The sequence below is a fragment of the Halomonas sp. TH-94 genome (assembly GCF_057473365.1).
Genome location: NZ_JBYCKL010000095.1, coordinates 1 through 55,498, shown reverse-complemented (window position 1 = coordinate 55,498; position 55,498 = coordinate 1). Strand labels below are relative to the sequence as shown.

Below are 55,498 nucleotides of genomic sequence, written 5' to 3'. Positions count from 1 at the left end.
CACGGCGACATGCAGTCGTCGAAGGTGGTGGGCCGGGCCATCGGCGAGATCGACCTGCCCCGGGGCACCACCATCGGCGCCATCGTACGCGGCAAGGAGGTGCTGATCGCCCATGACGACGTGGTGGTGGCATCGGGCGACCACCTGATCCTGTTCGTTATCGACAAGCGCCGCATCCGTGACGTCGAGCGGCTGTTCCAGGTCGGGCTGACGTTCTTCTGATGGACGGCTCGATGACACCCCGCGACGCAGGGAACGCCGCACGATGAGCCTGCGAGTCATTCTTCGCATCCTCGGCCTGCTGCTGATGATGTTCAGCCTGACCATGATGCCGCCTATCCTGATCTCGCTGCTGTTCGGCGATGGCCAGTGGGATGCCTTCATGATCGCCATCATGATCACCGTGATGACCGGTCTGGTGATGTACCTGCCCAATCGCAACGCGCGCAAGGAGCTGCGCATTCGCGACGGCTTCTTGATTGCAGCACTGTTCTGGAGCGTACTGGGGCTGTTCGGTTCGCTACCCTTCATGCTCACCGGGGACGCCGCCCTGGCGCCCACCGACGCGGTGTTCGAGTCGTTCTCGGGGCTGACCACCACCGGCGCCACGGTCATCACCGGCATCGAATTCCTGCCCGAATCGGTGCTCTACTATCGCCAGCAGCTGCAGTGGCTCGGCGGCATGGGGATCGTGGTGCTCGCAGTGGCGATCCTGCCGACCCTGGGGGTAGGCGGCATGGCGCTCTATCGCACCGAGATCCCGGGCCCACTCAAGGACTCCAAGCTGACCCCGCGCATCACCGAGACGGCCAAAGCGCTGTGGTACATCTACGCCGCCCTGACGCTGACCTGCTTCCTTGCCTACCTGGCCGCCGGCATGAACTGGTTCGACGCCCTGGGCCACAGCTTCTCCACCGTGGCCATCGGCGGCTTCTCCACCTACGATGCCAGCATCGGCCACTTCGACAGTGCCGTGATCGAGCTCATCTGCGTGTTCTTCCTGATCGTCTCGGCCATGAGCTTCAGCCTGCACTTCCTGGCCTGGCGGGGCAGGCAGCTCAGCCACTACCTGCACGATCCGGAAGCGCGCTTTCTGCTGCTGTTCCTTTCCGGGCTGATCGTCATCGCGGTGGTCTCGCTGTGGCTGACCGGCACCTACGACACAGAGCGCGGCCTGCGCCACGGTCTGTTCCAGGCGGTTTCCATCGCCACCACTGCGGGCTTCGGCGTGGCCGACTTCTCGGGCTGGCCTGGGGCGCTGCCCTTTCTGCTGTTCATGGCCGCCTTCGTCGGCGGCTGCTCCGGCTCCACCGGCGGCGGCATGAAGGTGATCCGTATCATCCTGATCATGAAACAGGGCATGCGCGAGGTGATGCGCCTGATCCATCCCAGCGCGGTGATCGCGGTGAAGGTAGGCAAGGTGAGCGTGCCCGACGGTATCGCCCAGGCGGTGTGGGGGTTCTTTTCGGCCTACCTGATGCTGTTCTTCCTGATGCTGGTGGGGGTGATGGCCACCGGCGTAGACCAGGTCACCGCCTGGTCGACGGTAGCCTCGTCGCTCAACAACCTGGGGCCCGCCCTGGGCGAGGCGTCCGAGAACTACGGCGAACTTCCCCAGCTCGCCAAGTGGATCCTGGTGGTGGCGATGCTGCTCGGCCGCCTGGAGATCTTCACCGTACTGGTACTGTTCACGCCCGCCTTCTGGCGACGTTGATCGGCGGCGCCGGGTTTGGTGCAGGGCTCGGCTTCGTGGATAATCGTATCTTCATCCCTTGCGACCCGAGCGTTCATGACCGACTCCCAGGAACCCGTGACCGACCCGCGCCAGGAAGGCGCCATCAGCGGCCCCCATCGTGTCGTCGAGGTGGGCGGCTCTCGTTACACCCTGCTGGGGACCGCCCACGTCTCTGCCGAAAGCGCCGAGGATGTGCGCCGGATGATTCGCTCCGGCGAATTCGACGCCGTGGCCATCGAGCTGTGCGATGCCCGCCACCACAACCTCAGCAACCCGGATGCCCTGGCTCAGCAGGATCTTTTCGAAATCTTCCGTCAGGGCAAGGCCGGCATGGTGGCCGCCAACCTGGCGCTGGGCGCCTTCCAGCAGCGCGTAGCCGAGCAGTCCGGTATCGAACCAGGCGCGGAAATGCGTGCCGCCCTCGAGGAAGCTCGCTCACACGACCTGCCGCTGCTGCTCGTCGACCGCGACGTGGGCGTGACGCTCAAGCGTATCTATCACAACGTACCCTGGTGGCAGCGCATGTCGCTGTTCACCGGCCTGCTGGGCAGCGTGATGTCGCGCCAGGAGGTCAAGCCCGAGGAGATCGAGCGACTGAAGGAGGGTGACGTGCTGGAGTCGACCTTCAGCGAGTTCGCCGCCGAGTCGAAGGCACTTTATACCCCGCTGATTACCGAGCGCGACCGCTACATGGTGCTGCGCCTGGCGGAGCAAGCCCCCCCCGGGCGCTACGGCAACGTGCTGGTGGTCATCGGTGCGGGCCATATGAAAGGCATGGTCGAACATCTCGAGTCGCCTCTGCCCGAAGCTCCACAGGTAGAGCGCCAGGCGCTTGAGGCCACCCCGCCTCCGTCCAAGGTGTGGCGCGCCCTGCCGTGGCTGATCACGGCGCTGGTGCTCACCGGCTTCGCCATCGGCTTTTCGCGCAATACCGAACTCGGCTGGCAGCTGGTCGGCGAATGGTTCCTGATCAACGGGGTACTTTCGGGGCTGGCCACGCTGGTCGCCCTGGCCCACCCGGTAACGGTACTGGCCACCATGGTGGCCGCGCCATTGACCTCGCTCAACCCTACCATCGGTGCCGGCTTCGTCGCCGCCGGAGTCGAGCTGTGGCTGCGCAAGCCCAAGGTGCACGACTTCTCGACCCTGCGGCATGACGTCACCGAGCTGAAGGGGTGGTGGCGCAACCGCGTTTCGCGCACGCTGTTGGTGTTCCTGTTCGCGACCCTGGGCTCCGCTGCGGGCACTTGGGTGGCGGGCTTTCGTATTGCCGGCGCGCTGATGGGCAGCCCGACCTAGAGTCAAGCGCTCTCGTCGGGGCCCCTGCCTGGACCTGTCCGGCCTGCGCCCGGGTCGTTTCGTTCGGCCTGGTCGAAGGCCTCGATGACTCGGGCCACCACCTTGCGCTGATCCACCGGCAGGGCCAGGTAGCGTTGCAGCACTCGCCGCTCTTCGGCACTGATCGACGGGTCCCAGGCACCGCGCGGCTCACTCACCCGATAGCCCTCGCTATCGCCATAGCGGAGCGTCTGCGGCTCCACCCCCAGCCACTCGGCCAAGACCTGCAATTTCTCCTGTTGAGGCAGGGTCTCCCCGCACAGCCAACGACGTACCCCCTGCAGCGTTACCGGCTTGCCCCAGTAACGCAGGTTGAATTCCCGCTCCAGCACGGCTGGGCGCGGCTCGTAGCCGGCTGCACGCATGGCGGCAGCCAGTCGTTCGGCGAAGGCGATCTTTTCATTCATCGCAGGAATGTGCCGCGCTCGCCACGAACGCAGTTGAACCAACGGTTGATAATACACAACAACAAATGGTTTACTTTCTGCATGTCGGTGCCCTCGCGTTTCTTGCCGGACATCCCAGTGGGCAAGGCACGCAATAGGGAGGAACGGCAGCCATCCGCTGCCGGGTACACAACAGGGAAATCCCATGCCGGACTCGCTTGATAGGGAACTCGATGCGAGCATTCGCCCGTCCGCACCGCCCCCCGTCGAGGCGGTCCAGCCTCATGGTTGTCTCATAGCATTCGACAGCGACTGGCAGGGCATCCGCCTGGCCAGTGCCAATCTCTCTCGCTTCTTCGGCCTGACGCCCGCCGAAGCGCTCGGTCAGCCGCCCGAAAAGGTACTGGGTGCGAATATCGCCACGGCCTTGGCAAGCGCGTTGGCCAAGGGCGCTCCCGGCATGACGATTCCCTCGGGTCAGGCGGGCGTGACTTCGCGGCATCTCTATGTCTCCACGCACACGACAGGACGGCATGTCATCCTGGGAGTGGAGCCCCAGCCAGGAGATAGTCACGAGCTTCCGGGCCTCGGCTACGCCTGGGGGATGCGTATCGCTCAGGCCAGCAGCGTCAGTGAGCTCTATGCACACTTGCTGCGGGCCTTGCACGCACTGACCGGCTTCGAATCCTGCACCCTCTATAGTCATGAGTATGGCGGACACAGCGTGCGGCTGGGTCAGGAAGGCACGCGTTTCGAGCCCTTTCCGAGCGCCGTGGGCCGTCGCACCACCGCGCCCATGGTGTTGGTCGACAGCCAGGCGGAACCGATCGGACTGGAAAGGACACCGGGGCCGCAACCCGACCTGTCGCAGTGCCCACTATGCCTGCCGCCGCCACCGCTGATGGCGTGGCTGTCCGGCCGCCAGGCTCGCGCGGCCTTGATCCTCGATCTCGACGAGACGACCCCGGGCCGCAGCCTGGCGATCTGTCGGGACCGCCAGCCGCGCCACCTGGCTCCCCCCCTGCGCCACCTGATTTTGCAGCTCGCTCAGCTTGCTGCGCTGCGCGGGGCACTGCTAAACCAGAAGCGGGAAACCCGACATCGCTACCGTGAGCTTCACGAACGCAATACCAGGCTCCAGTGGCTGGCCTATACCGATCCGCTGACCCAGGTGGCGAATCGCCATCGTATCGAACGCCTTCTCGAAGCCGAGCTGACAATGGCCGATAAAGGCGGTAGCCCCCTGGCCTTGCTGCTTTTCGATATCGATCATTTCAAATCGATCAACGATACCCATGGTCACGGCGTGGGCGACCAGGTGCTGCACCGGGTGGCCCAGATTGCCCAGGCTCAGCTGCGCGACAGCGATCATCTCGGCCGCTGGGGCGGCGAGGAGTTCATCGCCGTGGTGCCCGGCTGCGACCTGGAACTGGCACAGGAGCTGGCCTGGCGCCTGTGCCGCTCCCTCAACGAATGCCGCATCGCTCCCGTCGGCCGGGTCACCGCCAGCTTCGGCATTGCCGTCAGCCAGCCTGGGGATACCTCGCGTAAATTGGTGCAACGCGCCGACAGGGCAATGTACTGCGCCAAGCGGGCGGGCCGCGCCTGCGTGCGAACCCAGGCACTCGACGCCTAGCGCTACCGCTTCATTCGGCCCGGTACGCCAGCAGCCTACGCATCGCCGCGGTGGGCGTCTCGATCTTCTCGTAGCGGCGACTGGCGGCGTAGCTGACGTTGAAGGCGTCGAAGTAGTCGTCGAGCACCTGGGCGGCATCGACGTCGCCGCTCTGGCGCAGCAACTCGGCCGCTACCTCGGCAGTACACAGATGGGCCTGGGACGCGGGCTTGCGCAACTGATAGCGGGTCATGCGCTGGGTCGCCAGAGGCAACACCGGCAGCCCATCGAGGTAAACGCTCTTGCGAAAGATCCGCCGCGCCTGACGCCAGGTGCCATCGAGCAGAATGAACACCGGTATCCGGCCGTTCGTCTTGACCTCACCGACCGCCTCCATGCCCACGACGCGATCGGCATAATCGGGCTGGTCATCGGGAAAGATCACGAAGGGGGCGTAGCGCGCATCGTCGAGCAGGGCCAAGAGCCGCTCGTCCGGCGCGGTGCGATACCAGGTAAAGACTTCGGTCGTCGGCAGCACATCGCGGATCAAGCGCCCGGTATTGGTCGGCTTGAGATGCTCCAGCGGGTGCGTGACCAGCCAGATACGCGCCTCACTTTCGGCACTGATACGATAGGGACAGAGGCAGTTGAGCACCGGCAGCTGGCAGCCGGGGCAACGCTCGGTGAAGCTGCCCCGCGCCTTGAACTCGCGCCGTGGGGGGCGTGGATGACCGGTGGCGGGGTCACGAGAAAGCCCGGCAGCGGGGTCAAGGGTCGTCTGCAAATCGCGATCTGCCATGCGGGCCTGCCATTGCGCCAAAGGGGCAGCATTCTAGCATGCCTGTCCGCTCAACCCAGCAGGGTCTGGGGCACCCACAACCTCCCCTCGCGCCGCCAATGGCGTACCAGTGCCGGCACGCCCTTGCCGGCAAGCTGGCTGATGCGGGTCACGCCCGGGGGCGCCAGCGCCTCGGCTTCGGGGTCTACCAGCAGGCTGGGGACATCCAGCGGCGTGTGTTCGAGCAGCGAAGCGGCCGGCATGACCGCAAGCGACGTGCCCACCACCAGTAGCATATCCGCCTCGGCGACGATGTCACAGGCATCGGCGAAATGCGGCACGCTCTCGCCGAACCACACCACGTCGGGGCGCAGCTGACTGCCCTTGTCGCAGATGTCGCCGAGCTGGATTCCGCCGCGCGGCAGCGGGTACTGCATGCGACTATCCACCGTGGAGCGCGCCTTGAGGATCTCGCCATGCAGGTGCAAGACGTTGCGCGAGCCGGCGCGTTCATGCAGGTCGTCGATGTTCTGAGTGATGATGCTGACACGGAAGCCCTGTCGCTCGAGCGCCGCCAGCGCCTTGTGAGCGGCATTGGGGCGCGCCCGGCGCACCTGGTCTCGGCGCAGGTTGTAGAATTCGAGCACTCGTGCGGGGTCGCGCCGCCAGGCCTGGGGCGTGGCAACATCGTCGATGGGATGCTCGGCCCACATGCCGTCGCTGGCGCGAAACGTCTGGATACCGCTCTCGGCACTGATGCCAGAGCCGGTGAAGACCACTAGATGGGGGCGCCTTGCCTCTGCCATGTGCCTCCTCACGTCATCGCGCTGCCATTCAACGCGCTCAATAGACCAAGCCGTTCTCCTCGCCGGCGCTGAAACGCTGCTTGTTGCGATAGGGATAGACGTCGATCACTCGCCCGTCGATGATCGCCTGCTGCAACCCTTTCCAGTAGTCGGCGTCGAAAAGCTCCGCGTGCAGCTGGTAGAAAAGCTTGCGCAGCTTGAGGTCGGCGAACAGGAACGGGCCGAACTCCTCGGGGAAAATATCATTAGGCCCTACCGAGTACCACGGTTCACTGGAGAGTTCCTGCTCGGGGTACATCGCTTCGGGAATGTGACGGAAGTTGCATTCTGTGAGGTAGCACACCTCATCGTAGTCGTAGAAGATCACCCGGCCGTGTCGGGTGACGCCGAAATTCTTCAGCAACATGTCGCCAGGAAAGATGTTGGCAGCGGCCATCTGCTTGATGGCATTGCCATAATCCTTGAGCACCGCACGCATTTCCTGCTCACCGCACTGCTCGATATAGAGATTGAGCGGTGTCATCATCCGCTCGGTGTAGCAGTGCTTGATGATCACCTTGTCGCCCCGCAGCTGCACGGTGGAAGGCGCCACCTCCAGCAAATGGTCCAGGCACTCCGGGGCGAAGTGATCCTTGCGCGCAATGAAATTGGAGAATTCCTGCGTATCGGCCATGCGCCCGACCCGGTCGTGGCGCTTCACCAGCCGGTACTTCTCGCGCACGGTGTCGTGGCTCATCTCCTTGGACGGGTCGAAGCGGTCCTTGATGATCTTGAACACGGTACGAGACGAGGGCAGTACGAACACCGCCATGACCATACCGCGAACGCCGGGTGCAATGATGAACTGATCCTCGCGCTTGGCCACCTGACGGTTAAGCGCGCGGAAAAACTCGGTCTTGCCATGCTTGAAGAAGCCGATGGCCGAATAGAGTTCGCCCTCGGGCTTGTCGGGCATCAGCTCCTGCAGGTAGTCGACGAATTCCCCCGGCACCTGTACTTCCACCTGAAAGTAGGCGCGAGTGAAGGAGAAGATGATCGAGACCTCATCCGACTCGATCAGCACCGTATCGAGGTGCAGCCCCTCGCCCTGTTCGTGCAGGATCGGCAGCACCAATGGCACCTGCTCCCCCGCCCCGCGAATGCGCCCCACCAGATAAGCGCCCTTGTTGCGATAGAAGACGCTGTTGAGCAGCTCCACCTCGACATCCGGCGCCTCGAGAATCGCTGAAGGCAAATGCCCGCGCAGAAAGTCGCCACCCAGACCCGCATCCCGCTCCAGATCCTCGAAGGGTGTCTCGAACGGCGCCTCGGTCAGCGCCCAACGAACCGCGCCCGCCCAATCGCCTTCCACTCGGCGGCGTCGACACGGCTCTAGTCCCGAGTGGTGAGCCGCCGCGTCGCGAGAGCTGTAGACGAACATCCAGTCGTTACGGATATGGCGATGATGAAAGATCGAGCAGAACAACGAATTGAAGTAGGTCTCGGCCAGCTCGTAATCGAGTCGCTCGCTGATCAGCTCGGCATAGTGGTTCCTGGCCTCACGCCAGCATTCGCAGTGGGTAAGCTCCTCCTCGGGCAGAGCGCGCCGAAGCCGCCCCAGGGTCTCGCCGACCTTCTCTTCATAGAGATTGATACGCTCGGCCGACGCCTGCTGCGCCTCGCGCCAGGCGGCATCGCGAAAACGCCGGCTCGCATCGGCGGTGATCTCCTTGAAGCGGGTACGGTACTCATCGAAGCCGTGCAGGATGGTCGCGGCAAGACGATAGGCGGGGGAATGCTTCATGGCGGACTCCGGGCAGCGTAGGTCGACAGCTTCGCCAATTCTCGCCCGGGATGCGAGCCAACCATGGTGGTGGCGGCTGTAGTCCAGCGACAAGAGGCGATGAAGACGCCCGTCATGCATTCATCATCGCCCTGTCGCAGAGTCGTCATGCGCCAATGACATGCTCGGGCGTGAGTCGAGGCAAGGAGGATGCCATGCGAATCTGTCTGGTCAGCGAGACCTGGTCACCCGATATCAATGGCGTCGCTCATACCCTTGTACAGCTGAGCCGCGAGCTTCAAGAACGCGGGGTGGCCATGCAGCTCGTCCGCCCCCGCCCGGCAAGCGGCAAGGCACGAGGGCGTCCACCGGGAATGCAGGCCGAGCTGCAAGTGCGCGGGATCGGGATCCCCGGCTACCGCGCCGTGCGCATCGGCATGCCTGCAGGCAGACGCCTCAGGCGACTTTGGCAGGCACAGCGACCAGATGTGATCTATCTGGCCACTCAGGGTCCCCTGGGCTGGTCGGCGAGGCGTGTGGCCAGGGGCTTGGGCATTCCACTAGTGGCCGGCTGGCACACCAACTTCGACCATTACTGTAGTGACTACGGCCTGCCATGGTTGGCTCCGGCATTGATGCGTGGACTGCGGCACTTCCACAACGGCTGCCAGATCACCCTCGTGCCTACCCGCCAGCAGGCAGACGAGCTCGGCAACCAGGGCTTCCAGCGTCTTGAAGTGATGGGGCGCGGTATCGACCAGGAGCGCTTCTCGCCCGATCTACGCTGCGCCCAGCTGCGTCGCCGCTGGGGAGCAGATGCCCATACCCCCGTGGCACTGCACGTTGGCCGACTGGCGCCGGAGAAGAACCTTACGCTGCTGCGCGAAACGCTGCATGCCATGCGCAGTGCTCGTCCCGATATGGTTCAGGTGATCGTCGGAGACGGACCTGCACGCCGTTCGCTCGAAAAGGCCCTGCCGGAGGTGCACTTCACCGGTTTCATATCGCCGGAAGAGTTGGCGCGGCATTACGCCAGTGCCGATCTGTTTCTGTTCCCTTCGCTCTCGGAGACGTGGGGCAACGTGGTGCCCGAAGCCATGGCCAGCGGCCTGGCCGTGGTTTCCTACCACCATGCGGCAGCTGCCGAGCTCATCGAGAGTGGCAGCCATGGGATTACCGTATCGGCAGGAAACGCAGCGGCGTTCCAGGAGGCCGCGGTTGCGCTGTGCCAGCATCCCGCTCGCTGGGCCCAGTTGGGCCGTGCCGCACGCTTGCGCAGCCAGGTCTGCCGCTGGCCCGCCATCGCCGATACCTTTCTTTCCACACTCGAGCAGGCCCGGGAGATACGTCATGCGCCCACGCACCCTTACGGTATTTGATCGGCTCGATCTGCTGGAGTGGCGGTTGTGCCAACGCTTTGCCAATCTCAGCCTCTATGCGCCCTGGCGAGCACTGCTGCGCCTGTCCAGCCGCTTGGGCGACTGGCCGCTCTGGGTCGCACTGATTGCCGCCCAGCCGCTACTCCAGCCCCATGCCGGCCCGGCCTTTTTCCTGCAGTACGCCGCCACGGGAATCATCGCCATTCTCATCTATCGGCTGGTCAAGACGCGACTGTGTCGCGAGCGGCCCTTCATTACCTTCGTCAACCTCATCCGCTGCAACGAGCCGGCCCGGGATCGTTACAGCTTTCCCAGCGGACACACCATGCACGCCGTGATGTTCTGCGTCATGACCTCCGTTCATGCTCCCTGGCTGCTGCCTTTGCTGGTGCCGCTGGCGGCCTTGATCGCCCTCTCCCGGGTCGGCCTCGGGCTTCACTACATCAGCGATGTCATCGCCGGTGGTGCCATCGGTTACGCCTTCGGCCTGGTCAGCCTCTATCTGGCCGGTTGAAGGGTACCGTCATCGCGTCGTCATGCAACGGTCACGGACCCGACCGGAAGTCGTCATACCAGGACCGCAAGATGGCTGCCGTAACGATTCGTCACACTCTCTGAACAGGTAACTGTCATGACGTCCATGCGATTCAACCCTCTTCTGCTGCGCACCGCTATCGCCGGCATCCTGGCCGCTACAGCGCTGCAGGCCAGTGCCAATCTCGCTCCTCGTTTCTCCGATGCCGATGGCGACCTGGTGGCCGATGCCCCCACCGATGAATCTCAGTGGGTCGACCCGAGTACGCTGGTATTTGCCTATACCCCGGTCGAGGACCCGGCAGTCTATGCCGAAGTGTGGTCCGGCTTTCTCGCGCACATGGAAGAAGTTACCGGTAAGCGGGTGCAGTTCTTCCCGGTTCAATCCAATGCCGCCCAGCTCGAGGCGATGCGTGCTGGCCGCCTGCACGTCGCGGGCTTCAATACGGGCTCCAACCCGATAGCGGTCAACTGCTCCGGGTTCGTACCGTTCGCCATGATGGCTTCCGAAGACGGCAGCTTCGGCTACGAGATGGAGATCATCACCCATCCGGACAGCGGCATCGAGTCCATGGCCGACCTGGCCGGGCGCAGCATGGCGTTCACCTCACCTACCTCGAACTCCGGCTTCAAGGCACCCTCGGCGCTGCTGACCAGCGAGTTCGGCCTGGTGCCGGATGAGGACTTCGCTACCGCCTTCTCAGGTTCCCACGACAACTCCGTTCTCGGCGTGGTGAATCGCGATTATGAATCGGCAGCCATCGCCAACTCCGTTGCCGCTCGCATGATCTCACGCGGCGTGGTGAATGAGGGCGACTACGAAGTTATCTACACCTCGCAAACCTTCCCGACTACCGGCTATGGCCATGTCTACAACTTGCATCCTGAGCTGGCCGAGAAGGTCAAGGAAGCCTTCTTCAGCTTCGACTGGGAAGGAAGCGCTCTGCAGGCCGAGTTCGCCAATTCCGGTGAATCGCAGTTCATCCCCATCACCTACCAGGAGCATTGGGAAGTGATTCGCACCATCGATGAGGCCAATGGTGTGACCTACGACTGCGATTGATCCGGTGACGTATTGACGACTCCAGCTCTGCTTTACACCGGACTGAAGCCATGAAATCGAGGTCGGGTGGCCAAACCATCCGACCCGTGCGTATGACCCGTGCGTATGAAGAGAGGCAACCCATGCTGACCCTGTCCCAGGTCACCAAGCGCTACCCCACCGGGGATCGTGCGCTGACCGACATCGACCTCACCTTGCCACGCGGCCAGGTCATGGCGCTGATCGGCCCCTCCGGGGCCGGCAAGAGCACCCTGATTCGCTGCGTCAACCGACTGGTGGAGCCCACCAGCGGCAGTATCCGGCTCGAAGACACCGAGTTGACCCGGCTTTCCGGTTCGGCCCTGCGCCGAGCGCGTCGCTCCATGGCCATGATCTTTCAGGAGTACGCCCTGGTAGACCGCCTTACCGTCATGGAGAACGTGCTCTCCGGTCGGCTGGGGTATGTGGGCTTCTGGCGCAGCTTCCTGCGCCGCTACCCGCGGGAAGATATCGCCGAAGCCTTTCGACTGCTCGATCGCGTAGGCTTGCCCCATGCCCTGGACAAGCGCGCCGATGCACTCTCCGGCGGCCAGCGTCAGCGGGTCGGGATCGCTCGAGCCCTGATACAGAGCCCGAGCCTGCTGCTGGTAGACGAACCCACCGCGAGCCTCGATCCCAAGACGTCACGGCAGATCATGCGGCTGATCCGCGAGCTGTGTACCGAGCGCAATCTGGCCGCCATCATCAACATCCACGACGTGGCCTTGGCCCAGCAGTTCGCCGATCGCATCGTCGGCCTGCGTGCCGGCAAGATCGTCTTCGATGGCAGCCCCCAGGCACTGGACGCGGAAACGCTCACCACCATCTACGGTGAGGAGGAGTGGGACACCCGGGTTCCCGAAGACGAGACGCAGCACGAACCGGAACACGGAATCGCCCCCTCTCCCCGACTGGCGTTGGCCACGGGTGGCGCCTCGTGAGCCGCCAAGCCCAAGCCCAGGCGGGCCAGTGGCGTCGGCTGCCGATGATCGAAAACCCCAGGCTGCGCTGGGGATTGGTCGTGGGTCTTGCGGCCTATCTGTTGCTGGCCCTGGCCTCGGTGGAGGTCAACTGGGCGCGGGTCGCCGAAGGAGCCAGCCGCGGACTCAACTTTCTGGCCGCCTTCACCCGGCCCGACTTCGTTTCACGGCAGGGAGACATCACCGCTGGGATTCTCGAAAGCCTGACCATGACACTCACGTCGACCGTCATTGGGGTGGCCTTGTCGATTCCCGTAGGCCTGGGCGCGGCGCGCAATATCGCCCCCTGGCCCATCTACTATGTATGCCGCGGCATCATCACCGTGTCCCGTACCTTTCAGGAGATCATCATCGCCATACTTTTCGTGGTGATGTTCGGCTTCGGCCCCCTGGCCGGGATGATCACCCTGGCCTTCGCCACCATCGGCTTCATGGCCAAGTTGCTGGCCGAGGACATCGAGGACCTTGATTGGCGCCAGGTGGAAGCGATCCGCGCCACCGGGGCCAACTGGTGGCAGACGATGAACCACGCCGTGCAGCCCCAGGTGATGCCGCGACTGATCGGGCTCTCGATGTACCGCCTCGACATCAACTTCCGCGAGTCGGCGGTGATCGGCATCGTCGGGGCGGGCGGCATCGGTGCCACGCTGAACACCTCGATCAGCCGCTACGAATACGACACCTCGGCGGCCATCCTGCTGATCATCATCGCCATCGTGCTGCTGTGCGAATACAGCTCGAGCCATATCCGTCGCTGGACTCAGTAACCCAGGAGAAATCTGGTGCCTCTTGTAACCACTCCGCAAGGCACGCCGACTTGGCGCCTGCGCACGACCCGCACCCAGTGGCTGCAGTATCTCGGCTGGCTGGTTGGCGCCTGTCTCTTCCTGCTGTGCTGGAAGGTGATCTCCGACAACACCATGTGGGTGTTCGTCGAGGACGCCGGCCGCCAGGGCAGTGATCTCATCAGCCGCATGCTACCGCCCCAGTGGGCCTACGCCCACCGGCTGTGGAAGCCAATGTGGGACACCCTCAATATCGCCACCCTGGGCACGCTGCTCGGCATCGCCATGGCCTTTCCAGTGGCCTTCCTGGCGGCCCGCAACACCACGCCGCACCCGCTGATGCGTAGCGCCGCCCTGATGATCATCGTCTCGTCGCGCTCCATCAACTCGCTTATCTGGGCCATGCTGCTGGTGACCATCCTGGGGCCCGGAGTGCTGGCGGGCATCATCGCCATCGCCCTGCGCTCCATCGGCTTCATCGGCAAGCTGCTCTACGAAGCCATCGAGGAGATCCACCCCACCCCGGTCGAAGCGATCAGCGCCACCGGTGCCGGGCGCCTGCAGGTGATGAGCTACGGTGTGCTGCCCCAGATCATGCCCGCCTTTGCCGGCATCAGCGTCTATCGCTGGGACATCAACATCCGGGAATCCACGGTGTTGGGGCTGGTGGGCGCCGGCGGCATCGGCCTGCAGCTCAACGCCGCGATCAACAGCCTGGCCTGGAGCCAGGTCAGCGTCATTTTCGTGATGATCTTCGTTACCGTGCTCGCCTCTGAGTGGATCTCCGCTCGGGTACGTCACGCCATTATCTGATAGCGGCCGCGTCGACCCGCGCGCAGCGCAGCAGACAGAAGAGAGCCAGGGCGCCACTCACCATGGGCAGCAGAAAGCTCACCGAGTAGCTGCCGGTCAACCAGACGATAAGGGTGAATAGCGCCGGCCCCACCAGCACGCCCATGTAAGTGGGTACCAGCACGGCGGCAGTGGCCTCGGCCACCTCGCCGGGCTGGCAGCGCCTGGCCACCTCTGCCAGGTAGACGCCATTCCAGCCTACCGCCGTGGCTCCCGCCACCACCATCAATACCACCACCATCCAGATGGGTAGAATCAGGCCGAGCAGGGCGAGCAGCATGAACACCACCAGGATGGCCCCAGAGAGGCCGAGCAGCACGGCCAGACTGCCTCCCATGCGATCGGCCAGCGCTCCCCAGGCCACTCGTCCGGTCACTCCCGCCATATGAACCAACGACACGACAGCTCCTGCCAGCACCAGGCTCAGAAGCAACTCCTCGACCAGAAAGGCCACCGCAAAACTGAGCAACGAGAGCTGCGCGGCCGAAAGGCAGAAGCCGGCTGCGCCCAGCCAGCGCATTGGTCGGTGGCGCCGCAGCACCCCAAGGCTTCCCACCCCCTGCATACGTACGGCCGCGTCCCGGCTGGCATCCCAGAAGGAGCGCCGCCACTGCAGCAGCATCAATGTCATCAAACAAGCGACACCTATTGCCAGGAAAGCGGCCTGCCAGTTCCAGTGAGCCGCCAGGGGCGGCGCCATCAGGCCGGCCAACACCCCGCCCAGGGGAACCCCTGTCTGTTTGATCGAGTAGACCAGGTTGCGGCGTTCGGCAGGTGTGAAGCGGCTCAACAGCTCTGCCGCTGCGGGGCTGGTCAAGCCATAGGCCAGACCCAGCAGCAGTGTGGTGCTCAATAGGGCCAACGGGGTGCCGAGCAGCGCCAGCATACAACCCGCCATGACCAGCGCCATGGCCACCTGACTGGCACGGCAACCGCCCAGGCGCCGTGCCACCGCAGCCGACTGCAATGAGGCAAGCATGGCGATGCCGTATAGCAAGCTGACCTGAAAACCGACCCAACGGGTCGGTACGCCAAAGTGAGCCGCTACCTGGGGGGCCAGGGTCGGTACCAGCAGCATCCCACCGCTGCACAACACCTGTACCCACGTGGTCGCGGCCAGAACCCACCAAGCCTCAGCGCGAGGTGATGAAGGCGAGGCAGCGGGGGACGAGGCTGGCATGGCAGGCTCCGAGGCAGGGCGGAAACCGTTAGCCTACACACAAATTCAGCACTATCGCCAACGCCTTTGACGAAGGGTAGCGCTCGTTGCCGCTACCAGGGCAGCGCCTCGCCGTTGCTGTGCCAGAAACCGCCGCTGTTCTCCAGCGTCAACGCTTCGATGCGCGCGGCGATGCCGGCCGCCGCCTCCTCGGGCGGTATCAGACCACTGAAGTTGACCATGCGGGTCTGAACATAGCCCGGATGCAGCTGGGCCACGGCAATGCCGCGGGGCTTGAGGTCCACGGCCAGCGACTTGCCGAAGGCATTGAGCGCCGCCTTGGAGGCTCGGTAGCCGTAGCGGCCGCCGGAGTCGTTGTCGGCGATCGAGCCCATTCGGCTGGTCACGTTCGCTACCTTGCTGCCCGAGCCGAGGTTGTCGAGCAGCGCTTCGGTGACCCTCAGCGGACCATAGGCGTTGACCTCCATCTGCTCGCGAATGGTGGCGAAATCGAGCGACCCCAACGACTCATCGCGTAACAGTCCGGCATTGTTGATCAGCAGGTCCAGGTGCAGTCCTTGCAGGGTCTGGGCAAGCCGCGCCACATCCTCGGCACGAGTCACATCGACACCCTCGATGACTTGTTCGGCCACCTCATCCAGCTCGGCAGACGTCTGGCGGCAGACAGCGAAGACCTGCCAGCCTGCGGCGCTGTAGTGGCGGGCCAGTGCCAGTCCGATGCCTCGGTTGGCACCGGTGATCAACGTACGTAACGCCATGACGACTTCCCTCTCGTTCTCGCTTGAAGACGCCCTCCAGTGTGGTTGTCGCAGGGCGAAGTGCAAGTTCCGATTCGGCACATATCCCTCAACGCACAGGCCAGTTTATAATGGTTACCCAATGTAACCTCCCCCCATCCCGGGGCCCCTCACCGATGCCTGCCATCGAACAAGGACGCTTTCATGGCCAAACGCGCCTCCTCCATCACTCTTGCCGCCTTGGGCGGTGCCGCCATTGGTTTGGTCGTCGGCTGGCAGCTACCGGATAGCGCTTTGAGCGCTACTCCGGCCATCGAGACTGCCGTTGCCGATACCGCCTCATCGCCCGCGCTCCAGTTGGGCGAGCGCCTGCGTGGCGAGCTCACCTCCGCCAGTGAGCTCAATGGCAAGGATGGCAGTCGCTTCGAGCGCTTCCGCCTGCCGCTGGAGGAAGGCACCCTGATCGAGATCGAACTGGGCGGCCCCTTGCACGGAAGCCTCACGCTCTACGATCCCGAACTGCAATTGCTCGCGGCCAGTGCCGGCCCGGCCTATTACGAAGCGCCCGCCGCTGCCTCGCTGCGGCGCCGTATCGACGAGAGCGGTGACTATGTGCTGGTGGTAAGCGGCCAGGACATGCACAGCTACGGCCCCTTCACCCTCTCCAGCCGGCAGATGGAGCTCACCACCGAAGACACCCTGGCCATGCCCTCACGAGCCGACGGCTGGCTGCAGGACGGGGGTGATACCTACACCGTCACGATAGAAGAGAGCGGCCTCTATCAGATCGAAATGCGGTCGAGCGACGTGGACGCCTACCTGGTGCTCGAAGGCCCCAATGGCTATCAGCGCGAAGACGATGACAGCGCCGGCAACTTCGATGCGCGCATCGCCGACTTCCTGGAACCTGGTGAATATCGCCTCACCGCCCGCAGCGCCTACGGCCAGGGGAGCGGTCTTTACACACTGGAACTTGGCCCTCACGAGCTGGCCAGCGGAGAGTCACTGCGTAACAGCGGCGAGCTGATGATCGAGGAGCCCTTGTTCGGCTGGTACAGCGGCGCCGCGCTCGAGTATAGGCTGCATCTCGAAGCCCCTGCGGTAATCACGCTGGACATGCTCTCGTCCGACTTCGATGCCTTCCTCGAGCTGCACGGTGAAGGCGTCTTCGTCAGCGACGACGATGGCGGCGAAGGGCTGAACGCACGACTGATGCGTCCTCTGGAAGCGGGTGACTACTCCGTCATGGCCCGCAGCCACAGTGGCCATGGCAGCGGCCTGTTCGAACTGCGTGCCGGCGCCGTCGCCCTCGACGAAATCGCCAATGAAGGGCAGCTCGAAAGCGGCCGTGCGCTGCAGGCCTGGCTGGAGCCAGGTGCACGCAATGTCTATGAGGTAGTCATCGAAGAGCCTGGCCACTATCGCCTCGATCTGCACTCGGACGACTTCGACGCTTTCCTCGAACTCGATGGAAACGGCCTCTTCCTCAGCGATGACGACGGCGGCGAAGGCATGAACTCTCGCATCAGTACCCACCTGGATGCGGGCACCTACCGCGCCACCGCCCGAGCCTACGGCAATAGCGAAGGCGGCAGCTTTACCCTCCAGCTCAGCGTCGAATAGACGAAGAAATCCAGCCGGCCTCGCTTGCTCAGCGGGGCCGGCTCTCACCTGCCGCGCCGTTCAATGAAAAGGCTGTTACCGGCTTGCCGCTTGGCCTGCTGCTTGAGCTCGGAAAGATCTTCGGATATTGCCAGGACGTCACAGCCGCGACCATCACTTACCGGCCTTGCCGCCAGCGACAGACTGACGAAGGGATAGAAAGTCACGCGGCCCTGCCGATTCTCGACCCGTACCCCGCCTGCTCGGCGATCCTGCGCATCGTAGAAGTCCGACGCCATGGCGCCGAATGCTGTCAGAATACGGTGGCAGCGCGCCTTCCAATCGGCATCGTCCAGTAGCAGCATGAAGTCGTCGCCGCCGATGTGGCCGATGAACCCCTTCTTGCCGACCTGCTCATCGAGCAGTTGAGCCAGTGCCAGGATCACCCGGTCGCCCCGCGCATAGCCGTAGGCGTCGTTATAGGCCTTGAAGTTGTCGAGATCGCAGTAGACGGCAGTGAATACCTTGCCATGCTCCAGCCATTCGCTCAGCGTCTCGTTGATCATCAGGTTCCCCGGAAGGCCGGTGAGCGGATTGGCATGGCGCGCCTGGCGCACCTGAATGGCGGTGATCTCGCGAAGCAGGTCGACGATATTACCCATGCCGCGATAGCGGCCCTCGCCGTCGACGATGACGAAATCCTCCTGGGGCACATCCTCACTGTCGGTGAGCTGCTGGCTGAGCAGGGTCAGCGGCATTTCATCGACGGCCACGGCGAAGCGCGAATCGCACATCTCCCGCACCAGACGCTTGGCGAACAGGGCATGACTATAGGGATTGGTGAACAGGGTAAGAAATTCACTGCGCCGCACCACACCGACCGGCCTGCCGTTTTCCACCACCGCCACACAGCGCAGGCTCGGCTCGCCACGAAACCGTTCGCTCAATTCCAGTACCGGCATGCGCGGTTCGATCGGTGCCAGCGACTTCATGATGGTGTGGGCGCTGCGTACCAGTCCGTGACGGGCCGAGGCTCCGACCGGCAGTGAGCGGCCGATATCTCGCGACGGGGTCTGGCTGGGACGGGCAAAGTAGTAGCCTTGCAGCAGCGACAGGCTGCGATCCAGCTCCCACAGCGAGCGGTACTCCTCGGCGGTTTCCACGCCTTCCGCTATCAGCTGGCAGCCGAGGCTGCGCGACACATCGAGAATCGAGCGCAGGAACTGCCGCTTGTCGGGGTCCTGATCGATGCCGGTGATGAAGTGGCGGTCGAGCTTGACGAAGTCGGGGCGCAGCTCGGCCCAGTGACGCAGACTCGAATGGCCGGCCCCCAGGTCGTCCAGCGCAACCTGAAAGCCCATCTCGCGATAGTGCTCCACCGCCTGGCGCATCAGCACGTAATCGGTGATCGGCAGATGTTCGGTGAGCTCGATGACGACACGATTGGGAGCGAGCCCATGGTCGCGCAAATAGCCCAGGGTCAGCCCCTCGCTGAAGTCCCGCTCGAGGATGGTCAACGGCATCACATTGAGGAACAGCCTACCGGGCAAGCCTAGCCGCACGAAGGCGGCAATCGCCAGGCGGCGGCATAGCAAATCGAGCTCAACCAGCAGGCCCGACTGAATTGCCACCTCGAACAGGGCCACTGGAGAGTGCAGCCTGGAGCCTTCGGGGCCACGAATCAGCGCTTCGTAGCCGTGCACGCACTGCCTGGCGACATCGACGATGGGTTGAAAGCATGGCGTGAGCCGCTCGCCCTCTATGATAGCTCTGAGCTCGCTCTCCTCGGTGTTGGAGGTCGTCATGGTCAGCCCTGAAATGGTGTCAGGGCGAGATTGCAACACATCGATGACAGAACCATGACGACCAGGGCACCGATATCGTCGGCACCTCATCTGGTAGTGGAATCAACCCTCGTGCTGTTCGAGGCCGCCGGCACCCGTGCCGAACGCCACGATGAGCTGCTCGACGCCTTGCTGAAGGCAGGCTGACCGCTTCGATCAACGTCACGCCTTGCCCGGCCTGGCTCGTTATCTGTCTGTCATCCACCGGCGTTAGTGTCGGAAGACCAAATCTTCGACAGGAGAAGCCCGATGTCACGGCGCCAGCGCGAACCGCTCAGTGACGAGGAGATCGAGTACCTGGTTCAACTGGCAAACGGCAATGCCCTGACTCGTCACCGCCACCGTGAGCGCTGGCGTCGGCGCCAGACCGGGGCGCCCCCCACAGATCGAAATGCCGAATGACCGATGATGGGCGCGGCAGCTGCTATGCTTTGGCTAGACTCTCTAGAGGGAATGAAACGCTGGTGGAAACTGACTCTATCAACAGAGAGGTGAATGCCAAGCGGCGGCTGCGCCTACGCCCCGCAACTCCCGAGGACCGCCCCCTACTGGAGCGCTGGGATACCCAGCCGCATGTCATTGCCGCCAGCCCCAACGACAAATGGGAATGGGAAGCCGAGCTGGCCCATCCGGTCGACTGGCGCCAGCAGTTCATCGCCGAGCGCGAAGGATTTCCCATCGGCTTCATCCAGATAATGGATCCCGCCCGTGACGATAGCGGTTACTGGGGAGAGGTGGGCGACGGCTTGCGTGCCATCGATATCTGGATCGGTGAGCCCGACGAGCTGGGTAAAGGGTACGGCACCACCATGATGCAGCTGGCCCTGGCGCACTGCTTCGCCGACCCCCAGGTCTCCGCCGTGCTGATCGACCCTCTCGCCGAGAATCGCCGTGCCCAGCGCTTCTACGAGCGGCTGGGCTTTCGCTTCATCGAACAGCGCCGCCTGGGCGACGACCTCTGCTGCATCTACCGTCTCGAACGCAGCGACTGGCTGGCCTGAGGTTGGCGGATCGCCACGGCGCAGCCCCCGGGGACGATCAGCCCTTGGCCACCAGGAAAGCGCCTGCCGCTACCATCAGCGCCCCCGCAGAACGGTTGGCTCCCTTCATGGCTCGCTCGCTTTGCAGAAAACGGCGTGCCCCGGAAGCCCCCAAGGCGACCAGCATCAGCCCGAGCATCAGGCCCGCGAAAGTGAGCGATACGGTCAGCAGCATGTCGCCCGAGGCCAGCGCAGCAAGGTCGACGAAGGTCGGCAAGAAGGCGATGTAGAAGAGGATGACCTTGGGGTTGGAAGCGGAGATGAGAAAGCCCTGCAGAAAGCCCTTCACGAGGTCGACGCGCCGGGACCCCGCCGGCAGGTCGGCGTCACCGACGGGCGAGGTCCACAGTTTCCAGGCAAGGTAGAAAAGATAGCCGGCCCCCAGATAGCGAATCACAGTGAACGCCTCGCCCCAGTGTTCGGCCAGTACCGCCAGCCCGTGGAAGGCCAGCATGAGATAAAGCAGGTCGCTGACGGTCATGCCCAGCGCGAGAGGCCAGCAGGACCGCACACCCGATGCCATGCCTCGCGCCAGGATGGCGAAGATACCGGGGCCGGGCGTGATGGCAAAAATGAAGATGGCCAGGAAGTAGATCAGTGCGCTTTCAGGGGTCACAGGAGTTCCGTCTCGGTCAGTCGAACAGGACGATCATGCCCCAGGCCGCCCTACCTGACCAGCTCCCGCAAGGATCTACCAGGACAGTCTCAGTGCCAGCAGTACCACGATCAGCAGCAGCAGTCCGCTGGCCACGGTGCCGGCCCATTTTGCGATCACATGCAGCATGTCGATCTCCTAGACGATGTCGAAGCGGTCCGAATAGATGCGTGTGGCCGTCGCCCCTTGAGCGAGCAACGCTTTCTCGGCCGCATTCATCAAGGGTTCGGGTCCACAGATGAAGTACTCACGACGGCCATCGTCCGCAGGTACCCGACGTTTCACCAGCGCTTCATCAATCTTGCCAAGCTCGCCCTTCCACTCGGGCTCGGGGTCGCTGATGACATGTATCACGTCGAGATCGAGCTGCCCCTCGAGTTCGGCCAGCTCGTCGCGGAAGGTTGCGTCTTCCCATGTCTTGTTGGCATACAGCAGCCACAGCGGGCGGGTGTCACCCTGGTCGCGCAGCGTGCGCAGTATGCTCATGATCGGTGTAATGCCGATGCCTCCGGCAATCAGCACCGCGCCGGAGGCGTTCTCCGGTTCGGGGATGAAGCTGCCGAAAGGCCCTTCGACGTAGGCTCGAGTACCGGGTTTGACATCCGGTAGGGTGTCGGTGAAGTCGCCCAATCGCTTGGCGGTGAAAGAGAAACGGCGACCATCGCTGACGGACGATGCCACCGAGAACGGATGCTGCTGCAGCGAGAAAGGCGTATCGCCCAGCGTGATCCAGAAAAATTGCCCCGGCGCGAAGTCGAGTCGGTGCCGGCCTTCGGCTTCCAGAGTCAGGGTGGTGGCATCGCCGCGCTCCTGCTCATTGGCCACGACCTTCCAGGTGCGCTTGCGCAAACGCCACGGCCTGAGCAGGCGTGTTTCCACCACCAGCAGCAGCGAGCCCCCCACGACCGCGCCGAGCAGAAGGGTGGTGACGACTCCCTGGGTGTAGTGCTGCACCATGACCGCGTGCCCCAACCCGCCGGCCACGATGAACAGAGTCAGCGCCCCATGCAGTGCACGCCACCATTCGTAGGAGAGCCCGAAGCGGGTTCGCCACAGCGAACTGGTTACCAGTACCAACGTTGCCAGTACCAGCAGTATCAGGGTGATCGCCCGCAGGGTGTCCTCGCGGGGATCGAGGTACTCGAGCCAGCCAGGGCGTGTGGCGATCATCACGATGGGATGCGCCAATACCAGCAGCAGAGCGAAAATTCCTGTCTGCCGGTGAAACTGAAGAATGTTGTCGTAGCCGACCGACTCCGCGAACCAGCGGTGCCGCCCCGAGATGACTGCCTGGCAGGCAAGTACCCCCAGGGCAAGGAGCCCAAGCAGGGCACCGAGTTCGGCGCCGAACTCGCGGCCTTCCTGTGGCAGTATCAGCAACGCCAGCCCAAGGGGTAGCAAAGCCAGCAACAGGTATCCGGCACACCAGAGCAGAGCGCTTCTAGCCAGTCGACTCACATGGTCCTCCTTAACCCAATCTCCAGCTCAAGATAGTGCTTCGTCATGTAACAGACTGAAATTTTATGTTTTGCCGGCCAGTGCGCCGCACTTGAGCAAGGCTGCTACGCTAAATCAGGCAATGACGGACCAGGATCTAGGAGAAAGCCGATGACAGGGCAAAAGGACCACGCCAACCTGTTCGACGACGCGCGTTCGCGCCTGGAAGAGGTATTCGATGCCATTGAAATCCAGGGCGATGCCAGAGAGCGACTGATGCAGCCCAACCTATCGCTGCAGGTCAGCGTACCGGTGCGCATGGATGACGGCAGCCTCAAGGTATTCCCCGGCTGGCGAGTGCAGTACAACACTACCCTGGGGCCGGCCAAGGGCGGCATTCGCTTCCATCCCGACGTCAATCAGGAGGAGGTCACTACGCTGAGCTTCTGGATGGCCGTGAAATGTGCCGTGGTCGACCTGCCTTACGGTGGCGGTAAGGGCGGCGTCAAGGTCGACCCCAAGCAGCTGTCGAAGCTGGAGCTCGAGCGTCTGGCACGTAGCTACATTCGTGGCATCGCCGACATCATGGGACCCGACCGAGACATACCCGCACCGGACGTGAACACCAATGCCACGGTGATGGGCTGGATGGCCGACGAATTCGACCACCTGGCACGGGCCAAGGTGCCCGCAGCCATTACCGGCAAACCGCCTGAGCTTGGGGGTTCGCTCGGTCGTGTGGCCGCCACCGGCCGCGGCGCCCTTCACGTGCTGGATCTATGGGCGGAACGCGAGAAGCGCAAGCCCGAAGAGACCACGGTGGCCATACAGGGCTTCGGTAACGCCGCCTATCACTTCGCCCGCCTGGCTCATGAGCAGGGCTTTCGCATCGTCGCGGTATCCGATTCCAAAGGCGCAATCTACAGTCAGGAAGGCCTCGACCCCGATGCCATCATGGAGCAGAAGCACCGTAACAAGCGTCTCCACGACATGGTCTACTGCGACGACTCGGTATGTATCGCCGAGGACGTGGAAAAACTCGACCGCGACGACCTGCTCACCCTCGAAGTGGACGTGCTGGCCCTGGCAGCTCTGGAAAACCAGGTTCATGAAGACAACGTCGATCAGATCAAGGCCGGGGCGCTGCTCGAGATCGCCAACGGCCCGGTCTCTAGCCACGCCGATGAGCAATTGGAGGAGCGCGGTGTTCCGGTACTGCCCGACGTGCTGGCCAACACCGGTGGGGTGATCGTCAGCTACTTCGAGTGGCTGCAAAATCGCAGCGGTGAGCGCTGGTCGGAGGAAGAGATCAACAAGCGCTTGGCCGAACGCTTGGTGCGCGAGAGCGAGCTGGTCTTCGAACGCGCCGAGAAAGAGACGATATCCTATCGCAGGGCAGCATATCGTCAGGGCATCGAGCGCATCGCGCATGCGATCCAACTGCGGGGCAACTGTCAGGACAGCGAGTAAGCAAGACAGCCTGCCAGGTGTCTCGGGGTGACAAGGCCATCCGCGACAGCGACAATGGCGGCCTTCGTTTCGCAAATTCGGGCCGCCATGACCCAGCCCCTGAGCATCCTTTATCGGGACGAGCATCTGGTTGCAGTGCACAAGCCGGCAGGCCTGCTGGTGCACCGCTCCAAGCTCGCCGGCGGGGAGAGAGAATTCCTGCTGCAACGCCTGCGCGACCAGGTGGGTCAGCGCGTCTATCCGGTGCATCGGCTGGACCGCCCCACCTCGGGGGTGATGGTCTTCGCCCTGGACTCGGGCACCGCAGCACGCCTGGGAGAAAGTTTCACCGAACGCCGGATCGCCAAGCGCTATCTGGCGGTGGTGCGCGGCATCGGGCCCGAACACGAATGGCTCGACTATGCCCTGCGTGAAGAGGATGGCAGCCGCCCCAAGGCGGAAATGCCCGCCCTCGAGGCTCTTACCGAGATCCGGCGTCTCGACAGCGTCGAGCTGCCGGTGCAGGTGGACCGCTATCCCACCTGCCGCTACTCCTTGATGGAGGTTCGTCCGTTGACCGGCCGCCGCCATCAGATTCGTCGTCATCTCTCGCGGCGCGGCTATCCGATCATCGGTGACGCCAAGCATGGCAAGGGCAATCATAACCGCTTCTTTGCCGAACGCCTGGACTGCCCGCGGCTGCTGCTGGCCGCCGTGGCACTGCACGTCGAGCACCCCGCCGACGGCAGCCGGCTGACGCTCAGCTGCGGCTTGGACGCCACCATGACCGCCCTCTTCCAGCGCTTCGGCTGGGCCGGCCATCTGCCGAGCGACGGTGCCGGTATTGACGCCTCACCCACCCCGGCCTGACATTCCGCTCTCAACCGGAGATTCCTACCCCCCATGACCGACCCCTCACCCGCACAGGATACCGCTCCGCCTCAGGACGACTACGCGTTCCGCTTCGGTGGAATTCGTCGGCTGTATGGTACTCGTGCCCTCGAACGCTTCCGCGGCTCCCATGTGGTCGTGGTCGGCGTGGGCGGGGTCGGCAGCTGGACCGTGGAAGCCCTGGCGCGATCGGGCATCGGCCGACTCACCCTGATCGACCTCGACGATGTCTGCGTATCGAACGTCAATCGCCAGCTGCCAGCGCTGGATGGCACCATTGGCCGTCCCAAGGTGGAGGTGCTGGCCGAGCGCTGCCGGGCGATCCAGCCCGGCATTCAGGTCGTGGCCGATACCGCCTTCGTCACACCGACCAACCTGGCCCAGCGCCTACCCGAAGATACCGATTACGTGGTCGACGCCATCGACAGCGTGGTGGCCAAGGCCGCGCTGATCGCCTGGTGCCGCAGACACAAGCTGCCCATCGTGGTAGCCGGTGCCGCCGGCGGTCAGAGCGACCCCACGCGCATCAAGGTGGCGGATCTGGCCCGCACCGAGCACGACCCGCTGCTGGCCAAGGTGCGTGCACGGCTGCGGCGGGACTACGGCTTCTCGCGTAACCCCAAGCGGCGCTTTGCGGTGGAATGCGTCTATTCCGACGAACAACTGGTCTATCCAGACGAGAACGGTGAGGTCTGCCTGCAGAAACCGGGCAGCGGCGAATCGACCCGGCTCGACTGCGCCAGCGGCGTAGGTGCGGCCACCTTCGTCACCGGCAGCTTCGGTTTCGTGGCCGCGTCGCGAGTGCTGGCACGCCTGGCAAAAAAGGCGGCCCAAACCGCCGGCGATAACGATAAAACCCCCTGATCAGGAGCCCGACGCCATGTCTACAGCCTTCCCCGTCCCCGGCATCTACAGCCACTACAAGGGCAACCGCTATGAGGTGCTCGGCGTCGCCCATCACAGCGAAACCGAGGAGCCGCTGGTGGTGTATCGCGCCCTCTATGGCGACTACGGTCTGTGGGTGCGCCCGCTCACCATGTTCACCGAGACCGTCGAAGTACGCGGCGAACCGGTGCCGCGTTTCGACCTGGAAAAGGCGTTCTGAACACCACCGCGCATGACGACGAAGCGAGCCTGATCGGCCCGAACGGAACAGCGTGGCCTCGCTATCGACGCTGCCGGTGCTCTCGGTCACGGTAGCCGGCTTCGTAGCGATGAACTTGCCAACCCAGCAAGCCGGGCGTGATCAGACATGCAGTGGCATTGGGCAGCCGGGGGCCGTTAGGGCTGCCCCACAGCTGGCTTCGAATGACGCGGAACACACCCGAATGGGCCACCACCAGCGGTAGCTCCTCGCTCTCCAGTACTCCATTCAACGCCGCCACCACGCGGGCCTGGAAAAACGCCCAGCCCTCGCCACCGGGTGGAGTATCTTCGTAGGCAGGCTGCTGCACGAGCGGCAGTTGATCCAGCCGGCCCCAATCGCGCTCGTCGAGCCCGCTCAGGCGGGTGGCCGGCTGACCTGGCACCGCGAGTTCCGCCGTGCGCCAGGCTCGCTGCAGGGTGCTGGTCACGACCCGGCTCCAGGGTCGGTCCAGCCAGGCGGCGGCTTGCCGCGCCTGGGTCTCGCCCAGCGCGGTCAGCGGCACGTCGCTGCGCCCGCAGATTCGCTGTTCCCGATTCAGCTGCGTTTCTCCGTGGCGAATGAAGACGAAGGGCCTAGCCAATAGCATCATGGGTTTCCTCGAGCATGCCCAGGCGCACGCTCACCTGGCTGGGTTCCGCAGTAAAGAGTGGGACCACGCTGCGAGCTTGCAGACGGCTCGCCAGCCAGTTCAAGTGGGACAAACGCAAATGCACGTTCCAGCGCTGCCAGTCGACTTCGCCAACCGCTCGCTGACGCTGGCGTCGAGGCGTCAGGTAACCGGTATGCAACAGCCTGTGATGCGGCCAATCGTCCGGGTCGTCATCGCAGTCGGCCACCAGCCAGAGCATGGGTGCATCCGTACGGGGCGCCTTCAGCAATCGACGGATGGCGGCATCGTGCCCCGCCCGACGCAACGCATGGGGCAAGCGTAGCAGCGCTTCGAGCCCCTCACGGCATGCGGCATCCAGATCCCAGGCAAGACCGAGCTGCCCGGCGTGGGTCTCGAGCCAGAGCGCTATCTCCAGCGCCCGACCCGATACGGGTACCGGCATCACCCTAGGCTCATCCAGGCGGCGTGCCAGCGCCTCGCGACACAACGCCTGGGGCGTATCGTAAACGCCATAGGAGGCGACAAGAAGCGCAACTCTGGCCGGCGGCGGGTCATCGAAGGGAAAGATCAACGACTCCAGGCAGGCGTCGCCGCTGTAAAACACCCCCTCGGCAACTCCGAGATGCAGCCATACGCCACCCAGCGAGTGCCCCGCCTGACCGGTAGTGACCGGTATGCCCGCCACCCGGCACTGACCACGCTCGGGCAGGGGAAACCACTCGCGACCGTGTGGCAAAGCCGCCGCCACCACGGCGGTACAGTAGATTGGCAGCTCCGTCGGCAACGCCGCCACACCGCCGATGTGATCGATATGATCGTGGCTGATCAGCACCGCGTCGACGTCCAGCCCCTGAGCCCAGGCGGTCGACTGCCCGGGATGCAAAGCGCCTCCGGCATCGAGCAGCAGGCGCCTGCCTTCGGCCTCGACCAGGATGGCGGCGGGTGCCTTGGCTCCCAGCCCGCTGAGTACTTCGATGCGCAGGCTCATGCCTCGGGCTCCAGGCACCAACCCTCACTCAGGGTCAGCGCCACCGGCTGACCTTCCCCCAAGGCGGTAGGATGATGGGCCAGCACTGCTTCACCGCTCTCGAGGCGCAGATGCAGCTCATAGCGCTCGCCACGGAAGGTCACGCTCTCCACTCGTGCACGCAAGTCATGCGACGCAGGCGCACCGGCGACTATCCGCACGTGCTCCGGGCGCACCAGTACCGGTTGGGTGCGCTCGGCGGGAGCGGCAGCGAGCCCACGCATCAGCGCTGCCGCCTCCAACCGCTGCCCTGGCCGCCCGGCCGCGACGTTCAATAGACACCCCTGGCCGATGAAACCGGCTACCCAGGCGGTCCGCGGCTGGCGGTAGAGCGTTTCCGGTGTAGCCCACTGCGCCAGCCTGCCCTCACGCATGACGGCGATCCGGTCCGCCAGCGCCATCGCCTCACCCTGGTCGTGGGTAACGTAGACCAGGGTGGCCTGGGTGCGGCGATGAAAATCGCGAAAGCTCTGCTCCATGGCCGCCCGCAGGTGGCGATCGAGATTGGCCAATGGCTCGTCGAGCAGCACTACCGACGGGTCGGTGACCAGGCACCGCGCCAGCGCAACACGCTGACGCTGACCTCCACTCAGCTCCTGCGGCGAACGCTGGGCGTAGGCTTGCAGGTCGACCAGGGCCAGTGCCTGCGCCACCCGTCGCCGACAGGTCTCGCCATCCAGTCGGCGCAGCTTGAGCGGATAACCGACATTATCGGCCACGCTCATATGCGGCCAAAGCGCGTAGGATTGAAACACCATCGCCATGTCGCGCTGTTCCGGGGGAACATGCCGTATCGGGCTGGCCAGAGTACGTTGCCCAAGGCGAATCTCGCCCTCGCTGAGCGCCTCGAAGCCGGCCAGCATGCGCAGCATGGTGGTCTTGCCGCAGCCGCTCGGTCCGAGCAGTGCAACGAACTCGCCCGGGGCGATGTCCAGCGAAAGCGCATCGACGGCACGCTGCTCGCCGAAGCTCTTCGTGACACGCTCGATCGTCAACCCTGCCATGGCACCACCCCCTTGGGCAGGCGTGGTGCCAGCAGGCTCAAACAGAGCATCAGCGCTGCCACCAATATGACCACCAGCACGGAAACCGCGGCGGCCAGCACTCTTTCGCCCCCTTCGTCCAGATTGAAGATCAGCACGCCCAGCGTCTCGTTGCCCGCGCTCCACAGCAGCGCCGAAACGGTCAGTTCGTTCACCGCCAGCAGGAACACCAGCAGACCGCCGGCAAATAGCGCCGGTGCCACCAGCGGCAGCACGATGCCGCCCAGGCGACGCCAAGGGCCGGCGCCAGCAAGTTGGGCGGCCTCTTCCAGTGCAGGGTCGAGCTGGGTAAGACCGGCGGCAACCGGCTTGAGGCACACCACCAGGAAACGCGCCAGGTAGGCGACGAAGATCAGGCCCAGGGTGCCGTAAAGCGCCACGTTCACCAGCGGAATGGGGCGCACGAAGAGCAGAATGCAGGCCACCGCCAGTACCACGCCGGGCAGCGCGTAAGGCAGCTCGATGGCGCTCAGCGCCAGGTTCTGCCAACGCCGCGACAAGCGTTGCAGGCGATAGGCCAGCGGCAGGCTGCACAGCATCAGCAGCAGCGCGGCGCCCCCCGCCAGCCACAGGCTGTTGCGCACCGCCCGCCAGGTCGCCCCCTGACGGCCGATCACTTCGTGGTAGGCATTCAGGCTAGCGGCTTCCCAGGTGAGCGGCACGCCCATGGCGGGCACCAATGAACTCACCACCAATGCCGCCAAAGGCGCGATGAGAATTACCAGCAGTACAGCGATCAGCAGTGCGGTCACCGCGCTGCGCCAACGCCCCAGAGAGAAATCGTGAGCACGTCCCGAGTGGCCCACCAGGCCAAAGCGGCTACGTTTCAAGCACGCCTGCTGAAGCGCCACGCCGGCCAGCGCCAGCGCGCCGATCATTAGCGACAGCGATGCCATCTCGGCCAGCACGCCGGTGCCGAAGCTGGCCATACGCTGGTAGATCAGGGTGGGCAGCACGTAGTAGCCGGCGGGAATGCCCAGCATGGCCGGAATGCCGAAATTGCCCAGGCTCGAGATGAACGCCATGGCACCGCCGGCGATCAGGCCGCCGCGGGATACCGGCAGGATGATCTGGCCCCACACCTGGGTCTGGCGCGCACCGCTGATGCGCGCCGCCTCGACCAGTTCCCGCGGCAACGACAGCAAGGAGGTGCGCAGCGCCAGAAATACCAGCGGTGCACTCTGTATGCCCAGCAGCAGCGCAATGCCCTCGGCCGAGTAGAGCGGCTGAGGGCTGCCCAGCGGCGGCGCCAAGCCGAGGCTCTTCAGCAGCGGGCTGGCAGGGCCGAACAGCTGCAGCCAGCTCAGCGCGGTGACCTGAGGCGGGATCATCATCGGCAGCATGAAGCAGAACACCAGCCAGGCCTTGCCACGAATGTCGGTCAGGGTGATGACGAAGGCGAACAGGCTGCCCAGCACCAGCGCGATCAGCATGCCCAGCCCCGACGTGTAGAGACTGCGCCACAGCGCTCGCCAAGTGCTTTCGGTCTGCAGCACGCGCCACAGCGGCGCCTCGCTGCCCAGGGCCAGGTCACCTAGCGCCTCCATCAGCAGGCGCAGGCTGGGGGCGAGGCTGAGCGCCACCACGACCAGCATCAGCAGAGTGAGCAGCCAACGCTGGTGGCTGCTGTCGATGAGGCCCGGTGTCATGTCAACTACCGAACAGGTCGCTAAAGCGCTGCTTGAGCTCGGCTTCCCTGGCCAGGGCGTTTTCGATATCGAGCGGCATCAGCACGATATCATCCCGCACAGGGAAACCTGCCGGCGGCGCGATCTCGGGATGGGCGGGCAAGTAGCCCTGCTCGCTCACCAGCTCTTGCCCCTCCCGCGAGAGCACGAAGTCGACGAACTTGCGCGCTGCCTCAGGGTTCCTGGCGCCCTGCATGATGGCGACCGGCTCGGTCACCGCACTCACCCCCTCCTCGGGGAACACGAACGCCACCGGCGAACCCTTGGCGGCCTCGCGAATCGGCAGGAAGTCGACCACGATGCCATAGGGCTTGCTGCCTGACGCCACGGCATTGAAGACGCCGCCGTTGCCTCCCTGGGCCTCGGTTCGGTTGGCCTGCAGTGCCTCGTAGTAACCCTCGCCAAGCTCGGGATGGGCTTCGACAGCCGCCATGTGGATCAGCGCCGCCCCCGAATAGAGCGGGCTCGGCATGGTCACCTGCCCGGCGTACTCAGGCTGGGTGAGCTCCTGCCAGCTCTGCGGCTGGCGCTCGGCCCCGGTGTTGTAGACGATGCCGGTGGTAATCAGCTTGGTACCGTAGAAGTAGCCTTGCGCATCGTACAGCTCGGCGTCATAGGCCTCGCGCTCGGGGCTCAGGTAAGGCTGCAGTCGCCCTTCCTGCTTGAGCGACTCCAGGGTCATGCTGTCCGCGATCAGCAGCACGTCGGGGTTGCTGACACCGGCGGAGAGCTCGGAACGCAGCCGGGTCATCAGCTGGGTGGTGCCATCCCGCACCCACTCCACCTCGATTTCCGGATGGACCGCCTGGAAGGCGTCGACGGTCTGCTGGGCATCGCTGTTGGGCTGGCTGGTGTAGAGCACCAGCTTCTCGTTGCCGAGAGCCGGGTGGGCCAGGCCGGCCATGACCACGATGGCGGCAAGGGCCGCTGAAAGAGGGCGCTTCGACATAGGGAAAACCTCCGATGGGTGAGCCCCATCGACATTACTGCCATCGGCTTACAGCTACGTGACAGTGGGTTTTCCAAAGGAGTAAAGGAACCGGTGCCGCCCGGCAGGCTTCGAACCCACTGGCGGCACCGGCATCGACAACGACAAACCGCCTTTAGCGCTGGCCGCGGTGCGCCCACCCGGTCATCCGCTTCTCCAGCAGCGCAAACAGTTCGTACATCACCATGGCCATGGCGCTGATCACGATCAGGCCGGCGAATACCAGCGACATGCGCATCTGCGAGCCGGCGCTCATCATCAGATAGCCGATGCCCTGATTGGAGGCCACCGTCTCGGAGACCACGGTGCCGACGAATGCCAGGGTGATGGCGATCTTCAGCGAGGCGAAGAAGTAGGGCAGCGAGCGCGGGAGACCCACCTTGAGCAGCACATCCATGCGCCGGGCGCCAAGTACGCGCAGAACGTCCTCCATTTCCGGCTCCAGCGTGGCCAGCCCCGTGGCCACGTTGACCACGATGGGAAAGAAACAGATCAAAAAGGCGGTGAGGATCGCCGGCACCGAGCCGATGCCGAACCACACCACCAGGATCGGCACGAAGGCGACTTTGGGAATGGCGTTGAAGCCCACCAGCAGCGGGTAGCAGGCGTGGTAGAGGAAGCGCGAGGAGCCGATGATGAAGCCCAGCGCCAGCCCCACCGCCACGCCCAGGGCGAAGCCTGCCATGGTGGTCCAGAGGGTCTGCCAGGAGTGCATGCCGATGGGGCCGGCAAAGGTCACCAAGGCTTGCGCGGTGGCCGAGGCACTGGGGAAGATGAACTCCGGCACCTGCAGCAAGCGCACGCTGACCTCCCAGATCGCCACCAGCGCCAGTACCGCCACCCAGGGCGCCAGCCGCTCACGCAGCCTGTCGTTCTTGTTCATGCTCGCTCCTCAGGCGCTGCGAATGTCGCCGATCAGGTTACGTAACTCCTGCACCAGATCGATGAAAGGCTTCTCGTAGGTCACCGCCAGCTCGCGTGGTCGCGGCAGGTCGATCTCGCGTCGCTCGATGATGCGACCCGGTCGGCGACTCATGACGTAGACGGTATCGGCCAGGAACGCCGCTTCGCGAAGGTCATGGGTCACCAGAACCACGGTGAAGCGCTGCGCCTCCCACAGGTCGCGCAGCACGCACCACAGCTCCTCTCGGGTAAAGGCGTCCAGCGCGCCGAAGGGCTCGTCGAGCATCAGCAGTCGCGGCCGATGTATCAGCGCGCGGCAGATCGAGGCGCGCTGCTGCATGCCGCCGGAGAGCTGCCACGGGTACTGGTCCTCGTAGCCCTCGAGCCCCACCGTACGCAGCAGGTCGCGGGCCCAGCCGACGTACTCGGCTCGCCGCTTGCGAAACTGCGAACGATAGGGTTTGACGATCTCCAGCGGCAGCAGCACGTTGTCCAGCGTAGTGCGCCACGGCAGCAAGTTGGCGCTCTGGAATGCCATGCCGCAGATCTTCAGCGGCCCGCCCACAGCGGCGCCGTCCACCTTCACGCTGCCCGCGGTGGGCGCGTGCAGCCCGGTGCACAGCTTCATGAAGGTCGACTTGCCGCAGCCGGAGGGACCGACGAAGGCGACGAACTCGCCCTCCTCGATGGAGAGCGAGATGTCCTCAATGGCATTGCCGGAGTCGTCGTAGGCCAGGCTGACCCGGTCGAAGTCGACGAAAGTCGGGGAGACTGCCACTGCCGTCACTCCGAGCGCTCGGGGAAGATCATGCGCTCCTCCTGCGACGGCAGGAAGCGCGAGGTGAACACCCGCTCGGGCTCGGGCACCGAGGGCAGGTCGTAGGCGTCCGCCACCAGTTGGATGGCATCCTGCAGGCGCTGCTCATCCACGCCGCCTACGCCGTTGGCACGCGCGTCGTCGGTATCGATGACGCTGTCGATGGCGAGCTTGAGCCGCCGCGTCTCCATCTCGACGTCGATCAGCGAATCGCGGTTGCGCACGTACTCGATTGCGCCCTCGGGGTCGGCCAGGGTCTCCGCCAGGGCGCGGTTGAAGGCGCGCAGAAAGCCCTCCACTGCCTCGGGGTTGGCTTCGGAGAACGCTTCGCTGGCAATGATGGCGTTGCCATAGAGGGGTACGCCGTAGTCGGGGAACGGCATGATGGTGAGCTGCTCCTCACCCATGCCGCGCCCTTCGAGGTTGAGCAGGCTGGTGAAGTAGAACCCGGTGATGGCGTCCACGTCGCCACGCACCAGCAGCGTCTCGCGCAGGGTGGGGTCGACGTTCTGCCACTCGACGGCATCCACTGCGAGATCGTTGGCGGCAGCGAAGATGCCCCAGGCCCGGTAGCCGGTATCGAATGCCGGCGCGGCAATCGACTTGCCGGTCAGATCGGCGGGCGACTCGATGCCGCGATCCTTGCGTGCCAAGACTGACGCCGGGGTGCCGTCATAGACCACGTAAACGCCCTGGATGCCCGGGGCGTCGGGGTTCTCGGCGAGAAACTCCACCAGCGCATTGAGATCGCCGAAGCCCATTTCGTAGGCCCCCGAGGCGACCCGGTTGATGGCTCCGGCGGAACCGCTGCCGGAATCGATCTGTACATTCAGCCCCTCCTCGGCGAAATAGCCTCGCTCCACGGCCATCAGGAAGGGCGCCGAGGGACCTTCGAAGCGCCAGTCGAGTTGGAAACGAATTCGAGTTTCATCTGCCTGGGCAACGGTGGCTCCGAGCAGGGAAAGGCCCAGCGCCCCGGCCAGCAGGCCGGCGGTAAGTTGACGACTCATGAATGCTACCCTCGCGAAGCGTTTTTGGTTGTGCTTGTTCTATGCAATCGGCCTGCCAAAGGCGTCGGTTCGCTTCGGCATTGCCTCGGCGAGCCATAACGGGGCATGGCTCCGACGCCGGCGGCACCAGCAAGGTGCAGCCGCTGACGCCGGGGCGGCACGCCTGCACCAGCTTAGTCCATTGCAGAAACAACATGCCATGCAGGTAACGCCGCGTAAACGAGCCCTGATTGCGACGCAAAAAAAACGGCACCGACGAGGGTCGGTGCCGCTGGGATACATCCCGGCGCAGATTATTCGTCGCCGGCTGCCTGCATCTGGCGCAACATGTAATTTTCGATGCCGACCTTGTCGATCAGGCTAAGCTCGGTTTCGATATGGTCGATGTGCTCTTCTTCATCGGCCAGAATCTCGCGAAACAGATCACGGGTAACATAGTCCTTGACCTGCTCGCAGTAGGCAATCGCTTCGATGTAGTCGTTACGGCCTTCATGCTCGATCTTGAGATCGCTCTCGAGCATCTCGCGTACGTTCTCGCCGATGTGCAGCTTGCCCAGGTCCTGCAGGTTGGGCAGGCCCTCGAGAAATAGAATGCGCTCGATCAGCTTGTCGGCATGCTTCATTTCGTCGATGGATTCGTCGTACTCCCACTTGGCCAGGGCCTTGAGGCCCCAATCCTTGTACATCTTGGCATGCAGGAAGTACTGGTTGATCGCCACCAGCTCATTGCCGAGAGCCTTGTTGAGATGCTCGATGACCTTGGCATCGCCTTTCATTGCCTTCTCCCTATCAGTCGATCACGGGTCTTGCCAGTACAGCAGCGAGTTGATCAAACCATCATAGGCAGTATCGGCCCAACACGCAAAAATCCAACCGGGACAGGCGGTTGGATTAATCACAACTAGAATGAGAAAGATTGGCATCAGTTGAGATGCTAGACGGAATGCCTTATACGGCGTAGGCGAGATCGCTGGTGGAAGCCATGACTTCGGAGGTGATGGCATCGCGGGCAATGGCCTTGCCCACGCAGGCGCATTTGCCGCACTGGGTGCCGCAGCCGGTATCGCGCTGGACGTCACGCCAGCTGCGCGCGCCGCTTTCGACGCTTTCACGAATCTTGCGGTCGGATACGCCCTTGCAAAGACATACGTACATCGACATCACCTCGCTGTGCTTACGAGGATTAATGTAAATGATTCGCATAGACTATCGCAAGAGCGAATCGAACATTTTTTGATCGGCGTCACATCACCGCTTTTCCTTGGGCAGTACCACCACCCGGGTGCCCGAGGCGATGTCAGGCCAACTGCGGCGCTCGCTATCGAACAGCACCCATAGATACCCCAGGCCCAAGGCCGCCAGAGAAACCCAGGCCACCAGATAGCGCACCAGGCTTTGAAGCAGGGTGATGGTGCGGCCGTCGAGGGTCTGCACGCGCAAGCGCCAGGCCTGCATACCCAGCGTCATGCCGCCACGCATCCAGGAGAAGGCGAAGAATACGAAAGCCCCTGCCAGCAGCAGCAGCTGCAGGACCAGGCGCTGCGGCTCCCCTGCTCCCACCTCTTCCGGGCCCAGGCCAAGCACGTGGCGCACGAAAGCCACGTGCAGCACGGTGAGGGAGATCCAGATGGCCGCCACCAGGAAGGCGTCATAGAGCATGGCGCCCAGGCGGCGCGCCAGACCGGCCGGCCAGGCATCGTCGAGCTGATCGAAACGTCGTTGCATTACGGTCCTTTCCTAACGTTACCAAGGGGGCGTGCGTCCTGGCGGCTGCGGCCGGGCAATACGCGGGTCACCCGGAGCGGCGTAGCAGATAGAGCCCGAGCCCTGCGCTCAGCAGGGTCGGCATCAGCACCGCCCATACCGGTGAGAAACCAAATACCGTCGAGGCCGGCGCCAGTAGATCCTGCAGGTACTTGAATGACAGGCCGACGATCACGCCGTAGAAGACGCGGGTACCGGCCGCCACGGTACGCAGCGGGCCGAACACGAACGAAGCCGCTACCAATACCAGCGATGCCATGGTCAGGGGCATCAGCATCTTCTGCCAGAAATAGAGCAGAGGGTGGGTGGCCTGAAGGCCTTGATTCTGCAGGAAACGGGCATAAGCCCACAGCTCGCTCGGGGCCTGGCTGTTGATTGGCAGCAGTAGCCGCTTGAGCTGGGCCGGCGTCAGGCTGGTTTGCCAGGGCTGTTGGGCATGATGCTCGGCCTCGGTATGGTCGTCGTAAAAGCGCGTGGTACCCACTTCCTCCAGCAGCCAGCTGCCATCGCGCCATATCGCACGCTCGGCCACGGTGGCTTCGAGCAGCTCGCGCCCCTCGAAGCGATAGCGAGTCAGGTCGAGGACGGTATCGTCGGCGCGAATGGCACCGAAGCGATAGACGCTGTCGCCCTCACGCTGCCAGCCGCCGCTCTGGACCAGCACGGCTCCCTCGCCCTGCATCTGCTCGAGCCGCCACGCGCTGGCGAACTGCTCGGTACGCGGACTCACGTACTCGGCAATCACCAGAACGACGACCACGACCAGGATGATGGGTTTCATCACCCCCCAGAGGATGCGTGCCAGGGAACGCCCCGCGGCCCGCATCACCGTCAGTTCGTTGCTCGAGGCCATGCTGCCCAAGCCGATTAGCGCACCGATCAATACCGCCACCGGCGCGTACTGATAGAAGCGCCAGGGCACCCGCATCAGTAGGTAAAGCAACACCTGGAAGGCACCATAGTTGCCCTCTACGTCGTCCAGGTCGTTGATGTAGGAAATCACCAGGTCGAGACCAAGCAGCACCACCTGGACGACGATGATCGCCCCCAGCACATTGCGAGCGATATAGCGGTCGAGACGATCCGTGAGCATCAACGCATCCCCCTGCGCTGGTTGTGCATCAACAGCCCCACGCCCAGCGCCAGGAACAGGATGTGGATAGGCCACATGCCGATCGCCGCCGGCAGCGTGCCACGCCCAACGGCGTCCAGGGCCGCCAGCAGCAAGCTGAGGTAACAGATGTGGAGAAAGATTGCCGGCAGCAGCTTGGCAAAGCGCCCCTGGCGCGGATTGACCCTTGAGAGCGGCATCGCCATTAGCGTCAGAATGAAGACCATCAGCGGCAGCGAGAGACGCCACTGCAGCTGGGCGCGAGCACGGTCGGAGTCGTCGCCGAACAGCTCGCGGGTGTTGGCATAGTCGGCCGACTCCAGCTCGCGCCTCTCGCGGCCAAGCGAGAGGCGTACGGCATAGGTCTCGAACTCCAGCCGCTCGGCCTCGAAGCGTCCGGGGTCGACGCTGTAGCGCTCGCCGTCGGCCAGCACCAGAAAGCGGCTGCCGGTATCGGGGTCGACGGTTTGATAGCCGCTACCGGCACGGGTCACGGCGGTTTCCGGCGTGCCGTCCCGGCGCCGCTGTCGCTCGCTGATGAACACCTCCTGCATGCGGCTGCCGTCATCGCTGAAAGACTCGGTGTAAGCGGTTCGCCCACCGCCGAAGTCCTGGAATCGTCCCGGCGCCAGCGCGGTAAAGTCCAACTGGCTGCGCTGCTCCTCGAGCATGATGGCATTGTGCAGCGCCCCCGCCGGCGTCAGCCACAGGCTGCACAGCCCCACCATGATCGACACCAGTGCCGCCGGCACCAGGCTGATCTGAAAAAGCCGTGCGGGGCTGATGCCGCAGGCCACCAGCACGGTCATCTCGCTGTTCAGGTAAAGCTGCCCGTAGGCCAGCAGAATGCCGAGAAAGAAAGCCAGCGGCAGTATCAGTTCGAGAAAGCCAGGCAGATGGTACAGCATGAGATTGCCGAGAATGGTGGCGGGGATATCGCCCTCCGCGGCATCGGTAAAATAGCGGATGAACCGGCTACCCATGATGACCAGCAACAGCACGCCGGCGACGGCGGCCATGGTGAGCAGGATCTCGCGTGTCAGGTAACGAAAAATGATCATTCAGCGGTCTTCCATGCAATGGCGCCATGCCTTGAGTACACTTGGGGGATTCGGCAGGCCCCGGAGCCGTGCCGGCATTATCCTGAATCCCCCATCGCTTGTCTTGTGGAGTCACCATGGAATTCCCCGTTCAGACGGCCAATCCCGCCAAGGCCGAATCGGCCTGCCTCGTGGTCCCGGTTTTCAAGGGCGGCGACCTGCTGCCCGCTGCCGCCAAGCTAGACGACGCTAGCGAGCGGTTGATCGGCCAACTGATCGAGCGCGGCGACTTCGATGCCAAGCTGGGCAATGTGCAGCTGATTCCCTTCGCCCCCGGCCTCAGCGCAGATCGCCTGATGCTGGTGGGCCTGGGCGAGCGCGAAAAGTGCCAGGAGCGCGCCTTTATCAAGGCACTGGATGCCGCCTTCACCGCCGTGGCAGGGCTGACGGTAGAGGAGGTCGCGGCAGCTTTTACCGACGTGCCCGTGCCTGAGCGTAGCACTGCCTGGAAAGCACGCATGACCGCCGAGGCGGCGCAACGTGCCGTTTACCGCTTCGATGAGTTCAAGTCGGAGAAGGCGCCGCGCCCGCGTCTCGCCAAGGTCACCCTGCTGCTCAGCGACGTCGACGCCGCCGATGATGCCCGCGAAGGCGCCCGTATCGGCAACGCGGTGGGTCAGGGCGTGGCCTATACCCGCACCCTGGGCAATCTGCCAGGTAACGTCTGCACACCCAGCTACCTGGCCGACCAGGCCGAGCAGCTGGGTCGCGAATCGGGCGGGGCCCTAGCCGTCGAGATCCTCGACGAGGCGGCGCTGGAGGAACTCGGCGCCCATAGCCTGCTCTCGGTGGGCCGTGGCAGCGAGCAACCCTCGCGACTGATCGTGATGAAGTACCAGGGCGCCGAGAAGGCCGATGACTCGCCTCATGTCCTGGTCGGCAAGGGCATCACCTTCGATACCGGCGGCATCTCGCTCAAGCCCGGCGAGGGCATGGACGAGATGAAGTTCGACATGTGCGGTGCGGCCAGCGTATTCGGCACCGCCAAGGCGGTGCTCGGCATTCGCCCCAAGCTCAACCTGGTGTTCATCGTTGCTGCCGCCGAGAACATGCCCGACGGCCGCGCCACCAAACCGGGCGACATCATCAAGACGCTGAAAGGGCTGACCGTGGAGGTGCTCAACACCGATGCCGAAGGGCGACTGGTGCTGTGTGACGCGCTGACCTACGCCGAGCGCTTCGAGCCCGCCAGCGTGGTCGATATCGCCACCCTCACCGGCGCAGCGATCATTGCCCTGGGCCACCACGCCACCGGCCTGCTCTCCAACGACGACGACTTGGCGCTGGACCTGCTCGAGGCCGGCGAGGCCGCCTGGGACCGCGCCTGGCACCTGCCGCTCTGGGACGAGTACAAGGAGCAGCTCGACTCCAACTTCGCCGACATGGCCAATATCGGCGGCCGCCCGGCCGGCACCATCACCGCGGCGTGCTTCCTCTCGCGCTTCGCCGACAAGTTTCCCTGGGCACACCTCGACATCGCCGGCACCGCCTGGACCTCGGGCAAGCAGAAGGGCGCCAGCGGCCGCCCGGTAGGGCTCTTGACCCAGTTCCTGCTCGACCGTGAGGAAGAGGCACGCCAGGTCGAGAACGAGGCCTGACACCGCCAAGGTTGCCATCCCAGGCGCCAACCGTTACATCTGTCGCATAGCGCGCTCCGGACTCGTCAGTCCGGAGCGCCGAAACGCTCAATAAAACGCCGGAATCCCGGCATAGCGGAGACTCATTTGCCGTGCCCAACGCAACCTTCGAGACGCTGCCCAGCGCCATTCCCATGGCAGCCAACATTCGCGACGACATCCTTGCCAACCCCGGTTTCGGGCGTCACTTCAGCGACCACATGGCCCATGTGCGCTGGACGGCCGATGCCGGGTGGCACGGCCACGAGGTGCGGCCCTACGGCCCGCTGACCCTCGACCCGGCGGCCGCGGTGCTGCACTACGGCCAGGAGATCTTCGAGGGCATCAAGGCTTACCGACACGCCGACGGTTCGATATGGTCGTTTCGCCCGGAGAAGAATGCCGAGCGCTTCCGCCGCAGCGCCCGTCGCCTGGCCCTGCCCGAGCTCAGCGACGAAGATTTCGTCGGATCGCTCAAGGCCCTGCTCGCGCAGGACCACGCCTGGGTGCCGACACCCCGCGACGAGAGCGATGAGTCGAGCCTTTATCTGCGCCCGTTCATGATCGCCAGTGAGAAGTTCCTCGGCGTGCGTCCGGCCCACGAAGTCGACTATTACGTGATCGCCTCCCCGGCCGGCGCCTACTTCAAGGGCGGTATCGCTCCGGTATCGATCTGGCTCTCCTCGCACTACAAGCGCGCCGCCCCCGGCGGCACCGGCTTTGCCAAGTGCGGTGGCAACTATGCAGCATCGCTGGCCGCCCAGAAGGAGGCCGAGAAGTACGGCTGCAGTCAGGTGGCTTTCCTCGACGCCGCCGAGAACAAGTGGATCGAGGAGCTGGGTGGCATGAACCTGTTCTTCGTCTACAGGGACGGTCGCCTGGTCACCCCGCGCCTGACCGACACCATTCTGGAAGGCGTCACCCGTGACTCGGTGCTCACCCTGGGCCGCGACGAGGGCCTGACACCGGAAGAGCGCGCCATCAGCATCGACGAGTGGCGCGACGGCGTGGCCTCCGGCGAGATCAGCGAGGTCTTCGCCTGCGGCACCGCTGCGGTGATCACTCCGGTGGGTCAGTTGGTCACCGAAGACGGCACCGTGCAGATGCCCGACGCCGGCAACGAGGTCGCCAAGCGCCTGCGCGGCAAGCTGCTCGATCTGCAGTACGGTCGCGCCGAAGACAAGCACGGCTGGTTGACGCGCCTGGTGTAACGGCGAAGGCGCCACGATGGGCCCGCTGCCGCGAGTCCGTTGCCACAACGGCTAACCCACCGAGGCGAGGGGCACCGAAGGGCAGGCCGACGCGGAGGTCCTACGCCAGGGATGGCGTCGGTAGCGTACAGGGATGTATTCATAGCGCCTCCGCGAAGGCCTGGCCCCGAGGGAAAGCCCCGGGCAGACTCTGATGACGCAAGTAGATTTCTACATCCTCCCCGACACCACGCTGGAAGCGCGGCTCGACTTCGCCTGTCGGCTGGCCGAGACCATCGCCGGCAAGGGCTACCGGCTGCACCTGCACGCCGAGGACGAGGCCATGGCCAGCGACCTCGACGAGCGGCTGTGGACCTTTCGCCCCGAGGCCTACCTGCCGCATGCCCTGCTCGGCAGCGAGATGGCCGAGGGCGTGGCGGTGACCATCGGCTGGGAGCAGCCGCCCGAGCCGAGCGCCGAAGCGCCCATGGCGCTGCTCAACCTCGACCCGGGCATCCCCGAGTGGTTCTCGCGCTTCGAGCGGGTCGCCGAGATCATCAACCAGCATCAGCAGGTGCTCGTCGCCAAGCGCGAGTGCTGGCAGACCTACAAGCAGCGCGGCTATCCCGTGAAGGCACATCAGCTCAAGGGGTGAGTCCCACCCCCGGCGCCCCTCCGAAGCATTATCTCGCCGGTCTTCTCTTCAAGCCTGGCTGACGCCAAGCGCCCCATCGCGCTATAATCGAGCCCATTTTCCGTACGCTGAGACGCCTTTCCTGCCGCCCGGCCCACGCCCCGGCGGCGATCATTTCTGGACCCGGAACGCCCCATGGACAAGACCTACCAACCCGAGCAGATCGAATCCCGCTGGTACGAGCGCTGGGAGGCCGACGGCCGCTTCGCCCCCTCGGGCGAGGGCGAACCCTACTCGATCATGATCCCGCCGCCCAACGTCACCGGCAGCCTGCACATGGGCCATGCGTTCCAGGACACCATCATGGACACGCTGATCCGCTGGAAGCGCATGCAGGGCAACAACACCCTGTGGCAGGTGGGCACCGACCACGCCGGCATCGCCACCCAGATGCTGGTGGAGCGCAAGGTCGCCGCCGAAGAGGGCAAGAGCCGCCACGACCTGGGCCGCGAAGCGTTCATCGACAAGGTATGGGAGTGGAAGCACGAGTCCGGCGGCCACATCACCCGCCAGCTGCGCCGCATGGGCGCCAGCGTCGACTGGTCGCGCGAGCGCTTCACCATGGACGACGGCTTCTACAAGGCGGTGCAGGAAGTCTTCGTACGGCTCTACGAAGAGGATTTGATCTACCGCGGCAAGCGCCTGGTCAACTGGGACCCCACGCTGCATACCGCCATTTCCGACCTCGAAGTGGAGAACCGCGACCAGCAGGGTCAGTTCTGGCACTTCCGCTACCCGCTGGCCGACGGCGTAAAGACCGACGCCGGGCTCGACTATTTGGTGGTCGCCACCACCCGCCCCGAGACCCTGCTCGGCGACACCGGCGTGGCGGTCAACCCCGAGGACCCGCGCTACGCCTCGCTGGTGGGCAAGTTCGTCGAGCTGCCATTGGTAGGACGACGCATCCCCATCGTCGCCGACGAGCATGCCGACATGGAGAAGGGCTCCGGCTGCGTGAAGATCACCCCGGCCCACGACTTCAACGACTATGAAGTCGGCCGCCGTCAGGGCCTGCCGCTGATCAACGTCTTCACCCAGGACGCGGCGATCCTGCCCCAGGCCGAGGCCTTCGACATCCAGGGCCGCCCGCTGCCCGAGATCGATTTGAGCCTGCCCCAGGCCTACGCCGGACTGGACCGCTTCGAGGCGCGCAAGCGGATCGTCGCCGACATGGAGTCCGCCGGGCTGCTCGAGCAGATCGAAACCGTCAACAACACCCTACCCTTTGGGGACCGCTCCGGCGACGTCATCGAGCCACTGCTCACGGATCAGTGGTTCGTCGCCGTGGAGAGCCTGGCCAAGCCGGCCATCGCGGCTGTCGAGAACGGCGACATCCAGTTCGTGCCCAAGAACTACGAGAACATGTACTTCTCGTGGATGCGCGACCTGCAGGACTGGTGCATCTCGCGCCAGCTGTGGTGGGGCCACCGCATTCCCGCCTGGTACGACAGCGAAGGCAACGTCTATGTCGCCCGCACCGAGGCCGAGGCCCGCAAGAAGCACGGCCTGAGTGACGATGTCGTCCTGACCCAGGACGAAGACGTGCTCGACACCTGGTTCAGCTCGGGCCTGTGGACCTTCGGCACTCTGGGCTGGCCGGAGAAGACCCCGGAGCTGGCCACCTTCCACCCCTCGAGTGTGCTGGTCACCGGCTTCGACATCATCTTCTTCTGGGTCGCACGGATGATCATGCTGACCCTGAAGTTCATGGACGAGGTGCCGTTCAAGACCGTCTACGTCCACGGCCTTGTGCGCGACGGCCAGGGCCAGAAGATGTCCAAGTCCAAGGGCAACGTGCTCGACCCCATCGACCTGATCGACGGCATCCAGCTCGATACGCTGCTGGAGAAGCGCACCGGCAACATGATGCAGCCGCAGAAGGCCAAGGCCATCGCCAAGGCCACCCGCGACGAATTCCCCGAGGGCATCGAGCCCCACGGCACCGACGCGCTGCGCTTCACCTTCCTGTCGCAGGCCACCACCGGGCGCGACATCAAGTTCGACATGGGCCGCCTGGATGGCTACCGCAACTTCTGCAACAAGCTGTGGAATGCCTCGCGCTACGTGCTGATGAACGCCGAAGGTCAAGACTGCGGGGCAGACGGCGGCGAGGTCGAGCTGTCGCTGGCCGACCGCTGGATCGTCTCACGCCTGCAGCAGACCGAAGCCCAGGTGACCAGGGCGATGGAGGAGTTCCGCTTCGACCACGCCTCCCAGGCACTTTACGAGTTCGTCTGGAACGAGTACTGCGACTGGTACCTGGAGCTCTCCAAACCGGTATTGTGGGACGACAACGCCAGCCCCTCCGCCAAGCGCGGCACCCGTCGCACCCTGGTGCGCGTGCTGGAAGCCATCCTGCGTCTGGCCCATCCGATGATGCCCTACATCTCCGAGGAGATCTGGCAGCGGGTGGCGCCGCTGGCAGGCAAGGCCACCGGGGACGGCAGCGAGTCGATCATGGCGCAGCCATGGCCCGTGGCGGAGCAGGAGAAGCTCGACGAGCAGGCGACTCGCGACATCGAGTGGCTCAAGGGCGTGATCGTGGCGGTGCGCAACGTGCGTGCCGAAATGAACATCGCCCCCGGCAAACCGCTCGAGGTACTGCTGACCAAGGGCTCCTCGGCGGATCGCGAACGCCTGGAAGCCAACCGCCCGTTCCTGGCCAAGCTGGCCAAGCTGGAAAGCGCCACCTGGCTCGACGAGCCGAGCCAGGCGCCGCTCTCGGCCACCCAGCTGGTCGGCGACATGGAGGTGCTGGTGCCCATGGCCGACCTGATCGACAAGGAGGCCGAGCTCGCCCGCCTGGCCAAGGAGATCGACAAGCAGGACAAGCTGATCGGGGGAATCGAGAACAAGCTTGGTAACGAGAGTTTCGTCGCCAAGGCCCCGGAAGCAGTGGTCGAGAAGGAGCGCGGCAAGCTCAAGGAGTACCAGGCTGCCCGCAGCGTACTGGTCGAACAGCGCGACAAGATCGCCGCGCTGTGACAAGCGGCTGACACCGCGCGACTGATTTAGCGGCCCGACACCGCCGCCAGGAGATGATGCCAATGCCTCGGGAAGGTAGCTCCATGGCCAGCCAGAGCCAAGGCTTGACCCTCGAGGCGATCCGGCCGCTGTTCCCGCTGCTCGAGCGTAACAGCGCCGGGTCGATTTTGGTGGATGAGGCGAGTCGTCTCATCTGGATCAATGCCTGCTATTGCCGCCTTCTCGGCATCGATGACCCGGCTCGGGTCATCGGCCGCCCCGTCGCCGAGGTGATTCCCCATACCCGCATGCACGAAGTGGTGCGCAGCGGGCGTCCCATTCTGCTCGACATCATGGAGTATCGTAACCATCAGCTGGTGGTCACGCGCTTGCCGCTGCACGACCCGGCGAGCGGCAGGGTCAACGGTGCCGTGGCCTTCATCGTATTCGATGACCTGGAGCCGCTGACCCCGCTGATCGGCAAGTACCGCCGCCTGCAGCACGACCTGGCCGTGGCGCGACGCGCCCTGGCCAGGCGCGGCTCGCGCTACGAGCTGGCCGACTTCGTCGGTGCCAGCCCGGCCGTGCTGGAGGTCAAGCGTCGCGCACGTCTGGCCGCCGCTCGCGCCACGCCGGTGCTGCTGCTGGGCGAGACCGGCACCGGAAAGGAGGTATTGGCGCAAGCCATACACGGCGAATCACCACGCGGCGCGCGCCCCTTCGTTGCCGTCAACGTCGCCGCAGTTCCCGAGAACCTGCTCGAGGCGGAGTTCTTCGGCGTCGCCCCGGGCGCCTACACCGGCGCCGACAAGCGCACGCGTCAAGGCAAGTTTCAGCTCGCCGACGGCGGCACGCTCTTCCTCGACGAGGTCGGCGACATGCCCCTGGCACTGCAGGCCAAGCTGCTGCGCGCGCTGCAAGAGGGCGAGGTGGAACCGCTCGGCTCCAACGAGATCAAGCGTATCGACGTGCGCGTCATCGCCGCCACCAGCCGCGACCTCGAAACGATGGTCGACGAGGGCAGTTTCCGCTCCGATCTCTATTATCGGCTCAACGTGCTGCGCATCCAGGTCCCACCGCTACGTGAACGCCTCGCCGATCTGGGAATTCTGTGCGAAACCCTGCTCGGCCGCATCGCCGTGGAAAGCGGCGAACCGCGCGCCGAAATTACCTCTGAAGCCGTAGCCCTGCTGCAGCGACACGCCTGGCCGGGAAATATCCGCGAGCTGCGCAACGTGCTCGAACAGTGCCTGGCACTCAACGAGGCGTGCAGCATCATCGACGTACCGGAGCTGCGGGCCGCCCTGCCCCGCTCCACCTCGACGTCACCCCATTCGCACCCCATCGCGGCGGTGCGCCCCCTGGCCGATATCGTGGCCGCGGCCGAACGCGACGCCCTGCACAACGCCCTGGCCGCCTGTGGGGGCAACAAGTCCCGCGCTGCGCGCCTGCTGGGCATCCCACGCTCAGTGCTTTACGACAAGCTGGCACGACTGTCCGAAATTCAGGACACCTGTCCGTAAAACCGGACAAAAGCAACCTCTACCAAAGTCGAAAAATGTCCGTAAAAACGGACACTTCTCCATGCCCCTCTTTTTTGGGTCACCACTACCTCATTGAAAACATTGATTTAATCAAGTCTGGCACGATGCGTGCACTGAGATAGGGCAGGCGTCATTTTCATGGCGCGAACGCTGCAAGAACGCAGCACGTCAAGTCCGCATGGCTACAACGACAGCGCCAACCACAAGGCGCTGCGTCGACAACAAAGCACAAGGAGCCTTCATGTCGTTCATTCCCTCTCTCGCTACCCGCCTTCGTCCGCTCACTCTCGGCGTGACCGCCGCCACCTTGATGGTAGGTGCCGGTGTCAGCTCTGCCGAGGCCCAGGAGCGTGTTCGCTGGCAGGTGCCCATCGCCTTCCCCTCTCACCTGGTCGGCCTGAGCACGCCGGTACGCTTCCTCAGCGAATCGCTGGAGCAGGCATCCGGTGGCAACATCAACCTGCGCTATTACGAGCCGGGTGAGCTGATTCCGCCGTTCGAGATTCTCGATGCCGTCTCCGAAGGTCGCTACGACGCCGGCTTCACCTGGGTCGGCTACGACCAGGGCAGCATTCCCTCGCTGCCGCTGTTTGCCGGTGCACCGTTCGGCATGGAACCGCCCGCCTATCTGGCCTGGCACTACTTCGGTGGCGGCGCCGAACTGCTCGAGGAAATCTACGAGGACTACAACGTCCAGCCGCTGCTGTGCAGCATGATCGGCCCCGAGGCGGCGGGCTGGTTCGCCGAGCCACTGGAAGATCTCGCCCAGATCGACGGCCTGCGCATCCGCTTCGCCGGCATCGGCGGCCGCGTGATGGAGCGCCTCGGCGCTTCGGTGACCATGATTCCGGGCGGCGAGCTCTATCAGGCCATGGAGCGCGGCACCATCGACGCCATGGAGTTCTCGGCACCCGCCGTGGACCGCATCCTGGGTATGCAGGAGATCGTGCAGAACTATGTGCTGCCGGGCTGGCACCAGACCTTCACCACCGCTCACCTGCTGATCAACAAGGACAGCTGGGATGCGCTGGAACCGCAAACTCGCGCCATGATCGACATGGGCTGCCGTGCCGCCACCCTGTACGGCTACTCCGAGAGCGAGATGGAGAACCCCAAGGCGCTGCGTGACTTCGAGGACGAAGGCGTCAATGCCCAGGTGCTCTCCGACGAGATTCTCGGCGAACTGCGCCGCGTCACCAACGAAGTGCAGGCCGAGATTGCCGCCGAGGACGAGATGTTCGGCCGCGTACTCGAGAGCCAGCGCGAATTCATGAAGGTACATGGCAATTGGCACGTCAAGGGCCACCTGCCGCGCTCCTACTACGCGCCGGAAAACCTCGAGGACTGATCAAGCGGTATTGCACTAAGCGTGCTGATCTGGCCGCCGCCCGCCGGCGGCGGCCGATGACCTGTCCTTTCCTCGGAGTTACCCATGAGCATCAACGACTCGGCGACCCCGGCGCCGGAGGGACACTCCGCGCCGGAGCTACCCACCAACCGCCTCAGCTATCGCCTGGACATGGCCATCCTGCTGTTCGGCCGGGCCATCTCCTGGCTGTGGCTTGCCACCCTAGCGGTGGTACTGACCAACGTGGTCAACCGCTTCATCCTCGGCCGCGGCTCCATTGCCGTGGAAGAGCTCTCCTGGCACCTGTTCGGCGCCACCATGGTTCTCACTCTGGCCTATGCCGTGGTCAGCGACGACCATGTGCGAGTCGACGTGATTCGCGAAAAGTTCTCGCTGCGCACCCAAGCCTGGATCGAGCTTGTGGCCATTTTGCTGCTGGCCCTGCCGATCCTCTATCTGATGGTCGAGCAGCTCTATCAGTACGGTTACCGCTCCTATCTGCGCGGCGAGCGTTCCCAGGCCCCCAGCGGTCTGCCCTATCGCTTCATCATCAAGACCTTGATCCCCATCGGCCTGACGCTGGTGGCGCTGGCGCTGTTCTCCCGCGTGTTGCGCTGCAGCACCCTGCTGTTCGGTTTCCCCCGGCGCCTACACAAGACGACCCCGCGGCAGTAGTCCAGGTACGTCCGGTAAAGACGCCACGTTCATCTAAAGAGATCGACTATGGGACTGGAACAAATTCTCGTGCTGGCGATGTTCGCCAGCTTCATGAGCCTGCTGCTGCTGGGCTTCCCTGTGGCCTGGTCGCTCGCCGGCGTGGGCTTCGCCTTTGCCGTGGTGGGCCACGTGTTGGTCGAGTACATGGCCGCCGACCTGTGGTTCTCCTGGGGCGGTACCATCGGCGTGCTGGATCGACGTATCTACGGCATCGTCGCCAACGAGCTGATGGTAGCCCTGCCGCTGTTCATCTTCATGGGCATCATGCTCGACCGTTCAGGCATTGCCGAGCGGCTGATGAACTCCCTGGTGCGGGTGCTCGGCGGGCTGCGCGGCGGTTACGCGGTCACGGTGGTCATCGTCGGCGTGCTGCTGGCGGCCTCCACCGGTATCGTCGGCGCCTCGGTGGTGCTGCTCGGCATGCTCTCGCTGGGGCCCATGATGCGCGCCCAGTACAACAAGTCACTGGCGGTAGGCACCGCCTGCTCGGTGGGCACCCTGGGCATCCTGGTGCCGCCGAGCATCATGCTGGTGCTGATGGCCGACCGCATGGGCACGTCCGATGCCTCCGTGGGGCGTCTGTTCATGGCCGCGCTGGTGCCCGGTGTGATGCTCGGCGTGATGTACATCGCCTTCATCCTGATCGCCGCCTACCTGAAGAAGGATCTGGCGCCCGCACCGAAGGATCGCGAGCCACTCGATGCCAGGGCCTTCCTGCAGGTGTTCATCGCCGTGCTGCCGCCGCTGGGGCTGATTCTCGCCGTACTCGGTTCGATCTTCACCGGCTTTGCCACCACTACCGAGGCCTCGGCGGTAGGCGCCCTGGGCGCCATGCTACTGGCACTGTTCAACCGCCGCCTGACCCTGACGACCCTGCGCCAGGCGCTGTATCAAACCAGCCGTACCACGGCCTTCATCTTCGCCATCTTCATTGGTGCCACGGTATTTGCCGCCGTGCTGCGAGGCCTTGGCGGCGATGACGTGGTGCGCTTGGCGCTGACCGGCCTGCCGTTCAGCGAGACCGGCATCGTGCTGACCATCCTGGTGGTGGTGTTCCTGCTCGGCTTCTTCCTCGACTGGGTAGAGATCACCCTGATCATCCTGCCGCTGGTCGCCCCGGTTGTCTTCAGCCTGGGGGTCGACCCGCTATGGTTCGCCATGCTGTTTGCCATCTGCCTGCAGACCTCGTTCCTGACCCCGCCGGTGGGCTTCGCGCTGTTTTACATCAAGGGCGTATGTCCGCCGGGCATCACCACCCGCGACATCTACATCGGCGTGGCTCCCTTCGTGGCCATACAGCTGCTCGGCCTGTTGCTGGTGTTCTTCTTCGCCCCGCTGGCCACTTGGCTGCCCAACGAGATCTATGGCGGACGCTGACCTTTCGAAAAGGAGAGAACGATGCAACTGAACGACAAGACGGCGCTGATAACGGGCGCTGCAGGCGGCATAGGACGCGCCATTGCCGAACGCTATGCCGCCGAAGGTGCCCGAGTGGCAGTGGCCGATCTCGACCTGGCCGCCGCCGAGGAAACCGTGGCGATGATCCGCGGGAACGGTGGCCAGGCCATGGCACTGGCCATGGACGTGACCGCCGAAGAAGCGGTGGAGGCGGGTGTTGCAAGCGTGGTGGCCGAATGGGGTGGCCTGGACATCGCCATCGCCAATGCCGGTATCCAGCACATCGCCCCGCTGCATACATTGAGCTTCACCGACTGGCGCAAGGTAATGGCGGTTCATCTGGACGGCGCCTTCCTGCTTACCAGTGCGGCACTCCGTCAAATGTATCGCCAGCCGCATGGCGGCTGTCTGCTGTACATGGGTTCGGTGCACAGCAAGCTCGCCTCGCCACTCAAGGCACCCTATGTCGCTGCCAAGCACGGCCTGCTGGGACTGTGTCGCACCGTGGCCAAGGAGGGAGCGGCTCATAGGGTACGCGCCAATGTGATCTGCCCTGGCTTCGTCCGCACTCCACTGGTGGATCGGCAGATACCCGAGCAGGCGGCGGCGCTGGGTATCGCTGAGGAGGCGGTGATACGCGACGTGATGCTCAAGGATACCGTCGACGGCGAGTTCACCACCCTGGAGGACATCGCCGAGGTGGCGTTGCACTTGGCGGCCTTCCCCAGTGCGGCGCTCACGGGGCAGTCGGTGGTGGCCAGTCATGGGTGGTACATGCAATAGCCGAAACACCACCATTAGGGAACGCTGTTCTGCAACGCAGCTTTCCCCTAGAATGGGGGCATCGACCATCAACCGTGCCGATGCCCTCATGTCTCAAACCGAATCGACCTTTGCCCCTGGCCGCATCCTCGTCTTCAACCTGGCGGCCGCCCTGCTGGTATGGTCCTGGCTGTCGCCTGGACTGATGTTCTGGACGGATCTGGACGATACGGTCTTCTTTCTCACCAATGCCTGGCTGACCGAGGACAACGAGACCTGGGTGCTGTTCGTGGCAGCCGTGAACAACCGAATGTTCGATGTGGTCAGCTTGCTGATACTGCTGGCGATTTACCTGTGGGCCATCAGCCGCGACCCCAATCCGACCCATCGCATGCTGCGCTGGGGCGGCATCGGCATCACCATGCTGTTGACGGCGGTCTTCATCGCCCAGGGTTTCCGCATGGTGGTGCCCTATACCCACCCCAGCCCCACGATGGTGTACGAGAACGTCAATCTGATTACGGAAATGGTCGACTTCTCGACCAAGGACAGCTCGGGCAGCAGTTTTCCCGGCGATCATGGTGTCAATCTGTTCCTCTTCACCGCTTTCATGTGGCGCTTCGCCGGCTTCAAGGTGATGCTGGTCAGCGCCGTATTCGCCGTACTGCTGAGTGCACCGCGGATTCTCAGCGGCGCCCACTGGTTCAGCGACGTCTTCTTCGCCGCCCTGGTCATCAATCTGGTGGTGGCTCCATGGGTACTGCTTACGCCGGTAGCCCCCGCGCTTTCCCGCGCCCTTACCAACGGCATGATCAAGGTGCGCAACGCCCTGCCAGGCCGCTAATCTCTCATAGCCATGAAGGAGTGGAGTTGCGTTACGAGCAACTCCACTCCTTCGTCAGTTGGCTTTGCGCCAGCCACCCAGCACCCGCTGGTCGCGGCCGAAGAAGACCAGCCTGTCATGGTCGATGAGGAAGCGATAGGCGTTCTCCATCATCCCGGTGACGCGCCGGGCATCGTCGAGCTGGGGGCAGCCGCGGCGAGTGGTGCCAAGCTCACCGAACTGGATGCGATTGCCCTCATCGAGGTTCACCCGTCCATTGAGTTCGTTACAGCCATCGCTGCCTGTCACGCGCCCGTCGGGCGAAACGATGAAGTGTGGCGTTTCGGGCATCGAGAGCCGTTCGTTGGTACCCATCAGCAGCAGGTTCCAGCGCTGTCCCACGATAGGATGATCGCTCGTAACGCGGGGCTGGTCTTGCCGGGTAGGCTCGGTGGGCTTGCCGCCACACGCGGCCAGAAACATGGCAACGAGCGCCATCAGTAGCGCTCGGCCAGAAAGAGTCTTGTACATGGGGAGCTTCGTTCCTTGTTGCGCAACGCAGTATTCGTTCGCGCAGCCATTTATGCCGTGTCTCTCTTACCAGCTGCCGGTGTTTTCCATGGAAGCCCAGGGCTCTCTGATCGGCAGCGGGTCGCCCTTCTGCAGCAGCTCTATGGAAATACCGTCAGGGCTGCGCACGAAGGCCATGTGCCCATCGCGGGGCGGACGGTTGATGGTCACGCCGGCGCTCTGCAAACGTTCGCACAGGGCGTAGATATCGTCGACCCGATAGGCCAGATGACCGAAATTGCGCCCGCCGCCGTACTCTTCCGGGTCCCAGTTGTAGGTCAGCTCCAGTTCGGGCGCCTTGAGCTCGGCGGAGCGAGCCTCATCCTCTGGGGCCGCCAGAAACACCAGCGTGAAACGCCCCTTTTCGTTCTCCTTGCGTCGCACTTCCTTCAACCCGAGCAGGTCGCAGTAGAAGTGCAGCGACGCGTCCAGGTCGCTGACACGAACCATGGTGTGCAGGTACTGCATAAGCCCTCCTAGCCAAACCAGAATTCAAGTCAGTGAGTATACTCGCTGAAAATGGCCGGCGTCCGGTCCTCATGCTGCCAGGTCAGCACGGCATAGTCATCGTAGCGCCCCGTCTCCATGCCGGGCGAGCCGTGTGGCATACCGGGCACCGTCAGGCCGACCACATCGGGCCGCTCTTCGAGCAGTCTCTTGATATCGGCAGCGGGCACATGCCCCTCGATCACGTAGCCGTCGACTAGCGCCGTGTGGCAAGAGGAGAGTTCAGGCGTCACGCCGTGCTCGATCTTCACCGAGCGCATATCGCGCGTCTTGTGCTGACGCACTTCGAAGCCCTCTTCTCTGAGATGATCGGCCCAGTCCGTACAGCAGCCGCAGTTGGGGTCCTGATACATTTCGACCACCGGGCCTGCCTGAGGGCTGGTGCCAGGTGCCAGCGTGAGATACAGGGCCAGCGCCGTTGCGCTCAGCATAGAGAACGCAGTGACTTTTCGTGTCCTGGGGTTTGCCGGTAGGATTTTCATGCTGGGTGGCTCCTGAAGCGTTGACGCCGGATAATGGCATCGTGACAAGCCCCGAACGGCTTGCCAATACCTATGAAGGGGAAGAGGCGGAAATGTCGCACTATTGTGATCTGGCCCCAGGCCACCCATGGCATGGCCCCTATCATGACAACGAATACGGCTTTCCCGTGGCGGACGATACGACACTGTTCGAGCGCCTGGTGCTGGAAATCAATCAGGCCGGCCTGTCGTGGCTGACAGTGCTCAAGAAGCGCGATGCCTTTCGTCATGCCTTCGACAACTTCGACATCGATCGAGTTGCAGCCTTTGGCGATGAAGAGCGCACTCGGCTGCTCGGTGATGCCGGCATCATTCGCAATCGGCTCAAGGTCGAGGCGGCAATACATAACGCGGGGGTCATACGGCAACTGCGCGACACCCACGACAGCTTTGCCGCCTGGCTCGATCACCACCATCCATTGACGAAAGAGTAGTGGGTCAAGCTGTTTCGTCGAACCTTCCGCTTCACCGGACCCGAGATCGTCGGTGAGTTTCTCATGAGCACCGGCTACCTGCCGGGGGCACACCGCGAAGACTGCCCGGTGTATCAGCGCATCCTCACTCTGGGTCCTGCTTGGCACAAGGCCTGAGCTCGCCCCACCACCCGTCGAAAGGAGTTCGAATCGGATGGATACCTTGACCCAAGCCGCACTGGGCGCAGCCGTTGGCGGCACCGTGCTGGGACGCCGACTGGGACGAAAGGCGGTATTGATCGGCGCGGCGCTGGGCACCCTGCCGGATCTGGACGTATTCCTCGACTATGGCGACGCCGTGCTCAACGTCACCGAACACCGGGGATTCACGCACTCGCTGTTCGTGCTGACAGGACTCGGCACGCTGTTGGCGCTTATCGTCCGACGCTTCGCTCCTGCACGCGATATCTCCTTGGGGCGCTGGTGGACCTTCTTCGTGCTGTGTCTCGTCACCCACCCCTTGCTCGACGTGCTGACCACCTACGGCACGCAGATCTGGTGGCCGCTGGACGTTCGCCCGAGCGCCTGGCCGGTAGTGTTCATCATCGACCCGCTGTATACCTTGCCGCTGCTGGTAGGCATCGTCGTTGCGCTATTCACCGGCAACGGTTTTCGCGGCCCCGCCTGGGGACTGGCGCTCTCCTGCGCCTACCTGATCTTTGCCATGTTCGCCAAGGGGATCGTGGAGCAGCGGCTCGCCCCCGTATTGGCCGAGCACGGCATCGAGGAGGCGCCGCGGCTGGTGCAGCCCACCCCGTTCAATACGCTGTTGTGGCGGGTGACGATCATCGACGACGACTACCATCACGAAACCCTGGTGGGACTGCTCGATGGGGACACACCGCCGGTGGTAGAGAGCTTTCACCGCGGTGCCGAGCTTGAATCGCAGGTTCGCTCATTGGAACGTGGCGCTAGGCTGTACTGGTTCGCCGGCCCTTATCTACGCTACGAAACCCGCCCTATCGATGGCCGGGAAACCCTGATCGCCACTGATGTGCGGCTGGGTTTCCCGGGTTTTTACGCCTTCAGCTACGCCTTGGCGACACGCGACGGCGAAGAGTGGCAGCCGCTGATGCCAAGCGAAATGATCACTCCTGACACCCGCGCCGATCTCGATGCCTTGCAGCAACTGGGGGCGAGGATTCTCTCCCCCGAGGCGACGCTGTGTACCAGCCAGTTTGTTGCCGATCGCTGGGTCACGGAGGTGCCCGATGCGTGCTGAGCCTTACAGATCGGCGACCAGTGAATCGATGGCCTGGCGGGCTTCCTTGAGCGCGGCATCGCGCAGCGCATCGCCCATGGCAAGCCCTTCGGCATAGATCACCGAGACGTCGCTGATGCCGATCATGCCCAGCATCGCCTTGAGATGAGGCGTCTGGGTATCGAGCTCGGTACCGGCGTATTGCCCGCCACGTGCGGCCAGGATCGCCGCTCGCTTACCCTTGACCAGCCCCTCCGGCCCCTGCTCGGTATAGCGAAAGGTGGTGCCGGCGCGCATCACCCGGTCGAACCAGGCCTTGAGCTGCGAGGGAATACCGAAGTTGTACATCGGCACTGCCAGGATCAGCACGTCATGCGCCTGCAGCTCCTCGATCAAGCTGTCGGAGCGCTGCGCCAGCACCTGCTGTTCGGCGGAGCGTTCGGCGGCAGCGACCTGCCAGCTGGAAAGCTCCTCGAACCCCAGGTGGGGCAGTGATTCGACGGCCAGGTCACGGTGGCTGACGGTGAGGTCGCTGCGCCCGGCAACGCGCTGGCGAAGATGGCTGGCCAGGGCATTGGACTGGCCATGCTCACCGAGGATGGATGAAGTCACGAGAAGGATGCGAGTCGCCATGAGGATCTCCCTTGAGGGTGGTGTTAATCGTCATGGTACGTGTATTTTTTCACACTAAAAGCGCATAGTTTTGCGCTTAACATTCGATAAAAACGAAAATCTATCGTAAAGAAAGGCCCCGCCTATTAGCGGGGCCTTTCTCGATGCAGCAAGCGGCGTGCAGGTTCGCCGCCGCCGCGCATGCCTTTTAGCTGAAGTTCTGGGCGACGAAGTCCCAGTTCAGCACGTTCCAGACATTCTCCAGGTACTTGGGACGCGCATTGCGGTAGTCGATGTAGTAAGCGTGCTCCCACACGTCGATGGTCATCAGCGGGGTCTGACCATGGGCGATGGGGGTATCGGCATTGCTGGTATTGACGATGTCTACGCCGCCATCCGCCGTCTTGATCAGCCAGGTCCAGCCGGAGCCGAAATTCGCCACGGCGTTGGCGTTGAAGGTTTCCTTGAACTTGTCGAAGGAGCC

The 55,498-nt window shown here is 64.1% G+C and carries 57 protein-coding genes (1 of these 57 cut by a window edge); 30 read left to right on the top strand and 27 right to left on the bottom strand.

Annotated features, from left to right (window positions below):
* The 3 genes from AC2VNO_RS17020 to AC2VNO_RS17010 all read left to right on the top strand — a co-directional run.
* On the top strand, positions 1–222 hold part of the coding region annotated (locus tag AC2VNO_RS17020; protein WP_486935250.1) for a TrkA C-terminal domain-containing protein (this coding region is incomplete at its 5' end). The annotated region extends 125 nt beyond the left edge of the window; 222 of 347 annotated nt are visible.
* A gap of 43 nt (positions 223–265) precedes the next feature.
* Positions 266–1,714: a TrkH family potassium uptake protein gene (locus tag AC2VNO_RS17015; RefSeq protein WP_486935249.1), complete on the top strand. Its 1,449-nt coding sequence runs from the start codon at positions 266–268 to the stop codon at positions 1,712–1,714.
* Positions 1,715–1,789: 75 nt separating this feature from the next.
* Positions 1,790–3,034, top strand: coding sequence for a TraB/GumN family protein (locus AC2VNO_RS17010; RefSeq protein ID WP_486935248.1), 1,245 nt, complete (start codon positions 1,790–1,792; stop codon positions 3,032–3,034).
* Positions 3,035–3,036: 2 nt separating this feature from the next.
* On the opposite strand, the gene AC2VNO_RS17005 is transcribed toward AC2VNO_RS17010, so the two are convergent.
* Positions 3,037–3,480, bottom strand: a complete 444-nt coding sequence (locus AC2VNO_RS17005) for a transcriptional regulator (protein WP_486935247.1) — start codon at positions 3,478–3,480, stop codon at positions 3,037–3,039.
* A 184-nt stretch (positions 3,481–3,664) separates the two neighbouring features.
* Between AC2VNO_RS17005 and AC2VNO_RS17000 the strand changes: the two genes are divergently transcribed.
* Entirely contained in the window at positions 3,665–5,095 is a 1,431-nt protein-coding gene (locus AC2VNO_RS17000; RefSeq protein WP_486935246.1) for a sensor domain-containing diguanylate cyclase, read from the top strand.
* 10 nt (positions 5,096–5,105) lie between these two features.
* Here the strand turns inward: AC2VNO_RS17000 and AC2VNO_RS16995 are convergent, their stop codons facing one another.
* From AC2VNO_RS16995 to aceK, 3 genes are read right to left on the bottom strand one after another with little or no spacing between them, the layout of a single operon-like run.
* On the bottom strand, positions 5,106–5,873 hold the full coding sequence (locus tag AC2VNO_RS16995; protein ID WP_486935245.1) for a tRNA-uridine aminocarboxypropyltransferase: 768 nt from the start codon (positions 5,871–5,873) through the stop codon (positions 5,106–5,108).
* Between the two features lie 50 nt (positions 5,874–5,923).
* Positions 5,924–6,658, bottom strand: a complete 735-nt coding sequence (locus AC2VNO_RS16990) for an SIR2 family NAD-dependent protein deacylase (protein WP_486935244.1) — start codon at positions 6,656–6,658, stop codon at positions 5,924–5,926.
* A 37-nt stretch (positions 6,659–6,695) separates the two neighbouring features.
* Positions 6,696–8,441, bottom strand: coding sequence for a bifunctional isocitrate dehydrogenase kinase/phosphatase (gene aceK / locus AC2VNO_RS16985; protein ID WP_486935243.1), 1,746 nt, complete (start codon positions 8,439–8,441; stop codon positions 6,696–6,698).
* A 194-nt stretch (positions 8,442–8,635) separates the two neighbouring features.
* Here aceK and AC2VNO_RS16980 point away from each other — a divergent pair, with 194 nt between their 5' ends.
* The 6 genes from AC2VNO_RS16980 (at position 8,636) to phnE (AC2VNO_RS16955) (ending at position 13,992) form a co-directional block, all read left to right on the top strand.
* Positions 8,636–9,799, top strand: coding sequence for a glycosyltransferase family 4 protein (locus AC2VNO_RS16980; protein ID WP_486935242.1), 1,164 nt, complete (start codon positions 8,636–8,638; stop codon positions 9,797–9,799).
* Entirely contained in the window at positions 9,771–10,313 is a 543-nt protein-coding gene (locus AC2VNO_RS16975) for a phosphatase PAP2 family protein (protein WP_486935241.1), read from the top strand. The genes AC2VNO_RS16980 and AC2VNO_RS16975 overlap by 29 nt, the downstream gene beginning before the upstream one ends.
* Before the next feature lie 126 nt (positions 10,314–10,439).
* Positions 10,440–11,396, top strand: coding sequence for a phosphate/phosphite/phosphonate ABC transporter substrate-binding protein (gene phnD, locus AC2VNO_RS16970; RefSeq protein ID WP_486935252.1), 957 nt, complete (start codon positions 10,440–10,442; stop codon positions 11,394–11,396).
* Between the two features lie 122 nt (positions 11,397–11,518).
* Positions 11,519–12,355, top strand: a complete 837-nt coding sequence (gene phnC, locus AC2VNO_RS16965) for a phosphonate ABC transporter ATP-binding protein (RefSeq protein ID WP_486935240.1) — start codon at positions 11,519–11,521, stop codon at positions 12,353–12,355.
* Positions 12,356–12,399: 44 nt separating this feature from the next.
* A complete protein-coding gene (gene phnE / locus AC2VNO_RS16960) occupies positions 12,400–13,161 on the top strand; it encodes a phosphonate ABC transporter, permease protein PhnE (protein ID WP_486935251.1) in 762 nt (253 codons plus the stop codon).
* Positions 13,162–13,176: 15 nt separating this feature from the next.
* Positions 13,177–13,992 (top strand): phosphonate ABC transporter, permease protein PhnE, encoded by an 816-nt coding sequence (phnE, locus tag AC2VNO_RS16955; protein WP_486935239.1) that lies wholly within the window; start codon positions 13,177–13,179, stop codon positions 13,990–13,992.
* On the opposite strand, the gene AC2VNO_RS16950 is transcribed toward phnE (AC2VNO_RS16955), so the two are convergent.
* Positions 13,985–15,211: an MFS transporter gene (locus AC2VNO_RS16950; protein ID WP_486935238.1), complete on the bottom strand. Its 1,227-nt coding sequence runs from the start codon at positions 15,209–15,211 to the stop codon at positions 13,985–13,987. The two genes, phnE (AC2VNO_RS16955) and AC2VNO_RS16950, sit on opposite strands and share 8 nt — an antisense overlap.
* 92 nt (positions 15,212–15,303) lie before the next feature.
* Positions 15,304–15,969, bottom strand: coding sequence for an SDR family oxidoreductase (locus tag AC2VNO_RS16945; protein WP_486935237.1), 666 nt, complete (start codon positions 15,967–15,969; stop codon positions 15,304–15,306).
* Between the two features lie 183 nt (positions 15,970–16,152).
* On the opposite strand from AC2VNO_RS16945, the gene AC2VNO_RS16940 reads away from it, so the two are divergent.
* Positions 16,153–17,571, top strand: coding sequence for a hypothetical protein (locus tag AC2VNO_RS16940; protein ID WP_486935236.1), 1,419 nt, complete (start codon positions 16,153–16,155; stop codon positions 17,569–17,571).
* A 44-nt stretch (positions 17,572–17,615) separates the two neighbouring features.
* Here AC2VNO_RS16940 and AC2VNO_RS16935 read toward each other — a convergent pair whose 3' ends face one another.
* Positions 17,616–19,355 (bottom strand): bifunctional diguanylate cyclase/phosphodiesterase, encoded by a 1,740-nt coding sequence (locus AC2VNO_RS16935; protein ID WP_486935235.1) that lies wholly within the window; start codon positions 19,353–19,355, stop codon positions 17,616–17,618.
* A gap of 54 nt (positions 19,356–19,409) precedes the next feature.
* On the opposite strand from AC2VNO_RS16935, the gene AC2VNO_RS16930 reads away from it, so the two are divergent.
* From AC2VNO_RS16930 to AC2VNO_RS16920, 3 genes are all read left to right on the top strand, one after another.
* Positions 19,410–19,541, top strand: a complete 132-nt coding sequence (locus AC2VNO_RS16930) for a hypothetical protein (protein WP_486935234.1) — start codon at positions 19,410–19,412, stop codon at positions 19,539–19,541.
* Positions 19,542–19,643: 102 nt separating this feature from the next.
* Complete coding sequence (locus AC2VNO_RS16925; RefSeq protein ID WP_486935233.1) at positions 19,644–19,796, top strand: hypothetical protein; 153 nt, start codon at positions 19,644–19,646, stop codon at positions 19,794–19,796.
* Between the two features lie 62 nt (positions 19,797–19,858).
* Positions 19,859–20,395, top strand: coding sequence for a GNAT family N-acetyltransferase (locus AC2VNO_RS16920; RefSeq protein ID WP_486935232.1), 537 nt, complete (start codon positions 19,859–19,861; stop codon positions 20,393–20,395).
* A 37-nt stretch (positions 20,396–20,432) separates the two neighbouring features.
* Here AC2VNO_RS16920 and AC2VNO_RS16915 read toward each other — a convergent pair whose 3' ends face one another.
* Positions 20,433–21,050 (bottom strand): LysE family translocator, encoded by a 618-nt coding sequence (locus AC2VNO_RS16915; protein WP_486935231.1) that lies wholly within the window; start codon positions 21,048–21,050, stop codon positions 20,433–20,435.
* 177 nt (positions 21,051–21,227) lie between these two features.
* On the bottom strand, positions 21,228–22,547 hold the full coding sequence (locus tag AC2VNO_RS16910; protein WP_486935230.1) for a ferredoxin reductase family protein: 1,320 nt from the start codon (positions 22,545–22,547) through the stop codon (positions 21,228–21,230).
* Between the two features lie 150 nt (positions 22,548–22,697).
* Between AC2VNO_RS16910 and AC2VNO_RS16905 the strand changes: the two genes are divergently transcribed.
* The 4 genes from AC2VNO_RS16905 to AC2VNO_RS16890 all read left to right on the top strand — a co-directional run bounded on the left by AC2VNO_RS16905 (position 22,698) and on the right by AC2VNO_RS16890 (position 25,971).
* A complete protein-coding gene (locus tag AC2VNO_RS16905) occupies positions 22,698–23,996 on the top strand; it encodes a Glu/Leu/Phe/Val family dehydrogenase (protein WP_486935229.1) in 1,299 nt (432 codons plus the stop codon).
* 87 nt (positions 23,997–24,083) lie between these two features.
* On the top strand, positions 24,084–24,845 hold the full coding sequence (locus AC2VNO_RS16900) for a pseudouridine synthase (RefSeq protein ID WP_486935228.1): 762 nt from the start codon (positions 24,084–24,086) through the stop codon (positions 24,843–24,845).
* 33 nt (positions 24,846–24,878) lie between these two features.
* Positions 24,879–25,730, top strand: coding sequence for a tRNA cyclic N6-threonylcarbamoyladenosine(37) synthase TcdA (gene tcdA / locus AC2VNO_RS16895; protein ID WP_486935227.1), 852 nt, complete (start codon positions 24,879–24,881; stop codon positions 25,728–25,730).
* Between the two features lie 16 nt (positions 25,731–25,746).
* Positions 25,747–25,971, top strand: a complete 225-nt coding sequence (locus AC2VNO_RS16890) for a DUF1653 domain-containing protein (RefSeq protein ID WP_486935226.1) — start codon at positions 25,747–25,749, stop codon at positions 25,969–25,971.
* Between the two features lie 61 nt (positions 25,972–26,032).
* Here the strand turns inward: AC2VNO_RS16890 and AC2VNO_RS16885 are convergent, their stop codons facing one another.
* The 13 genes from AC2VNO_RS16885 to lptF all read right to left on the bottom strand — a co-directional run bounded on the left by AC2VNO_RS16885 (position 26,033) and on the right by lptF (position 38,035).
* Positions 26,033–26,602, bottom strand: coding sequence for a histidine phosphatase family protein (locus AC2VNO_RS16885; protein WP_486935225.1), 570 nt, complete (start codon positions 26,600–26,602; stop codon positions 26,033–26,035).
* The gene (locus AC2VNO_RS16880; RefSeq protein ID WP_486935224.1) at positions 26,586–27,611 is read right to left on the bottom strand and encodes an MBL fold metallo-hydrolase; all 1,026 of its coding nucleotides are present in this window, start codon (positions 27,609–27,611) and stop codon (positions 26,586–26,588) included. Before AC2VNO_RS16880 ends, AC2VNO_RS16885 begins: the two co-directional genes overlap by 17 nt.
* The gene (locus AC2VNO_RS16875; protein ID WP_486935223.1) at positions 27,608–28,654 is read right to left on the bottom strand and encodes an ABC transporter ATP-binding protein; all 1,047 of its coding nucleotides are present in this window, start codon (positions 28,652–28,654) and stop codon (positions 27,608–27,610) included. The genes AC2VNO_RS16880 and AC2VNO_RS16875 overlap by 4 nt, the downstream gene beginning before the upstream one ends.
* Positions 28,642–30,342, bottom strand: a complete 1,701-nt coding sequence (locus AC2VNO_RS16870; RefSeq protein WP_486935222.1) for an ABC transporter permease — start codon at positions 30,340–30,342, stop codon at positions 28,642–28,644. The genes AC2VNO_RS16875 and AC2VNO_RS16870 overlap by 13 nt, the downstream gene beginning before the upstream one ends.
* 1 nt (position 30,343) lies before the next feature.
* Positions 30,344–31,330 (bottom strand): ABC transporter substrate-binding protein, encoded by a 987-nt coding sequence (locus tag AC2VNO_RS16865; RefSeq protein ID WP_486935221.1) that lies wholly within the window; start codon positions 31,328–31,330, stop codon positions 30,344–30,346.
* A 154-nt stretch (positions 31,331–31,484) separates the two neighbouring features.
* Positions 31,485–32,252 (bottom strand): ABC transporter permease, encoded by a 768-nt coding sequence (locus tag AC2VNO_RS16860; protein WP_486935220.1) that lies wholly within the window; start codon positions 32,250–32,252, stop codon positions 31,485–31,487.
* Between the two features lie 9 nt (positions 32,253–32,261).
* A complete protein-coding gene (locus AC2VNO_RS16855; RefSeq protein ID WP_486935219.1) occupies positions 32,262–33,050 on the bottom strand; it encodes an ABC transporter ATP-binding protein in 789 nt (262 codons plus the stop codon).
* Positions 33,051–33,055: 5 nt separating this feature from the next.
* On the bottom strand, positions 33,056–34,099 hold the full coding sequence (locus AC2VNO_RS16850; protein WP_486935218.1) for an ABC transporter substrate-binding protein: 1,044 nt from the start codon (positions 34,097–34,099) through the stop codon (positions 33,056–33,058).
* Between the two features lie 293 nt (positions 34,100–34,392).
* Entirely contained in the window at positions 34,393–34,875 is a 483-nt protein-coding gene (gene bfr, locus AC2VNO_RS16845) for a bacterioferritin (RefSeq protein ID WP_486935217.1), read from the bottom strand.
* Between the two features lie 172 nt (positions 34,876–35,047).
* Positions 35,048–35,254 (bottom strand): (2Fe-2S)-binding protein, encoded by a 207-nt coding sequence (locus AC2VNO_RS16840; RefSeq protein WP_486935216.1) that lies wholly within the window; start codon positions 35,252–35,254, stop codon positions 35,048–35,050.
* A gap of 93 nt (positions 35,255–35,347) precedes the next feature.
* Entirely contained in the window at positions 35,348–35,824 is a 477-nt protein-coding gene (locus AC2VNO_RS16835; protein WP_486935215.1) for an RDD family protein, read from the bottom strand.
* A gap of 67 nt (positions 35,825–35,891) precedes the next feature.
* Positions 35,892–36,956, bottom strand: coding sequence for an LPS export ABC transporter permease LptG (gene lptG, locus AC2VNO_RS16830; RefSeq protein ID WP_486935214.1), 1,065 nt, complete (start codon positions 36,954–36,956; stop codon positions 35,892–35,894).
* Positions 36,956–38,035, bottom strand: a complete 1,080-nt coding sequence (gene lptF / locus AC2VNO_RS16825; protein WP_486935213.1) for an LPS export ABC transporter permease LptF — start codon at positions 38,033–38,035, stop codon at positions 36,956–36,958. Before lptF ends, lptG begins: the two co-directional genes overlap by 1 nt.
* Before the next feature lie 116 nt (positions 38,036–38,151).
* On the opposite strand from lptF, the gene AC2VNO_RS16820 reads away from it, so the two are divergent.
* The 10 genes from AC2VNO_RS16820 to AC2VNO_RS16775 all read left to right on the top strand — a co-directional run bounded on the left by AC2VNO_RS16820 (position 38,152) and on the right by AC2VNO_RS16775 (position 51,151).
* Complete coding sequence (locus tag AC2VNO_RS16820) at positions 38,152–39,672, top strand: leucyl aminopeptidase (RefSeq protein WP_486935212.1); 1,521 nt, start codon at positions 38,152–38,154, stop codon at positions 39,670–39,672.
* A 173-nt stretch (positions 39,673–39,845) separates the two neighbouring features.
* On the top strand, positions 39,846–40,901 hold the full coding sequence (locus AC2VNO_RS16815) for a branched-chain amino acid aminotransferase (RefSeq protein ID WP_228575350.1): 1,056 nt from the start codon (positions 39,846–39,848) through the stop codon (positions 40,899–40,901).
* 193 nt (positions 40,902–41,094) lie between these two features.
* A complete protein-coding gene (locus tag AC2VNO_RS16810; RefSeq protein ID WP_411797156.1) occupies positions 41,095–41,535 on the top strand; it encodes a DNA polymerase III subunit chi in 441 nt (146 codons plus the stop codon).
* Positions 41,536–41,709: 174 nt separating this feature from the next.
* Positions 41,710–44,559 carry a valine--tRNA ligase gene (locus AC2VNO_RS16805; protein WP_486935211.1) on the top strand — a complete coding sequence of 950 codons (2,850 nt, stop codon included), beginning with the start codon at positions 41,710–41,712 and terminating at the stop codon, positions 44,557–44,559.
* 62 nt (positions 44,560–44,621) lie between these two features.
* Positions 44,622–46,061 (top strand): sigma-54 interaction domain-containing protein, encoded by a 1,440-nt coding sequence (locus AC2VNO_RS16800; protein WP_486935210.1) that lies wholly within the window; start codon positions 44,622–44,624, stop codon positions 46,059–46,061.
* Positions 46,062–46,323: 262 nt separating this feature from the next.
* Complete coding sequence (locus AC2VNO_RS16795; RefSeq protein WP_486935209.1) at positions 46,324–47,430, top strand: TRAP transporter substrate-binding protein; 1,107 nt, start codon at positions 46,324–46,326, stop codon at positions 47,428–47,430.
* A gap of 84 nt (positions 47,431–47,514) precedes the next feature.
* Positions 47,515–48,105, top strand: a complete 591-nt coding sequence (locus AC2VNO_RS16790) for a TRAP transporter small permease subunit (protein WP_486935208.1) — start codon at positions 47,515–47,517, stop codon at positions 48,103–48,105.
* A gap of 48 nt (positions 48,106–48,153) precedes the next feature.
* Positions 48,154–49,524 (top strand): TRAP transporter large permease, encoded by a 1,371-nt coding sequence (locus AC2VNO_RS16785; RefSeq protein ID WP_486935207.1) that lies wholly within the window; start codon positions 48,154–48,156, stop codon positions 49,522–49,524.
* A gap of 21 nt (positions 49,525–49,545) precedes the next feature.
* Complete coding sequence (locus AC2VNO_RS16780) at positions 49,546–50,328, top strand: 3-hydroxybutyrate dehydrogenase (RefSeq protein WP_486935206.1); 783 nt, start codon at positions 49,546–49,548, stop codon at positions 50,326–50,328.
* 88 nt (positions 50,329–50,416) lie between these two features.
* Complete coding sequence (locus tag AC2VNO_RS16775) at positions 50,417–51,151, top strand: phosphatase PAP2 family protein (RefSeq protein ID WP_486935205.1); 735 nt, start codon at positions 50,417–50,419, stop codon at positions 51,149–51,151.
* Positions 51,152–51,205: 54 nt separating this feature from the next.
* Here AC2VNO_RS16775 and AC2VNO_RS16770 read toward each other — a convergent pair whose 3' ends face one another.
* The 3 genes from AC2VNO_RS16770 to AC2VNO_RS16760 all read right to left on the bottom strand — a co-directional run bounded on the left by AC2VNO_RS16770 (position 51,206) and on the right by AC2VNO_RS16760 (position 52,689).
* Positions 51,206–51,661 (bottom strand): META domain-containing protein, encoded by a 456-nt coding sequence (locus AC2VNO_RS16770; protein WP_486935204.1) that lies wholly within the window; start codon positions 51,659–51,661, stop codon positions 51,206–51,208.
* Positions 51,662–51,727: 66 nt separating this feature from the next.
* On the bottom strand, positions 51,728–52,168 hold the full coding sequence (gene gloA, locus AC2VNO_RS16765; protein WP_486935203.1) for a lactoylglutathione lyase: 441 nt from the start codon (positions 52,166–52,168) through the stop codon (positions 51,728–51,730).
* 29 nt (positions 52,169–52,197) lie between these two features.
* Entirely contained in the window at positions 52,198–52,689 is a 492-nt protein-coding gene (locus AC2VNO_RS16760) for a DUF411 domain-containing protein (protein ID WP_486935202.1), read from the bottom strand.
* Positions 52,690–52,730: 41 nt separating this feature from the next.
* On the opposite strand from AC2VNO_RS16760, the gene AC2VNO_RS16755 reads away from it, so the two are divergent.
* Together AC2VNO_RS16755 and AC2VNO_RS16750 are read left to right on the top strand one after the other, a co-directional pair.
* Positions 52,731–53,162, top strand: a complete 432-nt coding sequence (locus AC2VNO_RS16755) for a DNA-3-methyladenine glycosylase I (RefSeq protein WP_486935201.1) — start codon at positions 52,731–52,733, stop codon at positions 53,160–53,162.
* 193 nt (positions 53,163–53,355) lie between these two features.
* Complete coding sequence (locus AC2VNO_RS16750) at positions 53,356–54,423, top strand: metal-dependent hydrolase (protein WP_486935200.1); 1,068 nt, start codon at positions 53,356–53,358, stop codon at positions 54,421–54,423.
* Between the two features lie 3 nt (positions 54,424–54,426).
* Here AC2VNO_RS16750 and AC2VNO_RS16745 read toward each other — a convergent pair whose 3' ends face one another.
* Together AC2VNO_RS16745 and AC2VNO_RS16740 are read right to left on the bottom strand one after the other, a co-directional pair.
* Positions 54,427–55,035 carry an FMN-dependent NADH-azoreductase gene (locus AC2VNO_RS16745; protein ID WP_486935199.1) on the bottom strand — a complete coding sequence of 203 codons (609 nt, stop codon included), beginning with the start codon at positions 55,033–55,035 and terminating at the stop codon, positions 54,427–54,429.
* Positions 55,036–55,222: 187 nt separating this feature from the next.
* On the bottom strand, positions 55,223–55,498 hold a 276-nt coding region (locus AC2VNO_RS16740; RefSeq protein ID WP_486935198.1), incomplete at its 5' end, for a superoxide dismutase.

What these genes read in the sequence shown, in the direction of transcription:
- AC2VNO_RS17015 (WP_486935249.1), top strand. Translation starts at nt 266, where the DNA reads ATGAGCCTGCGAGTCATTCTTCGCATCCTCGGCCTGCTGCTGATGATG.
- AC2VNO_RS17010 (WP_486935248.1), top strand. Translation starts at nt 1,790, where the DNA reads ATGACCGACTCCCAGGAACCCGTGACCGACCCGCGCCAGGAAGGCGCC.
- AC2VNO_RS17005 (WP_486935247.1), bottom strand. Translation starts at nt 3,480, where the DNA reads ATGAATGAAAAGATCGCCTTCGCCGAACGACTGGCTGCCGCCATGCGT.
- AC2VNO_RS17000 (WP_486935246.1), top strand. Translation starts at nt 3,665, where the DNA reads ATGCCGGACTCGCTTGATAGGGAACTCGATGCGAGCATTCGCCCGTCC.
- AC2VNO_RS16995 (WP_486935245.1), bottom strand. Translation starts at nt 5,873, where the DNA reads ATGGCAGATCGCGATTTGCAGACGACCCTTGACCCCGCTGCCGGGCTT.
- AC2VNO_RS16990 (WP_486935244.1), bottom strand. Translation starts at nt 6,658, where the DNA reads ATGGCAGAGGCAAGGCGCCCCCATCTAGTGGTCTTCACCGGCTCTGGC.
- aceK (WP_486935243.1), bottom strand. Translation starts at nt 8,441, where the DNA reads ATGAAGCATTCCCCCGCCTATCGTCTTGCCGCGACCATCCTGCACGGC.
- AC2VNO_RS16980 (WP_486935242.1), top strand. Translation starts at nt 8,636, where the DNA reads ATGCGAATCTGTCTGGTCAGCGAGACCTGGTCACCCGATATCAATGGC.
- AC2VNO_RS16975 (WP_486935241.1), top strand. Translation starts at nt 9,771, where the DNA reads ATGCGCCCACGCACCCTTACGGTATTTGATCGGCTCGATCTGCTGGAG.
- phnD (WP_486935252.1), top strand. Translation starts at nt 10,440, where the DNA reads ATGCGATTCAACCCTCTTCTGCTGCGCACCGCTATCGCCGGCATCCTG.
- phnC (WP_486935240.1), top strand. Translation starts at nt 11,519, where the DNA reads ATGCTGACCCTGTCCCAGGTCACCAAGCGCTACCCCACCGGGGATCGT.
- phnE (WP_486935251.1), top strand. Translation starts at nt 12,400, where the DNA reads ATGATCGAAAACCCCAGGCTGCGCTGGGGATTGGTCGTGGGTCTTGCG.
- AC2VNO_RS16950 (WP_486935238.1), bottom strand. Translation starts at nt 15,211, where the DNA reads ATGCCAGCCTCGTCCCCCGCTGCCTCGCCTTCATCACCTCGCGCTGAG.
- AC2VNO_RS16945 (WP_486935237.1), bottom strand. Translation starts at nt 15,969, where the DNA reads ATGGCGTTACGTACGTTGATCACCGGTGCCAACCGAGGCATCGGACTG.
- AC2VNO_RS16940 (WP_486935236.1), top strand. Translation starts at nt 16,153, where the DNA reads ATGGCCAAACGCGCCTCCTCCATCACTCTTGCCGCCTTGGGCGGTGCC.
- AC2VNO_RS16935 (WP_486935235.1), bottom strand. Translation starts at nt 19,355, where the DNA reads ATGACGACCTCCAACACCGAGGAGAGCGAGCTCAGAGCTATCATAGAG.
- AC2VNO_RS16930 (WP_486935234.1), top strand. Translation starts at nt 19,410, where the DNA reads ATGACGACCAGGGCACCGATATCGTCGGCACCTCATCTGGTAGTGGAA.
- AC2VNO_RS16925 (WP_486935233.1), top strand. Translation starts at nt 19,644, where the DNA reads ATGTCACGGCGCCAGCGCGAACCGCTCAGTGACGAGGAGATCGAGTAC.
- AC2VNO_RS16905 (WP_486935229.1), top strand. Translation starts at nt 22,698, where the DNA reads ATGACAGGGCAAAAGGACCACGCCAACCTGTTCGACGACGCGCGTTCG.
- AC2VNO_RS16900 (WP_486935228.1), top strand. Translation starts at nt 24,084, where the DNA reads ATGACCCAGCCCCTGAGCATCCTTTATCGGGACGAGCATCTGGTTGCA.
- tcdA (WP_486935227.1), top strand. Translation starts at nt 24,879, where the DNA reads ATGACCGACCCCTCACCCGCACAGGATACCGCTCCGCCTCAGGACGAC.
- AC2VNO_RS16890 (WP_486935226.1), top strand. Translation starts at nt 25,747, where the DNA reads ATGTCTACAGCCTTCCCCGTCCCCGGCATCTACAGCCACTACAAGGGC.
- AC2VNO_RS16885 (WP_486935225.1), bottom strand. Translation starts at nt 26,602, where the DNA reads ATGATGCTATTGGCTAGGCCCTTCGTCTTCATTCGCCACGGAGAAACG.
- AC2VNO_RS16880 (WP_486935224.1), bottom strand. Translation starts at nt 27,611, where the DNA reads ATGAGCCTGCGCATCGAAGTACTCAGCGGGCTGGGAGCCAAGGCACCC.
- AC2VNO_RS16875 (WP_486935223.1), bottom strand. Translation starts at nt 28,654, where the DNA reads ATGGCAGGGTTGACGATCGAGCGTGTCACGAAGAGCTTCGGCGAGCAG.
- AC2VNO_RS16870 (WP_486935222.1), bottom strand. Translation starts at nt 30,342, where the DNA reads ATGACACCGGGCCTCATCGACAGCAGCCACCAGCGTTGGCTGCTCACT.
- AC2VNO_RS16865 (WP_486935221.1), bottom strand. Translation starts at nt 31,330, where the DNA reads ATGTCGAAGCGCCCTCTTTCAGCGGCCCTTGCCGCCATCGTGGTCATG.
- AC2VNO_RS16860 (WP_486935220.1), bottom strand. Translation starts at nt 32,252, where the DNA reads ATGAACAAGAACGACAGGCTGCGTGAGCGGCTGGCGCCCTGGGTGGCG.
- AC2VNO_RS16850 (WP_486935218.1), bottom strand. Translation starts at nt 34,099, where the DNA reads ATGAGTCGTCAACTTACCGCCGGCCTGCTGGCCGGGGCGCTGGGCCTT.
- bfr (WP_486935217.1), bottom strand. Translation starts at nt 34,875, where the DNA reads ATGAAAGGCGATGCCAAGGTCATCGAGCATCTCAACAAGGCTCTCGGC.
- AC2VNO_RS16840 (WP_486935216.1), bottom strand. Translation starts at nt 35,254, where the DNA reads ATGTACGTATGTCTTTGCAAGGGCGTATCCGACCGCAAGATTCGTGAA.
- AC2VNO_RS16835 (WP_486935215.1), bottom strand. Translation starts at nt 35,824, where the DNA reads ATGCAACGACGTTTCGATCAGCTCGACGATGCCTGGCCGGCCGGTCTG.
- lptG (WP_486935214.1), bottom strand. Translation starts at nt 36,956, where the DNA reads ATGCTCACGGATCGTCTCGACCGCTATATCGCTCGCAATGTGCTGGGG.
- lptF (WP_486935213.1), bottom strand. Translation starts at nt 38,035, where the DNA reads ATGATCATTTTTCGTTACCTGACACGCGAGATCCTGCTCACCATGGCC.
- AC2VNO_RS16820 (WP_486935212.1), top strand. Translation starts at nt 38,152, where the DNA reads ATGGAATTCCCCGTTCAGACGGCCAATCCCGCCAAGGCCGAATCGGCC.
- AC2VNO_RS16815 (WP_228575350.1), top strand. Translation starts at nt 39,846, where the DNA reads ATGGCAGCCAACATTCGCGACGACATCCTTGCCAACCCCGGTTTCGGG.
- AC2VNO_RS16810 (WP_411797156.1), top strand. Translation starts at nt 41,095, where the DNA reads ATGACGCAAGTAGATTTCTACATCCTCCCCGACACCACGCTGGAAGCG.
- AC2VNO_RS16805 (WP_486935211.1), top strand. Translation starts at nt 41,710, where the DNA reads ATGGACAAGACCTACCAACCCGAGCAGATCGAATCCCGCTGGTACGAG.
- AC2VNO_RS16800 (WP_486935210.1), top strand. Translation starts at nt 44,622, where the DNA reads ATGCCTCGGGAAGGTAGCTCCATGGCCAGCCAGAGCCAAGGCTTGACC.
- AC2VNO_RS16795 (WP_486935209.1), top strand. Translation starts at nt 46,324, where the DNA reads ATGTCGTTCATTCCCTCTCTCGCTACCCGCCTTCGTCCGCTCACTCTC.
- AC2VNO_RS16790 (WP_486935208.1), top strand. Translation starts at nt 47,515, where the DNA reads ATGAGCATCAACGACTCGGCGACCCCGGCGCCGGAGGGACACTCCGCG.
- AC2VNO_RS16785 (WP_486935207.1), top strand. Translation starts at nt 48,154, where the DNA reads ATGGGACTGGAACAAATTCTCGTGCTGGCGATGTTCGCCAGCTTCATG.
- AC2VNO_RS16780 (WP_486935206.1), top strand. Translation starts at nt 49,546, where the DNA reads ATGCAACTGAACGACAAGACGGCGCTGATAACGGGCGCTGCAGGCGGC.
- AC2VNO_RS16775 (WP_486935205.1), top strand. Translation starts at nt 50,417, where the DNA reads ATGTCTCAAACCGAATCGACCTTTGCCCCTGGCCGCATCCTCGTCTTC.
- AC2VNO_RS16770 (WP_486935204.1), bottom strand. Translation starts at nt 51,661, where the DNA reads ATGTACAAGACTCTTTCTGGCCGAGCGCTACTGATGGCGCTCGTTGCC.
- gloA (WP_486935203.1), bottom strand. Translation starts at nt 52,168, where the DNA reads ATGCAGTACCTGCACACCATGGTTCGTGTCAGCGACCTGGACGCGTCG.
- AC2VNO_RS16760 (WP_486935202.1), bottom strand. Translation starts at nt 52,689, where the DNA reads ATGAAAATCCTACCGGCAAACCCCAGGACACGAAAAGTCACTGCGTTC.
- AC2VNO_RS16750 (WP_486935200.1), top strand. Translation starts at nt 53,356, where the DNA reads ATGGATACCTTGACCCAAGCCGCACTGGGCGCAGCCGTTGGCGGCACC.
- AC2VNO_RS16745 (WP_486935199.1), bottom strand. Translation starts at nt 55,035, where the DNA reads ATGGCGACTCGCATCCTTCTCGTGACTTCATCCATCCTCGGTGAGCAT.